57 protein-coding genes and 1 pseudogene (1 of these 58 only partly in view) are annotated in these 54,633 nt (G+C 68.9%); 31 read left to right on the top strand and 27 right to left on the bottom strand.

Going from position 1 to position 54,633, the window contains the following annotated elements; translation table 11 throughout:
* The 5 genes from Rhe02_RS32805 to Rhe02_RS32790 form a co-directional block, all read left to right on the top strand.
* On the top strand, nucleotides 1-896 hold the 3' portion of the coding sequence (locus tag Rhe02_RS32805) for an amidohydrolase family protein (protein WP_203912313.1). Its footprint begins 265 nt before the window's first position; the window shows 896 of its 1,161 coding nt (coding positions 266-1,161); its start codon lies off the left edge, out of view; its stop codon occupies nucleotides 894-896.
* A 74-nt stretch (nucleotides 897-970) separates the two neighbouring features.
* Nucleotides 971-1,513: a cysteine hydrolase family protein gene (locus tag Rhe02_RS32800; RefSeq protein WP_203912312.1), complete on the top strand. Its 543-nt coding sequence runs from the start codon at nucleotides 971-973 to the stop codon at nucleotides 1,511-1,513.
* Nucleotides 1,510-2,244, top strand: a complete 735-nt coding sequence (locus tag Rhe02_RS32795) for a GlxA family transcriptional regulator (RefSeq protein WP_239124209.1) — start codon at nucleotides 1,510-1,512, stop codon at nucleotides 2,242-2,244. Before Rhe02_RS32800 ends, Rhe02_RS32795 begins: the two co-directional genes overlap by 4 nt.
* Nucleotides 2,169-2,423, top strand: a complete 255-nt coding sequence (locus Rhe02_RS50130; protein WP_308442040.1) for a helix-turn-helix domain-containing protein — start codon at nucleotides 2,169-2,171, stop codon at nucleotides 2,421-2,423. The genes Rhe02_RS32795 and Rhe02_RS50130 overlap by 76 nt, the downstream gene beginning before the upstream one ends.
* Nucleotides 2,424-2,594: 171 nt before the next feature.
* A complete protein-coding gene (locus Rhe02_RS32790) occupies nucleotides 2,595-3,020 on the top strand; it encodes a low affinity iron permease family protein (RefSeq protein WP_239124208.1) in 426 nt (141 codons plus the stop codon).
* Nucleotides 3,021-3,095: 75 nt separating this feature from the next.
* On the opposite strand, the gene Rhe02_RS32785 is transcribed toward Rhe02_RS32790, so the two are convergent.
* From Rhe02_RS32785 to Rhe02_RS32770, 4 genes are all read right to left on the bottom strand, one after another.
* The gene (locus tag Rhe02_RS32785) at nucleotides 3,096-3,239 is read right to left on the bottom strand and encodes a GPGG-motif small membrane protein (RefSeq protein WP_203912311.1); all 144 of its coding nucleotides are present in this window, start codon (nucleotides 3,237-3,239) and stop codon (nucleotides 3,096-3,098) included.
* A gap of 67 nt (nucleotides 3,240-3,306) precedes the next feature.
* Nucleotides 3,307-3,732: a CBS domain-containing protein gene (locus Rhe02_RS32780; RefSeq protein WP_203912310.1), complete on the bottom strand. Its 426-nt coding sequence runs from the start codon at nucleotides 3,730-3,732 to the stop codon at nucleotides 3,307-3,309.
* A gap of 54 nt (nucleotides 3,733-3,786) precedes the next feature.
* On the bottom strand, nucleotides 3,787-5,043 hold the full coding sequence (locus Rhe02_RS32775) for an MFS transporter (protein ID WP_203912309.1): 1,257 nt from the start codon (nucleotides 5,041-5,043) through the stop codon (nucleotides 3,787-3,789).
* 9 nt (nucleotides 5,044-5,052) lie between these two features.
* Entirely contained in the window at nucleotides 5,053-5,883 is an 831-nt protein-coding gene (locus Rhe02_RS32770) for a YihY/virulence factor BrkB family protein (protein WP_203912308.1), read from the bottom strand.
* Between the two features lie 81 nt (nucleotides 5,884-5,964).
* Here Rhe02_RS32770 and Rhe02_RS32765 point away from each other — a divergent pair, with 81 nt between their 5' ends.
* The 8 genes from Rhe02_RS32765 (at nucleotide 5,965) to Rhe02_RS32730 (ending at nucleotide 15,190) form a co-directional block, all read left to right on the top strand.
* Nucleotides 5,965-6,372: a phage holin family protein gene (locus tag Rhe02_RS32765; protein WP_203912307.1), complete on the top strand. Its 408-nt coding sequence runs from the start codon at nucleotides 5,965-5,967 to the stop codon at nucleotides 6,370-6,372.
* A complete protein-coding gene (locus tag Rhe02_RS32760) occupies nucleotides 6,369-6,668 on the top strand; it encodes a DUF3618 domain-containing protein (RefSeq protein WP_203912306.1) in 300 nt (99 codons plus the stop codon). The genes Rhe02_RS32765 and Rhe02_RS32760 overlap by 4 nt, the downstream gene beginning before the upstream one ends.
* Nucleotides 6,665-6,928 carry a DUF4235 domain-containing protein gene (locus Rhe02_RS32755; protein WP_203912305.1) on the top strand — a complete coding sequence of 88 codons (264 nt, stop codon included), beginning with the start codon at nucleotides 6,665-6,667 and terminating at the stop codon, nucleotides 6,926-6,928. Before Rhe02_RS32760 ends, Rhe02_RS32755 begins: the two co-directional genes overlap by 4 nt.
* 11 nt (nucleotides 6,929-6,939) lie before the next feature.
* On the top strand, nucleotides 6,940-7,518 hold the full coding sequence (locus tag Rhe02_RS32750) for a hypothetical protein (protein ID WP_203912304.1): 579 nt from the start codon (nucleotides 6,940-6,942) through the stop codon (nucleotides 7,516-7,518).
* Nucleotides 7,508-9,334 (top strand): hypothetical protein, encoded by a 1,827-nt coding sequence (locus tag Rhe02_RS32745; RefSeq protein ID WP_203912303.1) that lies wholly within the window; start codon nucleotides 7,508-7,510, stop codon nucleotides 9,332-9,334. The genes Rhe02_RS32750 and Rhe02_RS32745 overlap by 11 nt, the downstream gene beginning before the upstream one ends.
* Nucleotides 9,335-9,450: 116 nt before the next feature.
* Complete coding sequence (locus tag Rhe02_RS32740; RefSeq protein ID WP_203912302.1) at nucleotides 9,451-11,727, top strand: SpoIIE family protein phosphatase; 2,277 nt, start codon at nucleotides 9,451-9,453, stop codon at nucleotides 11,725-11,727.
* A 183-nt stretch (nucleotides 11,728-11,910) separates the two neighbouring features.
* Nucleotides 11,911-13,065, top strand: coding sequence for a glycosyltransferase family 4 protein (locus tag Rhe02_RS32735; RefSeq protein ID WP_308442039.1), 1,155 nt, complete (start codon nucleotides 11,911-11,913; stop codon nucleotides 13,063-13,065).
* A gap of 7 nt (nucleotides 13,066-13,072) precedes the next feature.
* Complete coding sequence (locus Rhe02_RS32730) at nucleotides 13,073-15,190, top strand: amylo-alpha-1,6-glucosidase (protein ID WP_203912300.1); 2,118 nt, start codon at nucleotides 13,073-13,075, stop codon at nucleotides 15,188-15,190.
* Between the two features lie 13 nt (nucleotides 15,191-15,203).
* Here Rhe02_RS32730 and Rhe02_RS32725 read toward each other — a convergent pair whose 3' ends face one another.
* The 4 genes from Rhe02_RS32725 to Rhe02_RS32710 form a co-directional block, all read right to left on the bottom strand.
* Entirely contained in the window at nucleotides 15,204-15,983 is a 780-nt protein-coding gene (locus Rhe02_RS32725) for a SigB/SigF/SigG family RNA polymerase sigma factor (protein ID WP_239124206.1), read from the bottom strand.
* A 123-nt stretch (nucleotides 15,984-16,106) separates the two neighbouring features.
* A complete protein-coding gene (locus Rhe02_RS32720; protein ID WP_203912299.1) occupies nucleotides 16,107-16,805 on the bottom strand; it encodes an ATP-binding protein in 699 nt (232 codons plus the stop codon).
* Between the two features lie 73 nt (nucleotides 16,806-16,878).
* Nucleotides 16,879-17,202 (bottom strand): STAS domain-containing protein, encoded by a 324-nt coding sequence (locus Rhe02_RS32715; protein WP_203912298.1) that lies wholly within the window; start codon nucleotides 17,200-17,202, stop codon nucleotides 16,879-16,881.
* A 5-nt stretch (nucleotides 17,203-17,207) separates the two neighbouring features.
* Nucleotides 17,208-17,600, bottom strand: a complete 393-nt coding sequence (locus Rhe02_RS32710) for a YbjQ family protein (protein ID WP_203912297.1) — start codon at nucleotides 17,598-17,600, stop codon at nucleotides 17,208-17,210.
* A 99-nt stretch (nucleotides 17,601-17,699) separates the two neighbouring features.
* On the opposite strand from Rhe02_RS32710, the gene Rhe02_RS32705 reads away from it, so the two are divergent.
* On the top strand, nucleotides 17,700-18,113 hold the full coding sequence (locus Rhe02_RS32705; RefSeq protein WP_203912296.1) for a hypothetical protein: 414 nt from the start codon (nucleotides 17,700-17,702) through the stop codon (nucleotides 18,111-18,113).
* 91 nt (nucleotides 18,114-18,204) lie between these two features.
* On the opposite strand, the gene Rhe02_RS32700 is transcribed toward Rhe02_RS32705, so the two are convergent.
* On the bottom strand, nucleotides 18,205-18,777 hold the full coding sequence (locus tag Rhe02_RS32700) for a nucleotidyltransferase family protein (protein ID WP_203912295.1): 573 nt from the start codon (nucleotides 18,775-18,777) through the stop codon (nucleotides 18,205-18,207).
* Nucleotides 18,778-19,027: 250 nt separating this feature from the next.
* On the opposite strand from Rhe02_RS32700, the gene Rhe02_RS32695 reads away from it, so the two are divergent.
* From Rhe02_RS32695 to Rhe02_RS32685, 3 genes are all read left to right on the top strand, one after another.
* Nucleotides 19,028-19,531: a hypothetical protein gene (locus tag Rhe02_RS32695; RefSeq protein WP_203912294.1), complete on the top strand. Its 504-nt coding sequence runs from the start codon at nucleotides 19,028-19,030 to the stop codon at nucleotides 19,529-19,531.
* Between the two features lie 213 nt (nucleotides 19,532-19,744).
* On the top strand, nucleotides 19,745-22,552 hold the full coding sequence (locus tag Rhe02_RS32690) for an AfsR/SARP family transcriptional regulator (RefSeq protein WP_203912293.1): 2,808 nt from the start codon (nucleotides 19,745-19,747) through the stop codon (nucleotides 22,550-22,552).
* Between the two features lie 49 nt (nucleotides 22,553-22,601).
* Nucleotides 22,602-23,573, top strand: a complete 972-nt coding sequence (locus tag Rhe02_RS32685) for a DUF4232 domain-containing protein (RefSeq protein ID WP_203912292.1) — start codon at nucleotides 22,602-22,604, stop codon at nucleotides 23,571-23,573.
* On the opposite strand, the gene Rhe02_RS32680 is transcribed toward Rhe02_RS32685, so the two are convergent.
* Complete coding sequence (locus Rhe02_RS32680) at nucleotides 23,560-24,054, bottom strand: GNAT family N-acetyltransferase (RefSeq protein ID WP_203912291.1); 495 nt, start codon at nucleotides 24,052-24,054, stop codon at nucleotides 23,560-23,562. The two genes, Rhe02_RS32685 and Rhe02_RS32680, sit on opposite strands and share 14 nt — an antisense overlap.
* Nucleotides 24,055-24,062: 8 nt before the next feature.
* Nucleotides 24,063-24,506, bottom strand: a complete 444-nt coding sequence (locus Rhe02_RS32675; RefSeq protein WP_203912290.1) for a nitroreductase family deazaflavin-dependent oxidoreductase — start codon at nucleotides 24,504-24,506, stop codon at nucleotides 24,063-24,065.
* 73 nt (nucleotides 24,507-24,579) lie between these two features.
* Here Rhe02_RS32675 and Rhe02_RS32670 point away from each other — a divergent pair, with 73 nt between their 5' ends.
* Both Rhe02_RS32670 and Rhe02_RS32665 read left to right on the top strand, forming a co-directional pair.
* Nucleotides 24,580-25,365: an NRDE family protein gene (locus Rhe02_RS32670; protein ID WP_203912289.1), complete on the top strand. Its 786-nt coding sequence runs from the start codon at nucleotides 24,580-24,582 to the stop codon at nucleotides 25,363-25,365.
* A gap of 51 nt (nucleotides 25,366-25,416) precedes the next feature.
* Nucleotides 25,417-25,749, top strand: coding sequence for a hypothetical protein (locus tag Rhe02_RS32665; RefSeq protein ID WP_203912288.1), 333 nt, complete (start codon nucleotides 25,417-25,419; stop codon nucleotides 25,747-25,749).
* Between the two features lie 54 nt (nucleotides 25,750-25,803).
* Here Rhe02_RS32665 and Rhe02_RS32660 read toward each other — a convergent pair whose 3' ends face one another.
* The 7 genes from Rhe02_RS32660 to Rhe02_RS32630 form a co-directional block, all read right to left on the bottom strand.
* The gene (locus Rhe02_RS32660) at nucleotides 25,804-26,208 is read right to left on the bottom strand and encodes a Rieske (2Fe-2S) protein (RefSeq protein ID WP_203912287.1); all 405 of its coding nucleotides are present in this window, start codon (nucleotides 26,206-26,208) and stop codon (nucleotides 25,804-25,806) included.
* A gap of 96 nt (nucleotides 26,209-26,304) precedes the next feature.
* Nucleotides 26,305-28,335 carry a transglutaminase TgpA family protein gene (locus tag Rhe02_RS32655; protein ID WP_203912286.1) on the bottom strand — a complete coding sequence of 677 codons (2,031 nt, stop codon included), beginning with the start codon at nucleotides 28,333-28,335 and terminating at the stop codon, nucleotides 26,305-26,307.
* Nucleotides 28,332-29,477: a DUF58 domain-containing protein gene (locus Rhe02_RS32650; RefSeq protein WP_203912285.1), complete on the bottom strand. Its 1,146-nt coding sequence runs from the start codon at nucleotides 29,475-29,477 to the stop codon at nucleotides 28,332-28,334. Before Rhe02_RS32650 ends, Rhe02_RS32655 begins: the two co-directional genes overlap by 4 nt.
* Nucleotides 29,474-30,448, bottom strand: coding sequence for an AAA family ATPase (locus Rhe02_RS32645; protein WP_203912284.1), 975 nt, complete (start codon nucleotides 30,446-30,448; stop codon nucleotides 29,474-29,476). The genes Rhe02_RS32650 and Rhe02_RS32645 overlap by 4 nt, the downstream gene beginning before the upstream one ends.
* Nucleotides 30,445-31,980: a serine/threonine-protein kinase gene (locus Rhe02_RS32640; protein ID WP_203912283.1), complete on the bottom strand. Its 1,536-nt coding sequence runs from the start codon at nucleotides 31,978-31,980 to the stop codon at nucleotides 30,445-30,447. The genes Rhe02_RS32645 and Rhe02_RS32640 overlap by 4 nt, the downstream gene beginning before the upstream one ends.
* A 32-nt stretch (nucleotides 31,981-32,012) precedes the next feature.
* Nucleotides 32,013-36,212, bottom strand: a complete 4,200-nt coding sequence (locus Rhe02_RS32635; protein WP_203912282.1) for a type VII secretion EssC family protein — start codon at nucleotides 36,210-36,212, stop codon at nucleotides 32,013-32,015.
* A gap of 22 nt (nucleotides 36,213-36,234) precedes the next feature.
* Nucleotides 36,235-36,498 carry a WXG100 family type VII secretion target gene (locus Rhe02_RS32630; RefSeq protein ID WP_203912281.1) on the bottom strand — a complete coding sequence of 88 codons (264 nt, stop codon included), beginning with the start codon at nucleotides 36,496-36,498 and terminating at the stop codon, nucleotides 36,235-36,237.
* 81 nt (nucleotides 36,499-36,579) lie between these two features.
* Here Rhe02_RS32630 and Rhe02_RS32625 point away from each other — a divergent pair, with 81 nt between their 5' ends.
* Complete coding sequence (locus tag Rhe02_RS32625; RefSeq protein ID WP_239124205.1) at nucleotides 36,580-37,335, top strand: class I SAM-dependent methyltransferase; 756 nt, start codon at nucleotides 36,580-36,582, stop codon at nucleotides 37,333-37,335.
* Here Rhe02_RS32625 and Rhe02_RS32620 read toward each other — a convergent pair.
* Nucleotides 37,316-37,996, bottom strand: coding sequence for an FHA domain-containing protein (locus tag Rhe02_RS32620; RefSeq protein ID WP_203912279.1), 681 nt, complete (start codon nucleotides 37,994-37,996; stop codon nucleotides 37,316-37,318). The two genes, Rhe02_RS32625 and Rhe02_RS32620, sit on opposite strands and share 20 nt — an antisense overlap.
* Before the next feature lie 68 nt (nucleotides 37,997-38,064).
* Here Rhe02_RS32620 and Rhe02_RS32615 point away from each other — a divergent pair, with 68 nt between their 5' ends.
* From Rhe02_RS32615 to Rhe02_RS32585, 7 genes are read left to right on the top strand one after another with little or no spacing between them, the layout of a single operon-like run.
* Nucleotides 38,065-40,497 carry a PASTA domain-containing protein gene (locus Rhe02_RS32615; RefSeq protein ID WP_203912278.1) on the top strand — a complete coding sequence of 811 codons (2,433 nt, stop codon included), beginning with the start codon at nucleotides 38,065-38,067 and terminating at the stop codon, nucleotides 40,495-40,497.
* Nucleotides 40,498-40,499: 2 nt separating this feature from the next.
* Nucleotides 40,500-40,811, top strand: coding sequence for a hypothetical protein (locus Rhe02_RS32610; RefSeq protein ID WP_203912277.1), 312 nt, complete (start codon nucleotides 40,500-40,502; stop codon nucleotides 40,809-40,811).
* Nucleotides 40,804-41,808, top strand: coding sequence for a hypothetical protein (locus Rhe02_RS32605; RefSeq protein WP_203912276.1), 1,005 nt, complete (start codon nucleotides 40,804-40,806; stop codon nucleotides 41,806-41,808). Before Rhe02_RS32610 ends, Rhe02_RS32605 begins: the two co-directional genes overlap by 8 nt.
* On the top strand, nucleotides 41,805-42,515 hold the full coding sequence (locus Rhe02_RS32600; protein ID WP_203912275.1) for a hypothetical protein: 711 nt from the start codon (nucleotides 41,805-41,807) through the stop codon (nucleotides 42,513-42,515). Before Rhe02_RS32605 ends, Rhe02_RS32600 begins: the two co-directional genes overlap by 4 nt.
* A gap of 17 nt (nucleotides 42,516-42,532) precedes the next feature.
* Nucleotides 42,533-42,787 carry a hypothetical protein gene (locus Rhe02_RS32595; RefSeq protein ID WP_203912274.1) on the top strand — a complete coding sequence of 85 codons (255 nt, stop codon included), beginning with the start codon at nucleotides 42,533-42,535 and terminating at the stop codon, nucleotides 42,785-42,787.
* Nucleotides 42,784-43,533: a hypothetical protein gene (locus tag Rhe02_RS32590; protein ID WP_203912273.1), complete on the top strand. Its 750-nt coding sequence runs from the start codon at nucleotides 42,784-42,786 to the stop codon at nucleotides 43,531-43,533. Before Rhe02_RS32595 ends, Rhe02_RS32590 begins: the two co-directional genes overlap by 4 nt.
* Nucleotides 43,530-44,807 (top strand): D-alanyl-D-alanine carboxypeptidase family protein, encoded by a 1,278-nt coding sequence (locus tag Rhe02_RS32585; protein ID WP_203912272.1) that lies wholly within the window; start codon nucleotides 43,530-43,532, stop codon nucleotides 44,805-44,807. Before Rhe02_RS32590 ends, Rhe02_RS32585 begins: the two co-directional genes overlap by 4 nt.
* A 7-nt stretch (nucleotides 44,808-44,814) precedes the next feature.
* Here the strand turns inward: Rhe02_RS32585 and Rhe02_RS32580 are convergent, their stop codons facing one another.
* Entirely contained in the window at nucleotides 44,815-45,876 is a 1,062-nt protein-coding gene (locus Rhe02_RS32580; RefSeq protein WP_275412660.1) for a porin PorA family protein, read from the bottom strand.
* A gap of 49 nt (nucleotides 45,877-45,925) precedes the next feature.
* Entirely contained in the window at nucleotides 45,926-46,459 is a 534-nt protein-coding gene (locus tag Rhe02_RS32575) for an AAA family ATPase (protein ID WP_239124204.1), read from the bottom strand.
* Nucleotides 46,460-46,531: 72 nt separating this feature from the next.
* On the opposite strand from Rhe02_RS32575, the gene Rhe02_RS50125 reads away from it, so the two are divergent.
* Entirely contained in the window at nucleotides 46,532-48,064 is a 1,533-nt protein-coding gene (locus Rhe02_RS50125; RefSeq protein WP_239124203.1) for an O-antigen ligase family protein, read from the top strand.
* Complete coding sequence (locus Rhe02_RS32570) at nucleotides 47,991-49,034, top strand: trypsin-like serine peptidase (protein WP_239124202.1); 1,044 nt, start codon at nucleotides 47,991-47,993, stop codon at nucleotides 49,032-49,034. The genes Rhe02_RS50125 and Rhe02_RS32570 overlap by 74 nt, the downstream gene beginning before the upstream one ends.
* Before the next feature lie 54 nt (nucleotides 49,035-49,088).
* Here Rhe02_RS32570 and Rhe02_RS32565 read toward each other — a convergent pair whose 3' ends face one another.
* Genes Rhe02_RS32565 through Rhe02_RS32545 form a run of 5 tightly spaced genes read right to left on the bottom strand, consistent with a single transcriptional unit; the run spans nucleotide 49,089 to nucleotide 52,942 of the window.
* On the bottom strand, nucleotides 49,089-49,478 hold the full coding sequence (locus tag Rhe02_RS32565) for a RidA family protein (RefSeq protein ID WP_203912269.1): 390 nt from the start codon (nucleotides 49,476-49,478) through the stop codon (nucleotides 49,089-49,091).
* On the bottom strand, nucleotides 49,478-50,056 hold the full coding sequence (locus Rhe02_RS32560) for a CGNR zinc finger domain-containing protein (protein WP_203912268.1): 579 nt from the start codon (nucleotides 50,054-50,056) through the stop codon (nucleotides 49,478-49,480). The genes Rhe02_RS32565 and Rhe02_RS32560 overlap by 1 nt, the downstream gene beginning before the upstream one ends.
* 35 nt (nucleotides 50,057-50,091) lie before the next feature.
* Complete coding sequence (locus Rhe02_RS32555) at nucleotides 50,092-50,778, bottom strand: GntR family transcriptional regulator (RefSeq protein WP_203912267.1); 687 nt, start codon at nucleotides 50,776-50,778, stop codon at nucleotides 50,092-50,094.
* A 29-nt stretch (nucleotides 50,779-50,807) separates the two neighbouring features.
* Entirely contained in the window at nucleotides 50,808-52,112 is a 1,305-nt protein-coding gene (locus tag Rhe02_RS32550; protein WP_203912266.1) for an enolase C-terminal domain-like protein, read from the bottom strand.
* Nucleotides 52,109-52,942 (bottom strand): amidohydrolase family protein, encoded by an 834-nt coding sequence (locus Rhe02_RS32545; RefSeq protein WP_203912265.1) that lies wholly within the window; start codon nucleotides 52,940-52,942, stop codon nucleotides 52,109-52,111. Before Rhe02_RS32545 ends, Rhe02_RS32550 begins: the two co-directional genes overlap by 4 nt.
* A gap of 175 nt (nucleotides 52,943-53,117) precedes the next feature.
* Between Rhe02_RS32545 and Rhe02_RS32540 the strand changes: the two genes are divergently transcribed.
* Together Rhe02_RS32540 and Rhe02_RS32535 are read left to right on the top strand one after the other, a co-directional pair.
* Complete coding sequence (locus Rhe02_RS32540; protein ID WP_203912264.1) at nucleotides 53,118-53,594, top strand: hypothetical protein; 477 nt, start codon at nucleotides 53,118-53,120, stop codon at nucleotides 53,592-53,594.
* 80 nt (nucleotides 53,595-53,674) lie between these two features.
* Nucleotides 53,675-54,142, top strand: coding sequence for a hypothetical protein (locus Rhe02_RS32535; RefSeq protein WP_203912263.1), 468 nt, complete (start codon nucleotides 53,675-53,677; stop codon nucleotides 54,140-54,142).
* 283 nt (nucleotides 54,143-54,425) lie between these two features.
* Here the strand turns inward: Rhe02_RS32535 and Rhe02_RS32530 are convergent.
* Nucleotides 54,426-54,633, bottom strand: a pseudogene (locus Rhe02_RS32530) (HNH endonuclease signature motif containing protein); the annotation flags it as partial.

The following is a 54,633-nucleotide window of genomic DNA, read 5'->3' as shown; positions in this document are numbered from 1 at the left end:
GCCTAGCCGCGGCGAGGGCGCTGGCCGCCGGCATCACCACCCTGCGCGATCTGGGTGACCGCGGTTATCTCGGGGTGACGCTGCGCGACGAGCTGGCCGGGAAGGGGCCGCACATCGTGGCCGCGGGGCCACCCATCACCGTGCCGAGGGGACACTGCTGGTTCCTCGGTGGCGAAGCCCAAGGGGTGCAAGGGGTTCGGGCCGCCGTCCGAGAGCACCACGAACGCGGCGCCGACGTCATCAAGGTGATGGCCACCGGCGGCGAGCTGACCAAGGGCACCCGCTCCACCGAGGTTTCTTTCACGCCGCAGGAGTTACGGGCCATCGTCGAGGAGGCGCAGCGCCTCGGCCTGCCCACCACCGCGCATGCCCATGCCGCACAAGGGATCGCCTACGTGGCCGAAGCCGGCTTCGACATGGTGGAGCACTGTTCCTTCATGACCGGCCACGGCGCCCACGCCGAAGACGCCATCGTCGAGGTGCTGAAGCGTTCCGGCATCATCATTTCCGCCACGCTGGGCTCGGTGCCGGGTATGGCCAAACCAACCCCGTTTCAGGCGATGATCCCCCAGTTCGTGGCGGTTTTCACCCGGCTGCGCCAGGAGGGCCTGACCATCGTCTGCTCCAGCGACGCCGGGATAGGCAGCGCCAAGCCACACGACGTGCTGCCCTATGCGGTGGCGATGATGGTGGAGATGAACGCGTTCCCGCTCATCGACGCGCTGCGGGCGGTCACCTCGGTGGCAGCATCGGCGTTGCGGCTGGGCGACCGCAAAGGCCGCGTGGCGGCCGGCTTCGACGCCGACCTGCTCGCTGTGCGGGGCAATCCACTGCACGACGTCCACGCGCTGCGCGAGGTGGAGGCGGTCTTCGCGGGCGGGCGGCGGGTTCGCTGAGACCGACCGGATCGTTCCGGGCCCAGGCCCGATGATGCCTTACCCTGCCCTCAACTGCCAGGCAGGATTGGCTTATGACGAAAGCACTCATCGTGGTCGACGTTCAGGAATCGTTCCGGCAGCGGGCCAGCTGGGAGACCGCCAGCAACCCGGCGATCGCCGGGCCGGTCGGCAAGCTCGCCGACCACTTCCGCGCTCAGGGCGATCTGATCGTGTGGGTGCTGCACATCGAGCCGGGAACGGGTGACGTCTTCGACCCCGAGCTGGGCTTCGTGCGGCTGATGGACGGCCTGATCGCCAAGGACGGCGAACCGACCGTGCACAAGACCTCCCACAACGCTTTCACCACCACCAACCTGCATCAGCTGCTCACCTCCCGGGGCATCCGCGAGGTGACCATCTGCGGCATCCGCACCGAACAGTGCTGCGAGACCACGGCCCGGGTCGCCTCCGACCTCGGCTTCGAGGTGGTCTTCGCGATCGACGCCACCGCCACCACCCCGATCGAGCTCGGCGGTGACGTCCTGAGCACCGGCGAAATCATGCGCCGCACCGAATTCGTGCTCGCCGGCCGGTTCGCCACCATCCGCACCGTCGCGGAGCTGACCGGATCGTGACCCGCGTGGTCTTCCTGCTCGTGCCCGGCCTGCACCTGCTCGACCTGGCCGGGCCCGCGCAGGTCTTCTCCACCGCGGCCAACCTCGGGCTCGGTTATCAGCTGTGCTTCGTCGCCGAACGCGAAGACGTCCTCAGCGCGCAGGGGCTGCCGCTGCGCGCCACCACGACCTGGCCACCGCTTTGTTCCGATGACCTTATTCTGGTACCGGGATGGCGCGGCCCGACCCTGGCCAAGTCACCCGCGCTGAGCCCGGAAGCGGCCAGACGCCTATGGCAGCACCATGACGCGGGCGGCACGGTCGCCAGCGTCTGCTCCGGCGCCGAAGCGCTCGGCCGAGCCGGGCTGCTCGACGGGCGTCGCTGCACCACCCACCACGATCTGCAAGATGAGCTGGCCCAGCGGTACAAGCGGGCGAACGTGGTGCGCGATGTGCTCTACGTCGTCGACGAACGCGTCGTCACCTCGGCCGGCATCGCCAGCGGGATCGATCTCGCGCTGCACCTGATCGCCACCAGGCACGGCCCTGAACCGGCCGCCCGCATCGCCCGGGAGATGGTGGTCTTCGCCCGCCGCAACGGCGACGAAAGCCAGGACAGCGCGATGCTGCGATTCCGGTCGCACCTCAGCGATGTCGTCCACCGCGCCAGGACTTCATCGACACCCGCTTCACGCAGCGGCTCCCGCTGGGCGATGTCGCCGGCCATTGCCGGGTCAGCGAACGCACCCTGACCCGCCTGTTCGCCGAGTCCGCCGGGCTGACGCCGCTGCGCTACCAACAGCTGCTGCGGGTGGAAAGAGCCGAGCACCTCATCGGGCAGGGCGCCACGGTCGAGGCCGCCGCGCGCAGCGTGGGCTTCTCCGACGCCCGGATGCTGCGGCGCTTGCGCGCCCGTACCCAAATTTCTTGAAAGATTCGATGGTGGCGTTTAAGGCCATGCAGGCCGGGTACCAATCCGTCCACAAGGCTTTTCTTGCTGGTGGGGAAAAGGCCGAGACCCTAAGGGGTGGTCTCGGCTGGTAACAGGGGCGGTTGCTGTCGGGCTGGTGGCGACCGCCCCAAACTATGTCTGGAGGACGAGATGGCTCAAGGTGAGAAACCGGGCTCTCCCGGGGACATGCCCTCCTCGGTCAGCGGCGAGATGACCTTCTTCGATCGCTTCGCCGAGGGGGCCAGCAAGTTCGCCTCCCGGCCGTGGTTCTTCGCCATGTGCCTGGCCTTGATCGTGATCTGGGCGCCGTCTGTCCTTATTCTCAAGGACGTCGACACCTGGCAGCTGATCATCAATACCGCCACGACGATCATCACGTTCCTGATGGTGGCTTTGCTGCAGAACAGCCAGCGCCGCTCCGATGAGGCCACCCAGCACAAGCTGAACGCCATCGCCGATGGGCTTGCCGACCTGATGCGCTCGCTGTCCAAGGGGCACCCGGAGCAGACCGAGCTGCAGCGAGACCTCAAGGAGCTCAAGCAATCCGTAGGGCTGGAACATCGCGAGAGCGCCTGAACCCGGTGGAGCACAAACGAATGGGCGAGGCGACCCAGGTCGCCTCGCCCGTTGGCTAGATCAGGTCAGAGGGCGTCAATTGAAGATGCTGTAGCCGCCAGGCCCCACGGCGAGGCCAACGACGATCAGCACGATGCCCCAGAGCACCTGGCTGCGGAACAGCGCAAAGATGCCGGACACCACGAGAATCACGGCGAGAATCCAGAGAAGAGTGGTCATCTCTACTTACCTCCTGTAGGCCTGCACATATTGGTGCCCAGCGACCCGGGTCCTTAAACGCAGGAAACTATTTATTGGGCGGGGCTTCGCTGATTTCGGACAGCGCCGAATGGGGATCCTGATCCATGGCCAGATCGCCAAGGGTGACGACTCCCATCACCTCTTGCCGCTCATTGGTGACCGGAAGGCGGCGCAACGCGTTGTCGCGCATCAGGGTTACCGCTTTGTCCACCGAATCGTCCGGGCCGACGGCGACCCATCCCGGCGAAGCGACCTCGGCCAGGTTGGTGATCCGGGGATCAAGCCCGGGCGCGATGGCCCGCACCACCAGGTCGCGATCGGTCACTATGCCGGTCAGCGCCATCCCATCGACGACGAGGACGTCGCCGATGTTGTTGGCCCGCATCTGTTCCGCCGCCTCGACCACGGTCGCTGACGACGGCAGGCAGACCGGGTTAGGGGTCATGATCTCGCGGACTGTCTGTCCGGGCATGGCCACCTCCTTCTTCCGTCCCGTGTGTTACCCGCGGGACGGAGGCGGCCAAACTCAGCCGCGAGGCGCGCCCTCATAGGTCAGGAACGACGGCACGGCCAGAGCCAGGCCGACGGTCAGCGCGACCACCAGCGCACCACCGACGACGACCGTGGTGCCGGCCCCGATCGCCGGGGCGGCCAGGCCGTGCACAAAGTCGGCCACCCGCGGCCCGCCCGCCACCACGACGGTGTGCACGCCCTGCATCCGGCCACGCATCTCGTCGGTGGCGGCGGTCTGCAGGATGGTTCCGCGGAACACCATCGAGACCATGTCGGCGGCCCCCGCGGCAGCCAGGAACACCACCGCCAGCCAGATCGTGTTGCTCGCGCCGAAGCCCACAATCGAGGCGCCCCATGCGGCCACCGCCAGCACCACCATCAGCCCGTGCCGGGTCACGGTGGAGAAGGTGCCCGACAGCAAACCGCCCACGAGCGAGCCGATCGGGATAGCGGCGAAAAGCAGGCCCAGCGCGAAGTCGTTGCCCACTCCCGGGTAGCCGATGGCGGCCATCTCCGGGAACAGCGCGCGGGGCATGCCGAACACCATCGCGATGATGTCCGCGGCGAACGACACGAGCAGCAGCTTGTGGGTGGCGATGTACTTGAACCCGGCGAACACGTCGGCCAGGTTGGCGCGGCGGGTCTCGCCGTTCAGCGGCGGCAGCGCCGGCAGCCGCCAGACCGCCCACAGCGCCACACACAGCGCGAGCGCGTCAAACAGATAAAGCAGGGACAACCCGGCCACCGGGATGAGGGCACCGGCCAGCAGCGGGCCGGCGATCCAGCCGGCCGTCATCACCGTCGAGTTGAGCGCCAGGGCCGCCGGGAGCTCGCCGGGCGGCACCAGACGGGCCACCGACGCGGTGCGGGCGGGCATGTTCATGCCGAACAGCGCCTGCTGGATAGCGACGAGCCCCATAAGCAGAGGAATGGAGCCGAAGTCCAATGCGGACTGAAGCCAGAAGACGATCATGAGCGCGGCGATGCCGGAGTTGGTGGCGAGCAGCATCTTGCGCCGGTCGACCGTGTCGGCGATGGCGCCACCCCACAACGCGAAGACGATCAACGGCGCCAGCCCGACCAGACTGGCCACCCCGACCCACGCCGAGCTGCCGGTCATGTCATATATCTGTTTGGGTACGGCGACCGCCGTGAACTGGCTGCCAACCGCCGTGACGATTGTGGAGGTCCACAGCCGCCGGTATGGGGCATGCCGAAGCGGCCGGGTGTCGAGCAGGATGCGCCGTCTGGTGGGGGGTGCCGTGGTCACGCAGCGACCTTAGCCCGCCCTCACCCGCTCGCGCCTGTCCAGTTCCGCGTCAAGTTCGGCCCCGAGCAGGATCACATAGGCGGAAAGGTAGAGCCAGAGCATCAGAATGATCACTGCTGCGAGCGTTCCGTAGGTCTTGTTGTAGCTGCCGAAGTTGCCTACGTACAAAGAAAAACCGATCGATCCTAGGAGCCAGATCACCAGCGCGATCACCGCGCCCCAGCTCATCCAGCGCCACCTCGCGGAAGCTTGGCTGGGGCCAACTCGATAGAAGACTGACAATGTTAAGGCGATCAGGGCGGCCAGCAGCAGCCACCGCCCCAACTCGGCGGCCAGCCGGCCGGCCGTGCCCAGATTGAGCGCGTCGACGACAGACGGGAAGGCCGCCACCAGAAGCAAAGCCAGCACCACTACCACCACCGCGCCCAGGGTCAGCGTGAGCGCCAGCGCCTTGAGTTTGACGAACCCGCGCTGCTCCTCCTGGCCGTAGACGGCGTTGATTCCGGTGATGAGAGCGCCGATCCCGCCCGACGCCGCCCAGAGCGCCGCCAGGACGCTCACCACCAGACCTATGGTCAGGCTGCCCGTGTTCGACTCGACGATGGCGGTCAGCTGTTGCTCCACCAGCTCCGCCGCCTCCTGCGGCAGCAGGGAAGTCACCGGCTCGATCTGCTCGGAGATCTTCGCCGGGTCGGCGGCCAACGCGTACACGGTCACCAGAGCGATTAGCGAAGGAAACAACGCCAGCATGGCGTAGAACGCGACTCCGGCGGCGAGCAGGGTCAGGTTGTCTTTCTTCGCCTCCGCCCAGACCCGCTTGGCCACCGCCCGCCATCCCATACCGCGGTTCTACCCGGTCGATGACCTTCGCACACCCCGAACGCCATGCTTACGCCTCGGCCGCGCGGGTATACCAGCCTTATGGCTGACGTATCTGAACTGTCTGCCGCCCATCTGGTACGCCAGGCGGCCGAGCAGGTTTCCACGCTCGTGCGCGACGAGCTGAGGCTTGCGCAGGCGGAGTTCATGGAGAAGGGCCGCCACGCCGCGTTCGGCGTCGGCATGTTCGGCGGCGCCGGGGTGACGGCGGTCTACGGGCTTGGCGCGCTTCTGGTAGCGGCGGGGCTGGCTTTGGCGCTCGTGGTGCCCGGGTGGGCGGCGGCACTCATCGTCTCGGCCGTGCTGTTCCTGATCGCCGGGCTACAGGTGCTCGGCGGTCGCAGGCACCTGCGGCAGATCACGCCGCTCATGCCGGAGCAAACCATCAGCAGTGTCAAGGCAGACGTCGATGCCCTCAGCGTCGCGGTCGAAGAGAGGAATCGGCGATGACCAACTTGCCAGCCAACGGCCCGGGGGCCACCACCGCGGAAATCGCCGCGGAGATTGAGGCGACCCGGGCCGCCTTGGGCGAGACGGTGGCGGCCCTGGCCGCCAAGGCCGATGTCAAAGCACGCATTGCCGAGAAGGTCGCCGAGACCGGATCCGGCATCGCCGAGACGGCCGGCCGGATGGCCGGGGTGGTTGAGGCCGTTGCCAATCGGGTCCGCCGCAACCCGCTGCCGTGGGTGCTCATGGCAGCCGCCGTCCTGATCACCTTCGTCGCCACTAGGAGTCGCAGACGATGAACAAGCTCGCCTACAAACCCATCGGCCTGGTCGCCGGAGCGATCACCGGGGCCGTCGCCGGTCTTGTCTTCAAACAGATCTGGCGGCTCGCCACCGACCAGGACGACACCCCCAACGCCACCGACGAGGACCGCGGCTGGACCGAGATCCTCGTTGCGGCGGCCCTCCAGGGCGCCATCTTCGCCATCGTCAAGGCCGCGGTGGATCGTGGCGGAGCCGCCGGCGTCCGCCAGCTGACGGGCAAATGGCCCACGGACTAAGGAGACCCCCAATGACACCCACCGGGATCGCACTCATCCTTTTTGGACTCGCCGTTGTCATCCTGGCGGGTCTGGCCGGCTACATATACTTCCGGCGGCAGAACCTACGGCAGCGCTTCGGGCCGGAGTACGACCGGACCGTGGCCGAACAGGACAGCACCCTGGCCGCTGAGAGAGAGCTTCTCGACAGGCAACGGCGCCACGCCCAGCTCGATCTCAAGGAACTCCCAGACGACGCGCGGCAGTGGTACACCGAGCAATGGCAACAGCTGCAGGCTCGGTTCGTGGAGTCGCCCGAGGAATCCATCGGCGCGGCAGACGAATTGGTGACCCGCTTAATCGCCGATAGGGGTTACCCTATAAAGGATTACGACGAGCAGGTCACGCTGCTCTCTGTCGAGCATGCCCGTACGATCGGCGACTACCGCGAGGCGCATGACATCGCCCAGCGGCACACCGATGGAGCTGCCGACACCGAGGAGCTCCGCCAGGCCATCGTTCATTACCGGGCCCTGGTAGCCGACCTGCTTGGTCAGAATCCCGTCCCCCACCAAGCAGAACCCACGAACAGGAGTCGCCGTGGTGCATGAGACCCACCCCCGCCAAGACGAACGCGACAACTACACGGCGCCATTGGACGATCTGGCCGACACCGGCCAGCCCGCAGCCGACGAGGACATCTACTCCGACAGCCTGCCCAATGGGCAGGCTGCGTCGGTTGAGTCCCTGCCCGAGCCACAACCGGTCCCCGACGCCGAAGGCCTCTACCTCTCCGAGGCAGCGCAGGACCACTCACCTGACGCCATAACGGATCCCGCCGCCACAGACGGAGCCGGCCCGGAAACGTTCGCCGGCTCCGACCCCGCAGCGGAGCCCTCCTCCCCCGCCACCGATTCCCTAGCGGCCACCGATTCCGAAGCGGCTGATGATTCCCCAGCCGCCGAAGACACCGCCGCTGACACCGATTCCCTGGCAGCCGACGACTCCCCAGAGGCCGCCGTCGATTCCCCAACCGCCGAAGATTCCCCCGAGGCGGCCACCGAAGCCGAAGCCGAAGCCGTGGCCGATCCCGCCGATGCGGGCGACCCCACCACGGATGCTCCGGCCGACACCACCGCCGAAGCCGACTCAGACACCACCGCCGAAGCCGTGGCCGAAACCGACTCCCCGGCCGAAGCCGTGGCCGAAACCGACGCGGACACCACCGCCGACGCTGTGGCCGAAGCCGACTCCCCGGCTGACACCGACTCCGTCGCCGATGGCTCTGCCGAAGGCGATGCCGTGGCGGAGGAGGACGCCTCACCCGACTCGGTAGCCGTCACGGACCCGGGCGAGCAAGAGCAGCCGGTGGCCGACACCGACCCGATTGCCAACGTGGAGACTGCTGAATCGTCTACAGCCGTCGATGGGGCCGCGGACGCCCCGGAAGCCGAAGCTGTCGCTGACACCGCTGTCACCGAAACGGATGCCGCCACCGCGGTCGATGGCGTCTCCTACGAGCCGATCACCGCCGCCTCCGACGAGGACGACACCATTACAGCGGAAGACGTCGATGCCCCAACCGACGCCGCCGCTGACCCAGCGCCAGAAGCCGCCGAAGCTGAGACCTCAGACGAAATCTCCGGCACCACAGCAACCGAAGCCGCCGGCGACGCGGCCGAGGTTGAGGCGGTCGCCGCCGACGACACCGCCGAAGCCGAAGCCGCAGGGGACGCGGCCGACGTTGAAGCCGTGGCCGCCGACGCTGAAGCCGAAGGGGACGCGGCTGAGGTTGAAGCCGTGGCCGCCGTCGAGACAACCGAAGCCGCGGGGGACGCGGCCGACGTTGAGGCTGTGGCCGCCGACGCTGAAGCCGAAGGTGACGTGGCAGAGGTTGAAGCCGTGGCCGCCGACGAGACAAGCGAAGCCGAAGCTGCGGGGGACGCGGCTGAGGTGGAGGCTGTGGCCGCCGACGAGACAACCGAAGCCGAAGCCGCGGGGGACGCGGCCGACGTAGAGGCTGTGGGCGCTGACGCTGAGGCTGCGGGGGACGTGGCTGAGGTGGAGGCTGTGAGTGAGGCGGGTGCGGGTGATGATGAGTCGGTGGAGGCTGCGGCGCCGGTGATGGTGCCTAGCCAGGCTCAGGGGTCGCACGATGACGCTGCGGTGCCGGGGCTGTGGCAGGCTGCGGCGGTGGATGACTTCCACGCCAGGTGGGACGCCATCCAGCTGAGGTTTGTCGACGACCCAGCCGGTGTCGCGGAGGAGGCCAGGGCGCTGGCAGCCGAAGCGGCGCAGGCTCTTCAGGCCGCGATCGCCCAGCGCACCGACGAGCTGTCGCAGTGGCAGGCCGGCGACGACACCGAGGAGCTGCGCCAGCTCGTGGCCCGGTTCCGCCGCTTCTTTGAAGTGGTCATCCCCCGCTAGCCGATGATTGTTGATTGGCGACACAGGCCGCCGTTCCCGGGTTCAAGAGCCGGGGACGGCGGCCGAAATGTAGGCTCGACCGGGGAAAGCGCCATGGCGTTAAGGCATGGAGGTCGATGAGCCAGGATTGGCCCGCACGTGTGCGAAGGCTGGAGGAGGAGGTCGCCGGCTTGCGCCGGGCGATGCGTGCGCGTGGCCTTATCGAGCAGGCCAAAGGGATGCTGGCGGAACGGCTCGGCTGCGACCCGGAGGCCGCGTTTCAGGTGCTTTCGGCGCAATCGCAGCACACCAATACGCCACTGACCAGTGTGGCCGCCGACATCGTAGGAGTCGCGCCCCCTGCCGAACCCGTGTATACAGCCGAGCCGGGCCATGCCGGGCCGGAGCCGGTTCGCCTCACCGATCCTATGAACGCGCCTCAGCTACGAGCTGTCGTTGAGCCTGGCGAGTGGCACGGCTCGCTGCCCAGACATCAAGCACGCGGCCTGCGGCTGACCATGGCCGCCCTTGACGCCGCCGGCAATCTCGATGAGCTGGTGCATGCGCTGGCCCTCACCGACCTGCACGAGGAGAAGGACACGGCCGCGGCCATTTTCGTCGTCGAAGTCGATGGGGGGCTGCGGCTGCTGGCCGCGGTCGGCTGGCCGCCGCAGATCGTGAGCGCTTGGCGCAGAGTGCCGCCGTCGATCAACAGCACGGTCGGTTCGGCTGTGCGCATGGGCCGCCCGGTGGTCACCGATGGCGCCCCGCCGGACGACTACGTGTGGATCGGGCCGGGCACAGCGCGGATGGTGTTCCCGCTCGCCACCGATGGACGGGTGGTCGGGGCGCTGATGTTCGCCTGGCCCGACGGACGCAAGCTGGGCGAGCTGACCCGGCACTGCCTTTCCCTGGCCGCTGTGGAGGCCGGACGGGCGGCCAGCCGCCTGTGGCCCGCGTTCACGGCCGACAGCGCCGGTTCCAGCATCGATCTTGGATGGGTGAGGTCCATTTTGGACGGTATCACGGGCGATGCCCACCTCCTGCTGCCGCTGCGCGACGCTCAGGGCCGGGTCGCCGACTTCGTCGTCGAGGCGGCCAGCCGCAGCGCGGCCGAGGGCGACCCAGGCATGCTCGGGCGCAGGTTGCTGGACAGCGCACCGCAGCTGGCCGTGGACGGTATCTTCGACGCCTACGTCGAGGTTCTTGCCAACGGCGTGATCTGGGAAGGCGTCCACGGCGGCATAAAACGTAGAGCCATTCCAGTCGGCGGCGCTGTGCTCGCGTCATGGGAGCCGGCCGACCCCGACGGCGCGGATCGGCTGACCCGCCTGGAAGCCATGGGCGGCTTCGGCTGGGCCGAATGGGATCTCGACGGCGGCGAGACGACGTGGTCGGTTGGGATGTCGCGCATCTTCGGCCGCGTGAACAAGGCTCCGGTCGCGTTCGACGCCTTGATAAAGCTGGTCGAAGAGTCCCACACCGCGCGGATGGAGGCGTTCCAGGCGGAGCTGCTTGCCGGGCGCGACTCGGTGGTCGAGCTTCGGCTGACGCCCGCCTGCAGCTCACGTTGGGTGCGGTTGTTCTGTGAGGCGCCGAAGTCCTCTGGGCACAGCAAGCTGGTGCAGATGCTCGCCCAGGACGTCTCGGAACGCTACGCACGCGAGGAACGGCTGCGCAGCGTGCAGTCCCAGGCTGCCGCCGGAAGGTTGCGGCTTGCCTCCGAACAGGAGCTGACGGTAAGACTGGCCCAGACGCTGTATCCGCGGCCGCGCGTGGAGGCGGGAGGGCCGCGGGCGCGCGTGCTCGGCCAGCACTGGCATCCCAGCTCTGGACCGTTGCTGCGGGCCGATTTCTGCGAGGCGGTGCAACTGCCGGGCGGCAGGATAGTCGCCGTCATCGGTGACGTGTTCAGCACGGGAACGCTGGCGGCGGCCACGGCGGTGCGGCTGATCCGGCCGGTGATCGCCTTGGCCCGCGCCGAGCTGAGCCTCAAGCGCATCCTCGACGTCATGAACGCGGAGCTGCGCCAGGATAGGGATCCGTCATTGGCCAGCCTGCTGGTGACCGTCCTCGAGCCCTCCACCGGCGACTTTGCCTGGGCAAGCGCCGGGCACCTACCGCCGATTCTGTTGCGGGAAAACACTTCCCGCCAGCTATCCGGTGCCGCTGGACCGCTGCTTGGGCTGACCGAGACCGGCTACGTGCAGAAACGGGTCCGGCTCCAGCCCGGTGACACCGTGGTATGTTATACCGACGGCTTGGTCGACCAGGCCGCAGAGCACCCGCTGGCGCAGCTTCAGGAGGAGCTGTCGCAGACGCACCGCGAGGGCGGGGTCGAGGCGCTGTTGAGTGCCGAATTGCCAAGGCCGAATGTCGAGGCGTGCTTACTCGTGGCGGAATTTCGCGGCTGACCATTGCGCATGGCAATGGCAATGTCTATATACCTGCATGCCCGATGGGTGGAAAAGGCTTTATGAGATAGGCGATCCACTACTCATCGAATAGGAATAGCCCAACCCGCATGCTGCGCGTTTACCCAGTGATTGGCAACCCAAACATGACGGAATCGATTAAATGGCCGACGACTTGGGTAGGTGTTCAACATTGTGAGGAATACAGCCGCTGAGGATCCTGAGAAACCCCTCCGAATTGCACTGGTCGTGCCCCCCTACTTCGATGTTCCGCCAAGCGCATACGGAGGCGTCGAAGCTGTCGTGGCTGACCTCGCCGACGGCCTCGTCGACCGGGGCGAGGACGTCACGCTGATCGGCGCGGGCAAGGACGGGACGAAGGCCCGTCTGCGTACCGTATGGGAGTCAATAATTCCCGAACGCCTCGGCGAGCCATACCCGGAGGTCATGCACGCGATGCTGACCCGGCGGGCGGTCGAGGATCTGGTCGCCGCCCGCGAGATCGACGTGGTGCACGACCACACCTTTTCCGGCCCGCTCAACGCCGCCGTCTTCGCCCAGCTCGGGTTGCCGATGGTGATCACCGTGCACGGCCCGCTGAACACCGATCTGAGGCGCTACTACCGGGCGCTGGGCACCGACGTTTCACTGATCGCCATCAGCGATCGGCAGCGCAGCATGGCGCCGGAACTCAACTGGATCGGCACGGTCCACAACAGCCTGCGCCCGGCCGCGTGGCCATTCGCCAGCCGCAAGGACGACTACGCCCTGTTTCTGGGCCGGTTTCATCCAGACAAGGGAGTGCACCTCGCCGTCCAGGCGGCGCACGAGGCGAACATGCCGCTTGTCCTGGCCGGAAAATGCTCGGAACCGCTGGAGAAGCGGTACTTCGCGGAGCAGGTGGAGCCGCTGCTCGGGCCGAACGACAAGGTGGTCGGGATAGCCGACGCCACCCTCAAGCGCAAACTGCTGGTCAACGCGCGCTGTCTGCTGTTTCCGGTGCAGTGGGAGGAACCGTTCGGGATGGTGATGATCGAGGCGATGGTCTGCGGAACCCCTGTGGTCGCGCTGCGCGGGGGCGCCGTGCCCGAGGTGGTGGTGGATGGCGTGACCGGCTTCATCCGCGAACGCCCCGAGGAGCTGCCGGCCGCGATGCACGCACTTGACCAGATCGATCCCGCGGCCTGCCGCCACCATGTCGAGCAAAACTTCAGCGCGCCCACTATGGCGGCAGGATATGCGGCCGCCTATCGCTTGGCGCTCAAACACTCGAAGGTGATGCACGCAACGGCACGACACACGACAACGAAGCGCCGCAGCCTCGTCACTGGACGATGATGGAGGAATGACCACCCAGAGCCAAAGCACACCATTCAACACCGGCGAGCCCGTGCCCGTCGCGCTGGCGGGCCGGGAGCTGGTGACCATGGTGGAGGGCACGACCTTCTGCATCTGCATGCCCAGTGGCGACATCGAACCCGGTACCCCACAAGGATTATTCTTCAGGGATTCCAGGGTGGTGTCGCGCTGGCAGCTGCGGCTGGACGGGCTTGCGCCGCAATCGCTTTCGGTGGCCAACCCGGATAGCTACCACGGCCGGTTCGTGCTGCGCCGCCCGCCGTCGCCGGGCCAGGCGGACTCAACGCTTCTGGTCATCCGCCGCCGGATCGTCGGCGCGGGAATGAAAGAAGTGATCACACTGAGCAATGTCGGCCGGGAGGCCACCATGGTGCGGGTGGAGCTCCAGGTGGCGGCCGACTTCGCCGATCTGTTCGCGGTCAAGGAGGGCCGGGCCGCGGTCGCTGACGCCTACACCACCGCCATGCCGGGCAGCGAGCTCGTCTTCAGCCGCACCGACGGCTCCCGCGGCCTCTCCATCCACGCCACCCGCGAGCCACAGGCCAGCCCGGTCGGCCTGACCTGGGAAGCGGTCATCCCGCCAAGGCAGGAGTGGTCGGTCGAAGTGCTGGCTCAGCCGGTGGTGGACAGCCAGCCGGTAGAGCCGCGATTTCGCGACCTCACCGACAGCGGCCAGCCGACCGGCAAGTCCCCTTGGCTCAGCAGCGTCACCACCTTCAAGACCCACCATGCCGCTCTGGGCACTGTGCTGCAACGCAGCCTGCACGACCTGGACGCGCTGCGCATGGAGAGCCACCACGATCCCCAGCGGGTCTACATGGCGGCGGGCGCGCCCTGGTTCATGACCCTGTTCGGCCGCGACAGCCTGCTGACCGCATGGATGGTGCTGCCGGTGGACCCGAGCATCGCCATCGGCACCCTGCACACGCTGGCCGCCTTACAGGGCAAGGAAAACGACCCGCACACCGAGGAACAGCCCGGCCGCATCCTGCACGAGTCCCGCCTGGGGCCGGACAGCGTGACCGCGCTAGGCGGTCGAACCTATTACGGAACCATCGACGCCACACCGCTTTTCGTGGCGCTGCTCGGCGAGGCGTGGCGGTGGGGGGCCGACGAAGCCGACATCCGCGCCCTTCTGCCGGCCGCCGATCGGGCGCTGTCCTGGATGGAACGCTATGGCGACCGAGACGGTGATGGTTTTCTTGAGTACCAGAGAGCCACCGACCGCGGTCTGGCCAACCAGGGCTGGAAGGACAGCTGGGACGGGGTGACCGATGCCTCGGGCCGGCTCGCCGATCCGCCGATCGCGCTGGCCGAGGTGCAGGGCTACGCCTACGCCGCCTGGCTGGCCCGAGCCGAGATCGCCGAGTCGTTCGGCGACCGGGAGACCGCGAGCGCCTGCCGTGAACGGGCGGGCAAGCTCAAACAGCTTTTCGCCGAACACTTCTGGGTCGCCGACGGCGACTATCCGGCGCTGGCGCTGGACGGGCACAAGCGCCAGGTCGACTCGCTGACCAGCAACGCCGCCCAGGCCATGTGGAGCGGGATAGTCAGCGACGAACACGCCACGCGGCTGGTCGAGCGGCTGAGCCAAGCCGACATGGACAGCGGTTTCGGGCTGCGCACCCTCTCCGAGCAGGCGACCGCCTACAACCCGATGAGCTACCACAACGGCTCGGTGTGGCCGCACGACACCGCGCTCGGGGTGGCCGGCCTGATGCGTTACGCCCACATCCCCGGTGCGGTCGACCTGGCCCATCGCCTCGCCGACGGACTGATCCGGGCCGCGATGTCTTTCGAGGGAAGGCTTCCCGAGCTCTACTGCGGTTTCGAGTCGGACAGCTTCGGCGCGCCCATCCCCTACCCGACCTCCTGCTCGCCGCAGGCTTGGGCCAGCGCGGCGCCTTTCATGCTGGTGCGCAGCTTCCTTGGACTACACCCCGACGTGCCGCGCAAACATCTCCGGCTGACGCCGGATCTGCCCGCACACTGGGGTTCGCTGAGCCTGGACCGCCTCACCGTCGCCGGGCAGCGGCTGCGTTTGAGCGCCACACAACGGATGGTGCAGGCGATCCAGGTCCCGGATGGGTGGACAGTCGAATGACCGCCGCCAGGTCCTAGTCGGTCAGCAGCATCTCCCGCAGCTCCTGGAAAGCCTTGGCCAGCAACCGAGACACGTGCATCTGCGAAACGCCGATCATCGTGGCGATCTCGGCCTGGGTCAAGTTGTCCATGAACCGAAGGCGAAGGATCTGTTGTTCACGCTCGGGCAGCCTGGCCACCACCTCGTGCAGCGCCAGCCGATCGGGCACCAGCTCCAGCTCCCGGTCTTGTTCGCCCATCATCTCGCTGAGCTCGATATCGCTGCTTCCGGGCACCAGATCGCTTAGCGAGCGGGTCGAATAGGCGCCGGCGCAACGCATTCCCTGACGTATATCTTCCTCGTCGATCTCCAGGAATCCGGCGAGGTCGGCCGTCGTCGGCGTGCGCTGCAGCCGCTGGCTCAGGTCGGGGATGGCTTTGATGATGCGCAGATGCAGCTCCTGCAACCCGCGGTTGACCCGCACTGTCCAGGCCTTGTCGCGGAAATGGCGCTTCAGCTCCCCGATCATTGTCGGGACGGCGTAGTGCACAAAGTGCACGCCGCGTTCCGGCTCGTAGCGATCGACGGACTTAATCAAACCGATCAGCGCGACCTGTACCAGATCTTCGAGATCCTCGCCCCGGCGCTGAAACTTCAGCGCGGTGCGGCGCGCCATCGGGGTGAACGCGGCGATCGCTTCGGTGCGTAGCCGCGGCAGCTCCGGGTCGTCCGCCTTCGCTTCACACAAGCGTTGCAGCGCTTCGTCCGCAAGCAGATCTGCCTCATGCAAAGTGTCGATGGAAACGGAAACCACTTTCCATTCACCGCCATTACTTGGCCTAGCCGTGATGACATGACTGGACGTGTATGGACAGCAGCTGCACCCCTCTGCTGGAGTGCCCTCATGATCGGCGGGCGACTTCACCGCCGTCTCCCGTCAGTCTATGGCGGCCAGCCGACTCCACACAACTTTTCCGTGCCCCACGGCGGCCCAACCCCAGCTGTCCGACAGCTGCCCCACCAGCTGCAGCCCGAAGCCCCTCGGATCGGCCTGGGGCGGTGGCAGCACCCGGGGGCTGAGGTCGCGCACGCTCAACTCCAGCGAGCCGTCCCGCAGCCGCACGGTCACCATCAGCTCTGTACGCGCGTGGGTGACGCCGTTGCCGACCAGCTCCGAGATCAATAGCTCGGCGAGGCGCTTGGGGCGGCGCAACCCCCACTCCTGACAGGCTTGCGCCACGAGTTCGCGAGCGCGGGCGCACGAGTCCGGATGCGGCGGCAGCGCGGCCTGACGACGTTCACCCGGGATGAGGGCGCTGCGGGCGGCCAGCGCGCTGTCGACCGAGGCGAAGCTGGGGATCAGCAGCTTTTCCTGCGCGGTGCTGCGGCCGCCGGCCAGCGCCACCTCGGCACCGGGCCAGTCGCCGGCGCGCTGGTGAAGCTCGCCGAGCCAGCGCCACCCGTCGACGTCATAGATAAGTTCAGAGCATTCGATGATCATCGCGGTGGGCATCTCCGCCAGGCAATCCCACAGGATCGAGTCGGCGGCGGCCGTCGACTGCGCGTCGAGGCTTCCGGCCAGCACCACCACCGCCACCGGGAAGCGCATGTCCACCCGGGACTGCAGGGTGGACATCAGCCTTCCTTTGCCAGATCCATACCTGCCCTGTTCCCACGGATCATGGCGGATATGCCAGGCCCATGGATTTTCATGTTGCCGGGTTGTCATCGGCCGGCGGCGCCAGCAGCGGACCTACCCCGGTCACGTCGAGGACCTTGGCCACCCATTGCCGGGCGCCGACAACGTAGAACACTCCGCCGCGACCCTGCGACGAGCGGTACGCCTGAACCAGCGAGCGAATTCCGGTGGAGTCCAGGAAGGTGACCTCGGACAGGTCCACCCTCACCTCCGCGGCCCGCACGACCGCCTCCTCCAGCGACTCGGCGAGTTTGTCGGCCGTGGCAAGGTCGATATCGCCTGCCACCTTGACAATGATGCGGCCGCCATCAGGCACGTGATCCACGCTGAACATGCACACTAAAGTACGCTGTCCGCGGTCGCGGCCGGTCGCCCAGGGCCGATCTGACCCGAACGCCGCAGCGGGACGACCCATACGGCGGTGCCGTAGGCGCACACCTCGTTCCACACATCGGTCACGGCCCGGTGGTCGAAACGCATCGCCACCACGGCGTTGGCGCCCGCGCCCGAAGCCTGGTTGAGCATGTGCCGAATGGCTTCCACCCGGCACCCGGCCATCAGGTCGCGCCGATGCTCGGCGTCGGTGGAGTGGCCGTCTGTCAGCGACTTGAGGCCTTCCACGTAAGGACTTCGGCTTCGGGCTGCGACACCAAGGACCGGCCCCAAAACCCTTTCTATGCGGTACCCAGGCATGGCTTCGGTCGTCGTCACGAGAACGTGGGAGGCCTTCACAGATCGCCTTTACCCGAATGCCAGAAATGTCAAACAAGCCGTTTTGGCTGGGAAGGGTCGGGGTACCACCAGGTCCGAGCAAGGAGAAGGGAGAGCAGGATGTTTGGTAAGCGAACTCAGGACATCAACGGCGTCGCCAACGAAAAGTGGCACGAGCTCGTCGAGACGCTCGGCTCCACGGAAGCGGTCCGGCGCGCATCGGGCGCCTGGGATGTTCTTGCCGGCCGGCCCACCCCCACCCGGGCCTGGCCAGTGCTACGTGCGGCTGCGCTCGGCGTCGCCGCCGGCTGGGTGGCCTCCGAGTTCTATCGCCGCCGGCAACCACAGATCGATCAAACCATCGAACAGACGATGGACAAGGTCGGCAACGAACTCCGCGGAGCGAAGCACCAACTCGACGAGCGGATCGCGAAGGCGAAGGCCACCCCCGGTAGCCCCATGGACAAGGCCAAGGCCGCCGTTGGCCGCACCAATGCCAGCAACGGCATGACCGAATCCGGATACCTCGGCTGAGGGTAGCCACCCCAAACCGTCCCGGGGCCGCCGGTCAGGTCCGCCACGTAGCCGGCCGGTGGTCCCGGGACTTATTGTGCCGCAACAACAATCAGCCGTCCGTGCCAACGGTCTCGGGTGCCAGGCCCAGATGATGGACCAGGACGAGAAACGCTGCCGCGTAAGGAGAACTCTTGGTGTCCTGGCGCACCTGCACCCAATTGATCTTTTCCCGCAGCGAGCGCGCCATCTGCAGGCCCGGCGCGAAATCGCAGTAGTGCTGGTCGTAGGTGAGCAGCTTGTGCACCATGAGCTGGGTGGCCGAGAGCACGGGCAGGCTCAGCGGCCCCACGCTCATCATGCTCGCCTGTTCCAGGGTCTCGTCGCTGACGGGGATCTCGATCGGGCGGTAGATGAGATCGACGAGCTGGCCCCCGTCGTAAGCCTTGACCAGCCAGTCCTCCGGCGGGTGCTCGATGCGGAAACCCGCGTCGGTGAAGGCGGAGACGATGGTCTCCAGATCCTGGTGCCGGACAAGGAAATCGACGTCATGGTCGCTGGAGGCGCCGCCGTGGGCGTAGGCGGCAAAGCTTCCGGCCAGGGCGAAGGGGACGCCGGTCGCCTTGAGGATGCTTCCCGCCCGTTTCAGGGTGAGCAGCAGTTCATCCGCGTATGCCTGTTTCACCCATGGGGGATACCCGCATGGTGGAGCCGGTACACGCCAGGACGCCGGGGTAACCGGCCAGGTTTAGGGATCTATGTTCACGGATATCACGGGACGTACTCGATGAGCGCGCATCACCAAAGCCGCCGAGACCGCCAAGGACTGCGCAGAGCCCGCGGTGGTCTCGGCTTAGTTCGCCGCGCCGGCCATGTCCCCAGTCGGCGCGGCGAACTCCCCTTGCTCCAGCAGCCTTTTGGACTAACGTGTCCGCATGGCTCTCGGGCGGACTGTCGTGCTGGGGGCGGCCATGATGGCCACGTTCAGCGCGTGCGGCTCGCAGGAGCCGCCGTCGGACCGGCTCGCCAACGTCGCCTGGCTGCCCTTTCTCGCGCATTGCCCGATCGGCGAGGCACATGGTTTCGGCATGAAGATCGATAGCGTCGTCAAGGGCGAGCTCACCGGCGATCAGGTCCCGGACACCCTGGTCATTGACAGCTGCGACTCACCAACCGGGTCGAACCCGCAGACGGTCGAGGTCTTCGACGGCGCTTCAGATCCGGCCGCGCCGGCCAGGCTCGGCATCCTGATGGCACAGGACCCGGACTATCCGCGCAAAATGCAGGTGACCGTGCGTCCGGACCGGACAGTCGTCGTCAAGGCGCTCGGGCTGCAACCCGAGTCGCCCCGCTGTTGCCCCGACCTGGAGATCGTGGCCGAATTCGCCTGGCGTGACGGCACTTTTGTCACGCTCACCCGGCAGACCAGACCCGTCTGATCCGCGGCACGGGTGCACGGCCGCCGTTGCCCATCGCCATGGGATGGGCAACCCCCGTATCACCGGCGGTCGTCGCTTGCAGATTGTCGGGCATCGCCCTTGCCAATTTCTTGCCATCGGTGGCTGGGCATCTCTAATTTTCTTGCCACCCCTTTCGCCGCGTCGCTACCATTCGCCTCGACCCGGCCCCGGCGCTCGTGGAAGGACGTCAACGTGGTCGAGTTTGCTCTGCTCGGAGCGGTTCGAGCCAGCCACGACGGGCAGCAGGTGGAGCTCGGCCGTCGCCAGGAGAGGTGTGTGCTCGGGCTGTTGCTGCTGGAAGCGGGCAAGGCCGTGCCCACCGAGCGGCTCATGGATCTGCTTTGGGGCGACCCGGCGCCGGCCGCGGCAAGGTCCACATTGCACAGCTACCTGGCCCGGCTGCGGTCGCGTTTGTCGCCCCTTGGGGTGCGGCTGGTGACCCGAGGGTCCGGCTACCTGGCCGATGTCGATCCGCAAACCGTTGACGTGCACCGCTTCCTGGCCGCGCTGGGCGCCGCGCAGCAGCACGCCGACCCGCAGGCCAGGGCGCAGATCCTGGGCGATGCCCTCGACCTGTGGCACGGCCCGTTGCTGGGCGACGTCGCCGACGAGCACCTGCGCAACCGGGTGGGTGCGCGCCTGGCCGAGCAGCGGCTGACCGCATTGGAGCTGTGGGCCCAGGCCGAGCTGGCCATCGGCGGGCACGCCGCGATCATGTCCCGGCTCACCGAGGTCGTGCAGGCCAACCCGATCCAGGAAAAGCTGGCCGCGCTGCTGATGCGGGCCCGTTACCAGGGTGGCGACGTGGCCGGGGCGCTAGCGGTCTTCGTCACCCTGCGCGACACCCTCGCCGACCAGCTCGGCCTCGAGCCCGGCCGGGAGCTGGACGAGCTTCACCTGGCCATCCTCAACCGGCGCACTCCCGCGCCGGTGCACGCCGCGGTGCGGGTCGCGGCCGCGGCGCCGCCGCGCCAGCTGCCGCTGGACGTTCCGGTCTTCACCGGCCGGGCCGCCCAGCTCAACCTGCTGGACGATCTGCTGCCTGGCGTCACCGCGCCAGCCGCGGGCACGGCACAGCGGACAGTGGTGATCACAGCCATCGCCGGAACTGCCGGTGTGGGTAAGACCACATTGGCCGTGCACTGGGCGCACCGGGTGTCGGGCCGGTTCCCCGACGGCGAGCTCTATGTGAACCTGCGCGGCTTCGATCCGGCCGGCAGCGCCATGCGGCCGGAAGAGGCGGTGCGCGGCTTCCTTGACGCGCTCGGCGTCGAGCCCCACCGCGTGCCGGCCGGGCTGCAAGCCCAGTCCGGCCTGTTCCGCAGCCTGCTGGCAGACAAGCGGGTGCTGGTGATTCTCGACAACGCCCGCGACGCCGATCAGGTCAGGCCGCTGCTGCCCGGCTCACGCGGCTCGGTGGTGCTGGTGACGAGCCGCAACCAGCTCACCGGCCTGGTCGCCACCGAGGGTGCGCACGCGATGACACTCGGCTTGCTCAACCCCACCGAAGCCAGACAGCTGCTGGTCAGCCGGCTGGGCCAAGCGCGCATGACGGCGGAGCCGCAGGCAGCGGCGAAGCTCATCGAGCTGTGCGCGGGGCTGCCGCTGGCACTGGCGATCGTGGCCGCCCGGGCCGCGGCCCAACCCGACTTCGGCTTGGCGGCGCTGGTCACCGACCTGTGCACGGCGCCGGGCAGCCTGGACGCCTTCACCGGCAACGACCTTGCCACCGACATCCGTGCGGTTTTCTCCTGGTCGTACGAGTCACTCAGCCCCGACGCGGCCCGGCTGTTCAGGTTGATGGGGGTGCATCCGGGGCCGGACATCTGCCTTGCCGCAGCGGCGAGCCTCGCCGGGTGGAGCACCGTCCACACCCGACAGACGATGGATGAGCTGGAACGGGCCCATCTGGTCAGCAGGCAGCCGCCCGGCCGCTACAGCTTCCACGACCTGCTGCGTTCCTACGCGCGTGAGCTTGCCGCCGCGGTGCAGTGGCGTGATGATGCCCACACCGCCCTGCACCGGCTGCTCGACCACTATCTGCACACATCGCATCGGGCCGACCTGCTGCTGGATCCCTTCCGCGACCCGATCCAGCCCGCCTCGCCGGTGGCGCAGGTGTCACCGGAACAGCTTGCCGATCATCAAGGGGCTCTTTCGTGGTACGCGGCCGAGCACGCGGTGCTGCTGGCCGTCATCGAAGCCGCCTCTTGCCACGGCTTCGACACGCATGCTTGGCAACTGTCCTGGACCCTGGCGAACTATCTGGAGCGCCGCGGGCATTGGCAGCACTGGGTGGACACGGTCACGGCCGCCCTGGGCGCGGCGGTCCGCCTGGGCGACCGGTCGGCCCAGGCCCGCCTGCACCGAAGCCTCGCCCGAGCGGACGCCCGGCTGGGCCGGTATGACAAGGCGCATCAGCATCTCACCAACGCGCTGCGGCTCTATCGAGCTCTTGACGACCGGGTGGGACAGGCCTACGCGCACCTGAACATCAACGTGGTCTTCGGCGCGCAGCAACGCCATCATGAGGCGCTTCACCATGCCACGACGGCATTTTCTGGGTACGAGCAGGAAGGCCACCTGGTGGGGCAGGCCCTGGCGCTCAATTCGATCGGCTGGTGCCATGCCCAGCTGGGCGACTTCGAGCAGGCGCTCAAGCACTGCCACGCCGCGCTCGAGCTGCACGACCAGCTGGGTGATCATTCCGGCGAGGCTGACACCTGGGACAGTGTCGGCTACGCCTACCTCGGTCTGGGCGACCTGCACCTGGCCGGCCACGGATACCACCGGGCGCTGCGGCTGTTCCGCTCCCTCGGCGACCGGTTCAACGAGGCCAGCACCCTGATCCGGCTCGGCGACATCGGCCAGGCCCAAGGCGATCCGGCCGCCGCCCGCGACTCGTGGAAAGCGGCCTGGAAAATCCTTGATGCGCTGGACCATCCCGACGCTGACCTGGTGCGCAGGAAGCTCACCACGCCTTTGAACGCGACCGTATGAGCCGACCCACACGGTGGCCCGCGTTCGCGTAAAGGTTAGGCTCAAGGACATGCGCAGCCGCGTTCGCCGGTTAGGAGCCGTAATAGCCGGAGCGGCCCTAGTCATCGTAGGTGGAGGCTTCGCCGCCTCGGTCGCACGGGATGTTCCGCCCGTGCCCTTTGTCGAACATCCCGTCATCCGGCCCACGGCCTCCCCCAGCAACAAGCCCGACCTGCGGCCGCAAGGCCCGCCCTGCCGAGCCCGTGACCTGGAGTCGCTGTGGCCCGAAGGTGGATCCACCATTGTCGACACCGAGCGGGCTGACACCCTCGGGCTCGCCGTGCTGGTGCGCAATGTGGGGCCGGTGCCGTGCACTCTGGACGGTCATCCCAGGGCGCAGGGCGTCGACCGGATGGGCAAGCCGATCGGTCCCGCCGCGCAGGCCGGGAAGTACCTGCCCAACGCGGGGCGGGACAACGGCTACGCCACCATCGAGCCGGGCGAGCCCGCCAAGTTCATCCTGAGTATCGGCTCAGCCGGCTGCGGCGGCCAGCCCATCCGATATCAGGGGGCCGATCTGGTGCTGAGCAACGGTTTCCGGTTCACCATCAAGAATGCCTGGCTGACCGGGAGCTGCCCGCTCAAGGCGAGCGCGTGGGAGCCGGTCACCTCCGCCGCGGGGCAGTACTGGGCGCTGGAGGCCAGGCTGGAAGCTCCGTCGTCGGTGGAGGCGGGCGGCGAGCTGGTCTACTCGGTCGAGTTACTCAACGTCACCGAGGCGACGGTGTCGCTGAACCCTTGCCCTGTCTACACCCAGGTGCTCGCGCCCGAGCAGCGCTTCGACCTCGACGAGCTGGCCGGTCTCTACCACAGCACGCATCGGCTCAACTGCACCACGCCCACCATCGGCCCCCGCGGCGCGATCCGGTACGAGATGAAACTGCCGGTGCCACAAGCGTTCCCGACGGGCAAGACGCTGCTGCACTGGATGGCCGAGAGCAGCCCGCGCCCGTTCGGGACGGTCGAGCTCACCGTGAACTGAGGTCGAAACGCCAGTCGTTGCTGGTCATCACGGTGCCGGGTGGGAACTCGAAATCGCACTCCCCCACCAGCTGGAAGCCCGCGCCGCGGCACAGCGCGTTGGAGGCAACATTTGCCGACCGCGGGAACGCGTGCAGATAGCGGTGCTTGCCGTGCTGCCTGGCCTCGTCGATCACCTCGGCCACCGCCGCCTTGGCCACGCCCCGGCCCTGGAACTCGGGCAGCACCCCCCAGCCCGTCTCGTAGACGGTCTCGCCCTGCCAGGTGCGCTCCCAGAAACCGATGCTGCCGGCCTGTTCCCGCTCGGGGACGATGAGCACCGCGAACATCTGGCCGCTGGCCATGGTCAGATAACGCTCGTGGCGCTCCAGAATCTTCTCCTCCGACTCCGGACCGCCGAGGTGCTTCTTCATCGCTGGGGCGTTGGTGCGCTTGAGGAGGTCGAGATGGTGATCTGCCCACGGCTCGAGGATTACCTTCACCCACCCATTTAACCGGTCCTGCGCACGATGGCGGGCTCCAACGAGATAACTGGGAAACGGCGGGTGGTCTGCTCCTGGTAGGTGACGAAGGTGGGAAACCGCGACGCCATCATGGTCCACCTGGGCCCACGCTCGTCCTCGGTGACGATGCGCGCCTTGGCGGCGAAGACCTGCGGCCCGACCTGCAGGATGACCTCGGGATTGGCGACCAGGTTGAGGTACCAGCACGGGTGCATGGGCATGCCCCGATAGGAGGCCACCACTATGTACTGGTCCCCGTCGCAGCCGTACATCACCGGCGTGCGGCGCAGCCTGCCGGTGATCCGGCCACGGGTGGTGATCAGCAGGACGTCGTTGTCGAACAGGCGCGAGCCTTCGGCGCCACCGGTCCGCACATAGTTGCGGATGTGCTCGGCCACCCAGGTCGAAGGGCTGTCCACAATTTCTTCCATCAATTGAGGCTAATCAGGGCGGTCGAAGACGGGTGGAGGCGGGCCATTTCCGCGCTACGGCTAGGTTGGAGCCATGTGCACGGTCGTGATCAGTGTCCAGCCGGCCTCGGCCGTGCCAGTGTTGCTCGCCGGGGTACGCGACGAGTTCTCCCAGCGCCCATGGCTGGCACCGGCCCGGCATTGGCGGCGCTGCCCCGAGCTGATCGGTGGTTTGGACCGCCTGGCCGGCGGCACCTGGCTCGCGGTCGACGACGGCCATCGGCGCGTGGCGGCCATCCTCAACGCTTTCGGCCGCCACACCGACCCCGGCGCCCGGCTCTCCCGCGGCGAGCTGCCGTTGCTGGCTGCTTCCGGCGGCCGGGTGGACGAGGTGGACCTGCCCCGCTACGACCCCTTCCATTTGGTCTCCGCAGACCTGGAGACGGTCACAGTGTCCACATGGGACGGTTATCAGCTGGTCGAGCACCGGCTCGGCTCTGGCTTGCACATAGTCGTCAACAGCGGGATAGAGGGCAAGGGCACCATCGACGAAGCACCGGCGGGCGCGGTGGACGAAATATCGGCTCGGCTGCACCACTTCCGGCCGCTCCTACAGGCCGCGGCGCGGCCCGAACCGATCGGCGGGACGGCGGCCCAGGCCTGGGGGCAATGGCTGCCCCTCGTCGACGGCGGTGGGCTGGACATGGCCGACCCGCGGGCGCTGGTGGTGCGGCGCGACTTCGGCGAGCGCGGCATCTGGGGTACCAGCTCCATCTCGCTGGTCGGGCTGCGCCCAGGCGGCGTGCGCTACGACTTCGCCGCAAACCCGGGCATGCCCGGCGACTATCTGCCCGTTGACCTGGAGATGTCACAAAGCTAGGGCTGCGGGGTATAGCAGCCGTGCTGACGTGAAATTTCTAGGGAGGACCCCATGGGCAAGACCTCGGACGCGGCGAACAGCTTGCCGGCTCAGCTGGAGCAGGTTCGCGAAAAGCTGACCGACTCGGGCGAAGCCGTGGCGGCGAACGCCGCGCAGGTCAAGGACCAGATTCTGGCCACGGCCGCGATGGCCAAGGACCGGGCCGTGGATGCGGCCAAAGACGTCGCCAGGGACGTGGCCGACCAGCTGCCGAGCAATCAGCGGGAGCTGGAGGACGCTGTGCGGACGCTGGTGGACAACATTCGCAAGAACCCCAAGCCGTGGGTCATCGGCGCCACCGTTGCGGGCGTGATCTGGTTGCTCGGCCGCAGCTCCAAGCGATAGCCCGGGTGCGTGCGGCGGGTCAGGCTCGAAGACGCCCGACCCGCCTTCGTTTTGCTAGGCGCGAACCACGTCGGCGCCCGACACCTTGACCGCAACAGGGACAAGGTTGCCCAAAGCCGGGCCGTCGACACGCACCCCATCGCTCGCGCGGAACTTCGACTGATGGCCGGTACAGGTCATGATGCCGTCACTATCAGGTGGCCGGACCAGGTAACTCTGATGTGGGCACACGGCGCTGTATGCGGTGAACTGACCCTCGTGGAGCTGCAGCACAAGGACCCCGGTCTGGGTGAGCAATCCCCCGCCGACCGGCACCCCGGAGGTCGGGGCCAGCACGTCACCCGGCTTCGGCCCAGGTGGGGACTCCTCACCGCGCGAACCGCAAGCTCCCAGCATGGCCAGGGCCGCGCACCCGGCTCCGACCAACAGGGCTCTGCGGCCCATCTCCTCTTGCGACATGCCTTGAAGAGTCTCACCTTCGCCGCGCGGGTCCTAATGACCCGGGGTAATTCCCGTCCAATCGACGGTCTCGTCGGTCCGCTTGGTGGAGCACGGTCAACGTCTCCGCCACAGCGGGCGGGGCGACAGGGCGGCCCGCCATCGTCGTCCAAATCGGAGGGAGTCGCGCAGCCGGCGGCGCACGTGCCCGGCGTGCCGCCAGGCGGTGGCGGCGTTGGTGGGGCCGTGCCGGGTCGGGCTGTAGGCGGCGGCGTCGTGCAGAGCCGCCAGGCGCAGCGCGTCATGCGCGAGGTCCTTGGCGAACCGGTTCGCGGCCGACTGGGCGATCTCGGCGGGGGTGGCCGAGGCGGGCAGGGCCAGCCCGGCTTCGGCGAACCGGTCCACCGTGTCCAGCCACGCCCCGAGCACCTGAGCGTTCGGATCACCCCGGCGACGGCGGCGGCGCCTGTTCACCTTCGCCAGCGGAACAGCCCCCACCACCACGACGACCACTGCCAGCACGGCGGCGGAAAGCCTAGCCGCGTCGGCGATCTGGTTCTCCGCCTCGGCCCGTGGCCCGTTCGCGGAGGCGTCCTGGAGCGGGGGCGCGATGGCCGACCGGCTGAAGCTGGGCGTGGGTTCCGGTTGCGCCACTGGGGCTTTGGGCGGCTGCGCCGCACCCGAGCGCTGGCCGGGTGTCGGGTAGTAGGGCACCCAGCCCAGACCGGCGAAGCGCACCTCCGGCCACGCGTCGATGTCGCGGCCCACCACACGGTAGGCCGAACCCTCCTCGCGCGGCACGAACCCCACCACCACCCGGGTGTCGTAGCCGAGCGCGCGGGCCAGCACGGCGAACGCCGACGCGTACTGCTCCGCGGTGCCGCGCCTGGATTCCAGAAGCTGGCGGATGTGCAGCAGGCCGTGCCCGGAGCGCGACTGCGCCGGATCGTCCAGCCCGTAGCCGCCCTCCTGCGCGAAGTGGGTGGCGAGCGCGGCGAGCGCCGGATGGCCGAACTCGCCCCGCACGAGCTGGGTCGCCTTGGCCGCCAGATCGGCGGGTACGGGAAAGGCCCGTTGCCGGGGCGGGGAGGCCGGGGTGGCCAGCTCCACCAGCTCGGGGTCCCAGATCGGCACCCGGCTGCGCACCGTGTACCGCGCGGGAACCGGCCGGTCCTGCGGCACGACCAGCTCACCGGTGCCTTCGTCCACGCCGAGGCCGGTCACGGACACCTCCACCGGCCGGCCCGAAGCGGGCAGCCAGCCGAGCGGACCGGGCCGGTCGACGGTGATGGTTTCGGTGACCGTCCAGGCTTCGGTGGCGGGCGGCGGCTCGGGCAGCCGGTGCCCGGCCCGCCGGTACAGCGCCTCGCTCGTCCAGTACTCGCCGTCGAACCGGTCCATGGACAGGTAACGCATCCGCCCCGAGGCGGCGTCGGCCTCGATGCGCAGCGACAACGCGAGCCGGCCCGAGCGGATGGCAGCGAACTGCGCCAGCGGGCTGATCCCGACCAGTGGCCGAACAGGTTGCTGGAACAGGCTTCGCCCATCGACCGGGGCGGCACGGCCGGCGGCGGCCACCCAGGGGGTCAGCGCGACCGTGGCCACCACAGCCAAACCCATGGCGGCGGCGACGAAGAGGTGCTTTCCCCGATGCAGCAAGCCAACCGCCACTGCCACCAGCGCGAAGGCGAGCCAGACCGGCGGCGAGGCCACCGAGGCGCTCAGGGCGCAACCGGCCGCGGTGAAGGCCAGCGGCCCCACCATCGCCAGCAGCGGCGCGCGCCGCAGCAGAGCCGCCTCCACCGCGCAGATGGTGGCGATGCCGCAGAAGGCGGCGACACCGGCCAGCTCGGGACCGGCCGGGTCCAGCGGCAGCGCCGAAGTCACCAGCCGCCGCGGCCCGCTGAGCGCCTCCGCGCCGGGGGCGAGCACGACTGCTATATATAGGCCAAGCGCGGCCAGCACGGCCAGCGCTCGAGCCGCGGGAACCAGCCCCTTCGCCAACGAGAACAGCAGCGTCGCCAAGGCCGTCACCGCCACCGCGCCCGCGGTCGGCATCAGGTATCGCGGGTCGCCCAGGCCGCCGAAAGCCGGGGCGAAGGCGACCACCGGCGCCAGCCCGAGCAGCGCCGCCAGCACCGCCCTCATTCCAGCCTGCCCCGGCTCAACCGGCTGAACAGCACGGCGGCGTCCTGCGCCCGCGACGCGGTGATCACCACGACGCCGGAGCGGCGGTGCAGCCCGTCCTCGCGGCCCGAGCCGAAATGGGCCACCACCATGCCGGAGAACCTGCGCTTGCGGGTGGCGATGGCCGAGGCGAACGCCTCCGGGGTGTCCCCGGTGACCACGATCAGCAGACCACCGCTGCCGGTCTGGTCCACCAGCGTCAGCACCGCCGAGGCAGGCGTGTCGCCGCAGAGCCGAAGGGCGGCAAGGCGATCCATCAGATCGTGCCCGCCCGCCTGCGCGACGGCCCCGCTGTTCTCGTCGACCGCGCCCAGTGTCACCGGCCTGCCCGCGCGCTGGAAGGCGTGGCAGACCGAAGCGGCGAACTCGACCCCCTCATCGAGCGACTCGCCGGTGAACCCGTTGGAACGGTTGTCCACCACCAGGTTCACGGTCGGCTCGCGGGTGTCCACCCGTTCCCTTACCACCAGCGTGCCCAGACGGGCGGTCGAGCGCCAGTGCACCGCCCGCGGATCGTCTCCGGGCCGGTACTCGCGCAGCGAGGAGAAGGCGGTCGACCCGGCGCGCTCGGCCAGCCGCCCATCGAAGTCAAGGGTCAGGCCGACCGGCAACGCGTGTGTGGCATGCACTTTCGGATGCACCCAGAGCCAGGCCACCTCGGTCAGCGGCGCGCTTCGCCGGGCCAGCCCGAACGGGTCACGCCGATCCAGCGTCACCGGCCCGAGCCGGATCAATCCTCTTTGGACGGTGGGTACCGGATAGGCCAGCTCCCTTGGCACGCCAGGCCGCAGCCCCGGCACGGCCACCCGAAGCGGCGCGCCGTCCACGCTGTCGACGGCGTCGAAGCCGAGCACGGGCAGCCTTCCGGTATTGGTGATCACCAGTCGGCCACTGGTCTGCTGCCCCACCGTCACCCGCATCGGCACCACCCCACGGCTCGCCCGCAGCCGTGGCCGCGGCGCGACCGCGGCCACCGCCAGAGCAACCGCGGCCACCCCGGCCAGCCCGAGCCCGGTGAAGACGGGATACCCGGCGAGCAGGCCGAAGGCCAGGCAGATGACGCCACCGGCAAGGGCGGCCCACCCGGATCCGGTCAGCCTCATGGTGTGCGCGCCGGCACCGGAACCGCCACCGCCGCCAGCACCTCCGTGAGCACGTCGGCGGCGGAGACGCCGCGCACCTCGGCGTCGGGATGCAGGATGAGCCGATGCCCCAGCGCCGGCACGGCCACCGCCTTCACATCATCGGGCACCACGTAGGCGCGGCCCTGTCCGGCCGCCCACGCCTGCGCGGCCCGCAGCAACGCCAACCCGCCGCGCGGGCTGACACCCAGGCGCAGCCGCTGCTGCACCCGGGTGGCGTGAACCACCTCGGCGATGTATCCGGCCACCGCGTCGGCCACGTGCACGCGGCCGGTGTACTGGGTCATCCAGCGCACCTGGTCGATCGAGGCGACCGCTTTCAGCACCGGTGGCTCCGCCGCGGCGCGGCCGGTGAGGATCTCCTTCTCGTCGAGCAGGGCTGGGTACCCGATGGAGATGCGGAACAAAAAGCGATCGAGTTGCGCCTCGGGCAGCCGATAGGTGCCCTCGAGATCGACCGGGTTCTGCGTCGCGACCACCAGGAACGGCTCCGGCACGGGATAACCGCGGCTGTCCACGGTCACCTGGCGTTCCTGCATCACCTCAAGCAACGCCGACTGCGTCTTGGGCGAGGCCCGGTTGATCTCATCGGCGATCACGAGATGGGCGAAGACCGGCCCGGCCCGGAAGTCGAAGGTGCTGTCCCGCTGGTCATAGACGGTGGTGCCGGTGATGTCGGAGGGCAGCAGGTCGGGCGTGAACTGGATCCGGTGGCAGCTCGCGTCGATGGAGGCGGCCATCGCCTTGGCCAGGGTGGTCTTGCCGACCCCGGGCACATCCTCGATGAGCAGGTGTCCCCCGGCGAACAGACAGGTCAGGGCGGTGCGCACCACTTCCCGCTTGCCGCTGAGCACCCGCTCGATGTTGGCCTGCACCGTGGCGAATACCTCGGCGAAGTACGCGGCCGAGTCCGCTATCCGCTCGGTCGTCATGGGGAGCCCTTTCCTTTTCCGTCGGCGGCCAGGCACACCGCCGGCCCGTCGGGCGGCTTGGGCTGGTCGGTAATGACCAAAGCCGCTACCTGGTAACAGTTTTTGGTCTCCGGATGGCGGCCGCTGACGAAGTAGGGCGGGGCCTGGCCGGGTTGGACCTGGGCGTAGAGACCGGAATCCAAATAGATGACGTAGCTTTCGAAGCCGGGAAGCTTGGTGGCGTCAGCGAAGTCGAGCCGCACGGTGCCCAGCGCCGGGCTGGTCGCGGAGACCGGAAGGAACCACAGCTGGCCTTTCACCGCCGTCGTCGGGGTGGGCGTGGGGGTGGTCACCGGCGGGCCGCTGCGCCCGGCCCACAGCCCGGCGCCCCACCCGGCAATGACGACCGCGATGCCCGCCGCCACCCACCAGATCCACCGCTTTCGCCGTTTGGGCGGCGGTGGCGGGGCCAGCGGCGCGGGCCGGGAGGCCCCGATCGTCGGCAGATCGATCGCCGGCTCCGCCGCCGCGGGATTCGTCGCCGCGGGATTCGTCGGCCCGGGATTCGTCGCCGCGGGATTCGTCGGCGCGAGATTCGTCGGGCCGGGCTTCGTCAGAGCGGGCGCGGTGTCGAGCACCACGAACTCCGGGATCACGGCCGGCATCGCGGGCAGCGGCGGTGGAGCCGATAACGGAAGCGCCCCAACGGATCCGGTCAGCAGCGCGAAGCGGCCGGCCAGCTGCGCGGCGGTGGGCCGCACGGACGGATCCTTGGCCAGGCAGCCGGAGATGGTCTCCCACGCGGCGTCGCTGATCGCGGCGGGCCGCACCGGCTGTGCCTCCACATGCTGGCGCAGCATCGCCAGCGGATGGTCGGCCGAAAACGGGCGGTGCCCGGCGAGCAGCTCGTAGGCGGTGATCCCCAGCGCGTAGACGTCCGCGGGCGGGCCGGAGGGACGGTCGAGCGCGATCTCGGGCGCGATATAGGAAGGGGTGCCAACGATTTCGCCCACCCGGGTCAGCGTGTGCCCGCCGGTGATATGGGCGATGCCGAAGTCGGTCAGCTGCGCCCAGGGCTGCCCGCCTCGCCAGGTGATCAGCATGTTCTCCGGCTTCACGTCGCGGTGCACGATGCCGGCCGTGTGGATGTGCGCCAGCGCGTCGGCCACCTGCGACAGCACCGCCGCGGCCCACTCCCGGCTGATCGCGCCGGTCTGCGCGGCCTGGCGCAGGTTCTGCCCGTCGACCATCTCCATCACGATGGCGCGGGTGTCCCCGGTGCTGACCAGATCGAGCACCCGTACCAGATGGGGGTGGCTGAGCAGCTTGAGCGTCGCGTGCTCGCGCACGAAGCGGGACAGGATCTCCTCGTCGGCCGAATATTGGGGATGCAGCACCTTGATCGCCACGACTACCCCGTCGGCGGCGCGCCTGCCGCGCCACACCCGGCCCGCCGAGCCCTCGCCCACCACCTCGTCGATGAGGTAACCGGTGTCGAGTGGACGGCCCATCCTCAGTGGCGCGGCCGTTTCCAGCTCGTCCGGACTCGTCACGGCCGCACCATAGCCCGCCCTCGATACCACGTCTACCACTGGACCCGCCCCGGCAATCCGGCCGCTGCGGTGACCTGCATCGTTCCCGCAACCGACCCGCGCAAAACCAGCAAGGCCCGCCCGGGCGGCCATCCGCCGCCGGTGCCGGTGGATCGCGGCAAGGCGAGCTCGAAAAGCTCACCGTCCACCCGCGACGCCGGGTTGAGCAGCAGCCCGCATCGGTTGCGCCGGATCAGGTTCAGCCAGCCACGGTAGCGCTGCAGCTGCAGATCGTCGGTGGTCCCGGCGGCGATCGCCACCGAAGCGGTGTCGCGAAGTTTGCGCACGAACTCCTCCAGCGCGCCCGCCTCGGCCATCAGCTCCGCGTCATCGACGAACACGGCCAGCGGTCCCGGCGGCAGGGGATGCGAAAGATCGGCCGGGTCCAGCACGAGCGCGTCGTCGAGCTCGCGCAGCGGTGACGGGCGCGGGCAGAGCACAGCCTTGCGGAAACCGGTCAGCGATCGGGCGATGGCCAGCAAAGCTGTGCTGCGCCCCGACATCGGCGGGCCGGCGATGAGGAAGGAATTGCAGCACGCGGTCAGGTTCAGGTCCACCGGCCCGAGATGGTCGCCGCTCACGCCGAGGGTGCATGCGCCTACCTCGGCCGGGCGCGGTCCGGCGCGCAGCACGGCCAGCTCCGGTTCGGTGATCTCGGCCGGCAGCGGGTCGACCCGATGCGGCAGCAGGTGCGCATCCATGCCCTCCCAGCGGTGCGCCAGGCGGGCCGCCGGATCCTCGATGACCATGGCCACCTGCACCTCCACCGCGCCGGGCAGCACGATCGCACGGCCCGGCGGCATGTTCTTGGGCGCCTCACGCGGGTTCAGGCCGTAGGCCGCCAGGTCTTCCACGTCGGAGTGGCGCAGCACCAGCCTGCAGCTGACCGCGCCGCCCAGGCGGTGGCCGAAACCCGAGCGGTCGGTGGCGAGCACCACCACCACGCCTACGGCGGGTCCCCTGCGCAGCAGCGCGTCGAGGGCCTCCACCAGCCGGCCGCCGTCGGCCTCGGCGAACCGGTTGGCGAAGGACTCGTACCGGTCGAGCAGCAAAACGAGATAGGGCAACGATTCCAGCGTCGCGCTCTGGTCGGCCAGGCGCCGGCCGCGCTGCTCCACCTCGCCGGTCAGGTAGCCCAGGATCCGCTCGGTACGCTCGACATCCTCGCCGTCGGCGTAAGCCCCGCAGTGCGGCAGCCCGGCCAGCCCGGCCAGCGCCCGGTTCCCCTGATCCAGCACATAGAGGTGCACGTCGGCCGGGCTGCTGCGCTCGGCCAGCCCGGCCGCGATGGTGCGCAGCACGGTCGAACGCCCGCTGCGCGCCATGCCCACCACCGCGACCGGCCCGGTCTGCGCCAGGTCGAGCAGGAACGTCCGCTGCGCCTGCAGCGCGGGCTGGTCGGACAGTCCAATCGGGACGGTGACCCGGGAGCCCGCCCCGGCCGCCGCCAGCTCCCGGGTGGTGAGCTGCTCGGGCAGCGGGGGCAGCCACGGGCTCACCGGGGTGGAGAAGCCCGCTGTCCGGGCGGCTGCGGCGACCACCCCGGCCACCACGGTCAGGTCGGTGTCGCCGTCGTGCCCGGCCTGGCTCGCCGTCGCCGGCTGGCGGCCCAGTTCGCTTATGCGCCACGGGATCACCGTCACCTCGTCGGCGTCACGCTCGGCCGGCCGGGGCCAGCCGATGCGCGCGGCCTGCACTTCGGTCAGGTCGCCGTGGCCGGAGCGCAGGTAGCCGCGGCCGGGGCGGTGCCGCGACAACCGGCCGGCCTGCGGCACATCGATCACGTCGTTGCTCTCCTCCGCGCTGTTGACCCGCAGACACACCCGCAGGTTGAGGTTGGCGCGCAGGTCGGCCCCGACCTTCCCGCCCGGCCGCTGGGTGGCCAGAACCACGTGCACGCCAAGGCTTCTGCCGCGGTTGCCGATGCCGACCACACCGCTGACGAACTCGGGCACCTCCTCCAGCAGGCTGGCGAACTCGTCGATGACGATGACCAGCCGGGCCAGCCTTCCGCCCTTTGCTTGATAGTCGTCGATATCTTTGGCCTCCGCCGCGGCCAGCAGCCGTTCCCGGCGGCGCAGCTCGGCCGCGAGCGAGGCCAGCGCGCGGTGCACCAGGTGACCGTCGAGGTCGGTGACCATGCCCACGCAATGGGGCAGGGTGCTGCAGTCGGCGAAAGCGCTGCCGCCCTTGTAGTCCACCAGCACGAAGTTCAGCGCGTCGGGCGGATTGGCCAGGGCCAGCGACACCACCAGGGTTTGCAGCAGCTCCGACTTTCCCGCGCCGGTGGTTCCGGCGATCAGCGCATGCGGGCCGTCGCGGCGCAGATCCACTTCGACCTTTCCGGCCGGGCCGACCCCCAGCAGCGCAACCGCTCCCCGCTCGCCGCTCCAGCCGTCGATGATGTCTTCGGCCGTCGGGTCCGGCCCCAGCCCGGCCAGCTCCAGGTAGCGCACGGTCGAGGGCAGCTCCGCCCCGGCGCCGAACCGGCCGCCCAGCACCCGAAGCGGCGCAAGGGCCCGCGCGATCGCGACGGCGTCCACGGCGCTCAGCTGATCGACCAGCACCTCCTCCTGCGGCACCTGCCCGGCTCTGGTGACTTTTGCCCGGGTACCAGACAAAGCCACCGTGGCACGGCACTCGTCGGGCAGGTTCTGCTCGGTCGTGTCCAGGCAAAGCGCGTAGACACCCGCCTCGGGCCCCTGCGTCAGCAGCTCGGCCAGGCCGGGCAGGGCCCGCGACTGCCGGGCGCCGTCCACCACCACCAGCATCCGCCGGCCCGCCGGGCCTGACTGGCGCAGGGTGGACCGGCGGTCGGCCAGCCGTTCCTCGACCAGCTTGCCCAGCTCGCCGAAGCGCGCCGCCGCCTGGTGTCCGTCGGTGGCCAGCAGCCGGCGGCACGCGAAGTCGGCCGTGTGCGGCAAGGTGTGCGGCAGCCACGCGGCCCATTCCCAGTCGTGCGCACGGTCCTGGCCGGTGACCACGGCGATGCCGAGATCGTGCGGCGCGTGCAGGGTGGCCAGCTGGGCGATTGCCGCGCGGGCGGCGGCCACGACCGTGTCGCGCTCGCCCGCCAGCCCGACGACGCCAGCCTCGGCGAGGCTCACCACGATTGGCGCGTAAGCGATTTCGGGGACAGCCAGCTCCGCCGCGCCCGGCCCGGTCAGCCGGGCCGTCACCGGCTGGGATCCTAGGCCCACCCTGAGCCGAAGGAAGTCGGCGTCGTCCGGGCGTCTTTCGAACAGCCGCCGGGTCGGCCCGGTGGCTATCCGCTCGACCAGGGCCGGATCGGGCTCCTCACGCCGCCTTACCCTGCCCTGTGCCTGTGCCAGCGACGCCAGCTGCGCGGCGATCTCGCCGTGGCGTGCCTCGAATTCACGTACCGCGTCGCGATGCTCCTTGCGCCCACTGCGCCGATCGCTGATCACGTTGGCGATCAGCAGCACCGGCGACAGGGCGAGGAAGATGAGGAAATACCCCGCGTTCGGGAACAGCCACCACACCACGGCCCCGAGCAGCAGGGGCAGCGCGGCGGCGATCATCGGGATGCGCACCCCGCGCGGCTTTTCCGGCCGGCCCGGCGCGGAGAACTCCGGAACCTGTTGCGGCGCTTGCATTCGTGGCGGCCGGTTGTAGTGCAGCACCCCCTGCGCGGCCGGCTCCACCGGCGCGTCGGCCGCATCCACCCGCCGCAGCGCCACCACCGTCTCGCCCACTCCGAAGGCATCCTCCGCCGCCAGGGCCGCCTCCCCACGCAGCCTCACCCCGCCCCAGACCACCCCGTTACGCGACCCCATGTCCCGCAACAGAACTCCCGCCTCGTCGAGCCTCACCTGCGCATGAATCCTGCTGACCTCCGGATCGGCCAGCCGTAACCCGCACTGCGCCGACCGTCCGATCGCGAGCGAACCGCCCAGCGGCATCTTGACGCCCGCCCCGCATCCCCCGATCGCGGCGAGCTCCCATTGCCCGGCGGTCGCCGCGGCTTGCGGCGCGGCCGGGTTCAGCCTGGCGGCCGTGACCAGGCCGGCCTGCGCCAGTTTCGCGGTGTCGGCAAGGGACGGCAGCGGCGCGGCATAGCCCGCCTCGGCGAAGGCCCGGCGCAGATCGCCCACGGTGGCGGCCGGCCCGGCGCGGACGATAACGGCCGCCGGCCGGCCCGTGCCGTCGACGGCCGTCAGCTCCCATTCCATGGCTGTGATTCCCCGCGGCGGCTCAGCCGCCGGCCTGCTCGAAACGGTCGGCCTGGTTGCGCACGTGCATCGCGGCATCCTGAAGCGCCGCGGACAGTTTGGTCAGGGCCGGCTCGTAGAGGCTGGCCCAGTCGGCGCGGAAGCGTTCGGCCGCACCGCCTTTCCAGTAGGTCCCTTCGATCTGGCCGCGAAGCTCGCGCAGGAGCCCGTCGACGGTCGAGCTGTGCCGGTTGAAGCTGCCGTTGAGGGAATGCAGCTGGGTGATCTCACCACCGATAAGGGTCATGGGCTCAGGCTAGGAACGCGGGCCGCAACGCGATATCGGAAGCCCTTCCCAGCGCCCGGGGACCTTTGGTATGCCTGTGCAGTGAATGATCCCTATGGCGTGTTCGGCCGGGGCTACGTGCACCGCCGCCGCACCGACCCGCGCATCGCCGCGCTCATCGAGTCCGCTTTGGGCGACGCCCGCACCGTGGTCAACGTGGGCGCGGGCACCGGCTCCTACGAACCGTTGGGGCGCAAGGTGATCGCGGTCGAGCCGTCGCCGGTGATGATCAGGCAGCGTCCTCCCGGCTCCGCCGCGGTCGTTCGCGCCTTCGCCGAACACCTGCCGTTGCCCGACCAGGCCTGCGACGCGGCCATGGCCATCCTCACCATCCATCACTGGCGCGATCCCGGGCGCGGGCTGGCCGAGCTGCGCCGGGTCGCCCGCCGCCAGGTGATCGTCACCTGGGATCAGGCGGTGATGGCCCGCTTCTGGCTCATCGCCGACTACCTTCCCGAGATCGCCGAGGCGGAGCGCGACCTCACCGCCTTCGACGCGATCCAGGCCGAGCTCACCCGGCAGGGCGCCCTCCTGAACGTGATGAACGTCGACGTGCCGGCCGACTGCCACGACGGGTTCCTGGCCGCCTACTGGGCCAGACCCGAGGCCTACCTGGACCCGGCGGTGCACGCGTCGATCTCCTCGCTGGCCAAGCTCAGCCCGGCTCGGCTCGAAGAGATGACCGCGCGCCTCGCCGACGATCTGGCCGGCGGCCGCTGGCAGGAGCGGCACGGCGCGTTGCGCGACGCCGGCTCGCTCGACGTGGGCTACCGGCTGATCATCGCTGAAGCAGGCTGAGGTCCTCACGGGTGATCAGGCCGCGGCTGATGGCGTACTCGGCCAGGTTGGTCAGCGCGGTCCACCCGGTCATGTTCGGCACCCCGGCCGCGTCCAGCCGGCTGCGCAGATATTCGATCCGCTTGACCAGGGTGGTACGCGGCCAGCCCAGGCGAGCCGCGGCAGCGGCGTAGCTCTTGGGATGCGGATCATAGCGAGGCGGATCTTCGATGTAACCGGCGAACAGGGCGACCATGGCGAGGCGGTCCGCCTCGCTGATGAGCACCTCCTCGCCCACCGCGGTCGGCAGCCCCGGCGGCTCCGGCAGCGGCGAGACCGTCCGGGCGAGCTGGCCCACCGGCTCGATGAGGATGCTGTGCGGCTTGCCCTGCGAGCCGTCGACAAGCACCCTGACCGCGGCCTCCACGGCCGCGCGCCTTCCCGGCCCCAGCACGCTGCGAAACCCCAGATCGTCCACGATGGACAGGGGACGGGTGGACGAGCTGTTGCGCACCCACCAGGTTCCGTTGTCGAGCTCCACTGTCCCCGCCCGGCGCGAAATGCCGACATCCTCCGGATCGAGGCAGATGTCGCAGTCGCGCGCCCGCCCGAAGGTCAGCGCGGCCTCACCGCCGCTGACCAGGACGGTGTCGGCAACAGTCACCCGTACCTGCGCCGTCATCTCGTTGGCAAACCCTTCCCATTGATCATCATGAACACTCGCGTCTTCGCTGACCTAATGTCTATCAGGTGTGGGAGTTGTTCATCTCGTGGTTCTCAGCGCATAGATTCGCACGGATCGCCCTCGCCGCCGTGGTGTTGGTGGCGGCCGCCGCGGTCAGCTTCGCCTCCGGCTACGACCACTCCGGCTCGATCCTGGGCGACGGCAGCGCCTACCTGCAGAAGGATCATGCGGTGGTACGAGTCAACGGCGACACCGGTTTCGCCGACTCCTCGGTCGACGCCGACGCCGCGCGCAAGCTAGCCACCGGCACCCAGCGTCTCGAGGTGGTACAGGTCCGGCCGGGACTGGTCTATGTGGTCAACAACGAGACCGGTGAGGCGTTCAAGCTGCCCACCGACACCATGAAGCCGGAGCAGATCGACAAACGCCCCGAATCGGTGGGCCGCCTCAAGCTGGAGACCGGCGGCGACAACAGCTATCTCGTCGACGCCGAACGCGGCAGCGCCTCCAAATTGGACGGTTCCAGCGGGCCCGGGGTCGAGGTCCAGTTCCCGGCGAAGATCGACCAGCTGGCGGTGGACAGCTCCGGCACCGGATGGGCCTACGCCCCCGAAACCGGCGAACTTTTCGAGCTCAATGGCGACCGGGTGCGTTCCCGACAGCCGGTGGCGGGACGAGGCGAGCGCCTGGTGCTGACCCTGGCCGCGAACCAGCCGGTGCTCTACCGGCCGGGCAACGGGCAAGCCTCGATCTACGGCCGCGACGGCCTGCTGCGCCGCCTCGACCTGGCGGCCGAGAACGCGATCGTGGCCGCGCCCACCACCGAGCCGGTCATCGTGGTCTTTGTGCCGCGCACCGGCGAGCTGGTGGTCGCCGGCACGGTCGACGGCGACATCCGGCGCACTGTCCTGCAAGACCGCCGCGGCGACCACACCCGTTTCGGGCGGCCCATCGTCTTCTCCGGCCGCGCCTACCTTCCCGACTACATCTACCATCACGTGGTCGTGATCGGATTGGCCAAGCCCGCCCTGAGCGCGGCCGAACCGGTACCGGGAACAACCCGCCAATTCGAGATCTTCCTCCGCGACAACCGGGTCTGGGTCAGCGACCCCTACGACAAGACCGTCATCACTTTCGACCGGGACGGCCGCAAGGCGGAGTTCCCGGTCGACGGCGGCCCGCCTCGGCCCACCGCCACCCCCGCCCCGACGGCCACCCGCACCGCGGTTCCCACCCAGGCGCCCGGCGCTCCCACCCCACCCAGGCCGGAGACCATGGTGGTGCCCAACGTCATCGGCCAGGACCGGGCACAGGCCTGTCAGCGGCTCAAACCGCTGCGCTGCCAACAGGTTGCCCAACCCGACGGCGACGGCCGCACCGGGATGGTGCTGTCCACCAACCCGCCACCGGGCTCACGGGTCAGCGTCGACAGCCGGATCACGGTCTTCTATCGCGGCCCGGCCGAGGTTCCGGCCGATCTGGTCGGCATGACCGCCGCCGACGCGTGTGCCACCATCCGGCGCGCCCAGCTGAACTGTGTGGAGAACGTGACCGGGGTGGCCCCCACCGCCCCGCAGGCCTTTGTGGTCACGGCGCAGCAGCCTGTCCCCGGCGCCAAGGTGAACACCGGCTCCGATGTCACCATCACCTACGCGGCCAACGTCGCCGTGCCGTCGGTGGTGGGGGCGGCGGTCGACCAGGGTTGCGCCCAGCTCGAGTCGCCCACCCACGCCTTCCGTTGCGTGCGGCGTGATCTGGGCTCGGCCGCCGGAACCGGGCACCCGCCCGGCGTGATCATCGCGCAGACCCCGGCCGCCAACGCCAGCGCGGCACGCAACGCCGACGTCGTCGTCGACTTCTACGGCAACGCCAACACCACCGTGCCCGCGGTGGTGGGCATGGATCCGGGAACGGCGTGCGCCACCCTGGCCGCGGCTTTCCTCGGATGTGCCCAAAGCGATTACGAGGCAACGCTTCAGCTCGGTGTGGTGCACGCGCAGAGCATCGGCGGCGGGGCGGTGGTGCCCGCGGGCACGGGTGTGACCATCGTCTACGAGACCACCGGGCCGGTGCAGCTGCAGCGGTGGAAGGCGCCCGGGGCCAGACGCGCCAACTTCATCGCCGCGACCGGCAGCAACCAGGTTCCGCCCGCCGGATGGAGCTCCCAGCCCAGCTCGCCGATCGCCGTCTACCTGCCCGCAACCGAAGGCGTGCCAGGGATCGCGCCCATCTATAGGTCGCGTTGCGCCTCCGGCTGCGGCGAGATCGGCGGCTACTACTATTCCGGCAACCCGGCCGCGCAGGCCGGCTATGTCATGGAGGGCGAGGCGTTCCGCTGCTTCGACCCCGCCGCCGCCCCGGGCGGGACCAAGGATCTGCACGCCCTGTTCATGGACAACTTCAACACGTGGGTGTTCGCGGTGCCCGGAACCTATGAGTGGGATTACTTCCACGCCAACCCCATCAAGTTCGATTTCGTCATCTGCAGAGTGTGGTGAGAATGCTAGCCAGAGACAGTGCAGGCGTTGACGCCAGCCGGTACGCCGAATACGCCACGACGGCGTCGACCAACGCGGCGGTGCTGCGATCGGTGGCGATCCGCATCTCCGGGACAGAAGGCCGCATCGGGCGCGCGGTGGCCCTGGCCAAGTTCCAGAGCCCCTCCGCGGCCCGGTTCAAGGACCGCACCCAGGATCTGGGCGAGGGTCTGCGCGAAACGGCCCGCCGCCTCAGCCAGACCGCCGAGGAGCTCGACCGGCTGAGCCGCCAATTCCAGCAGCGCTATGACGAATGGCGGGCGGGCCATGCTTGAGAACAACGCGGTCGCGCGCTACGTCTTCGACCTGGACGACATCCGCGGCATCGCGGTGACCCTGAACAGCGCGGCGGGAGCGCTGAGCGAAGCGGCGGGCAGTGTGCGGGCCGCCGGCCGGGACTGCGCCGGGTTGCCCGATGCCGGTGACGAGGTGGCGCAGATCTGCCAATCGCTGGCCGGCAAGCTGGTCGCCGGCACAGCGGGCCTGCGCGCCGATGCCCGGTGGCTCGCCGGGGTGGTAACCGCATTGGCGGCAACAGATGCCGCGGCCTGGACGACCAAGAAACTCAACACCGCCATCCACTTCGCCCGCGACGAGCGGGAGCTGCGCCGTCAGCTCGGGCAGCGCGACTCCCATGCCCGGCGCGGCACCCGCATCACCGGCATCGGGGTGGACCTGTTCGGCGAGGACCTCACCGGCTCCAAACTGCCGGGCATGGCCCGCTCCTACTATCGCAACCTCACCACGTTCAAGCGCATCGATCGGGCATCGTGGCAACTGCGCTATGTCGTCAACTGGTACACGATCAAAGTGCACGACAAGCTCAAAATCCCGCCCAGGCCAAAGGTTTCCAAGCCCGGCTGGGCCGAGCGGATAGCCGGCAACGGCAAGGGCGCAGGCCGAGCCCGCCGGCTGGTGGCCTATGCCGTGCCCGGTGCTTCGGCGGCAGCGCTCGTCGTCGATGTGCGGGCGCTGAAAACCCAGCAGCATCACGGGGTACGCGGCGTGCTCGAGTTCGCGCGCGACGCCACCTCGACCGGTTCCTCCTCCATCCACCTGGCCAGCGACGTGCTTCTGGTGGCGGGGCCGCCCGGCGCGGCCGCCGACAAACTCGTCGACGCGAGCGTGCTGGCCACTTTGGACACCGCGGTGCTCACCGCCGACGCGATCGACTACGTGGTGTTCGAGAAGGGCGACGAGATCGTGCACGCCGCGGGCGACGCCGTCGACGCGGCGGGCGATGCCCTCAGCGCCATCGGCGGCCTGCTGTGAACACGTTGCACGCCACCGCCGATGAGCTCGACGCGCTCGCCTTCGGGCTCAGCGGCGCGCCATTTCCCGACACCGGGCCGACCCTGGTCGCCGCGGCGCCCGAAGAGCATCGGGGTCTGGTCGCCGCGCGCCTGCTCCGATCGCTGGCGCTACGCGGAGTTGTGGTGGACGGCCCGCACGGCCCGGCGGTGGCGCCCGTCTTCCAGCCGCTGCTGCATTGCCGGCTGGCCGCGCAGGTCACCGTCATCGTGCGGGTGCGCACGCCCGGCTCCTCCGCAATGGCCGCGGTCTGCGAGTGTGACGGCTCAATCGTGGTGCACAGCGCCGATCCCGACGGGGTCCACCACCTTCGCGAGGTCCGGCTCCCGCTGCTCGATGCGGTGCTGGCCCAGCTCGATCCGCCCCCGCTCGCCAAGCCCGGTGACCGCCCACTGCGGATGCGCTACTCCGAGCTCGACTCGGCCGACAATCCTTTTGTGTCAGCGGTTCGCGATTACTCGTACGCAGCAAAAATCATCAAAATCTCGGTGGAGATGGCGACCGCGGCTCTGGTCGTGGGCAGGTCGGGCCAGGCCTGGCTGGCCAGTGTCGAGCCCGACGGCGACGGCCTTGACGGCCGGCTATACGCTCGGCCGGTCGGGCAGCTGCGCGAGGCGGTGGCGAGCGTCCTCACCGGAAGCCCTTCCCATTCCGTTGCGGGGCAGTGACATCCGACACTTGGCAGATGAGCACATCCCAGGAGTTCGAGCGCGGCGCGCAGCGGCTTCGCGTCGAGGTCAGGCGGCTCACCGATGTTCACCACGATCTGCGCCAAGCCTTAGCCCACCGCGTCTGGCAGGGCCCGGCGTCGGAGCGCTTCGAGCGCAGTGTGCGGCGCCGCGAAAGCGAGATTGCCGAGCAGCGCGATCTGCTCGACCTGCTCGCCCGGCGTCTGGAGGACGCGGCGGCCACGGCTGCGCGGCATGAGGCCACGGCATGAGCGCCGCCTACGCCACGGACGAGTTGCGGCTCCTGGCAAGGCTTTCCGGCACCGCCCTGCCACCCAGCCTCGACAGCACCTGGCACGCCGGCGATGAGATGGTCGCCGACGTGGTGGCGGCAAGGGTTCTGCTGGCACGCGGCGCGGTAAGTCTCGGCGGCCCGAATGCCTTACGGGTCACCGCCGCTGTCGACCAGATCTTCTCCCCGCTGCGCCAGGCGACCACAATCCTGGAAATCGAATGCCGGGTCGCCGGCAGTGGGACCCGCCGTGAAATCGCGGCCTGGTGCGGCGAGGGCGGAGTGCATCTCGTCGAGCGCGAGCCCGATGTCTGGCAGCTGAACGCGTGCGGGTCCCGGCCGGAGCTGGCCGACCTGCTGCCCGCGGCCGACGTCGCGCTCGACACGGCTTTCACCTTGCCCGCCTTCGTCTTCGACCGCGTCCGCCTGCACCACCAGGCCGGCGAGCCGCTGGTGGCCGCGGATCTGCTCAATGGGGTAGCCGAGCGGGCGGTCTTTCTGTCCGCATTGGACAATCAGCGCACCGAGGTCGTCATCCGGGCCGCCCACCGCATCGACGACGACACCTTCGCGCTGGACGAGCTGTGGTGGCTGGACTGCGGTGCCGCCGGGCTCTGGCGTCTGATCACCTCGCCGGACGGCGACAACGCGCCCACCGTCGCCGTCTGCGCTGTCCGTGTCGAGGATCTGCGCACCGCGATCGCTGAATTGGAGACGCCGGTATGAAAACCCTCAGCGATGTCGCCATCGCCGAACACGCTCACGCGGCCGGGTTCCGCGGCCAGGCGCTGGTGACCGCCGTCGCCGTCGCGATCGCCGAGTCCGGCGGCAGGCCGGGCGTGCCGGGCGATGTGGACATACAGAACTCCAAATGGGGGCCTTCCATCGGGCTTTGGCAGATCCGGTCGCTGCATGCCGATCTGGGCACGGGACGGCAGCGCGACGCCAAGGCCAACCTCGACCCGCGCACGAATGCCAAGCACGCCTTCGAGATTTACAGCGAAGACCACAATTTCATGCCATGGGCGGCCTACAAATACCATCGCCACGTTCGCTTCCTGCCCCGCGCCCGGGCCGCGGTCCAGCATCTCGGCAGCAGCCCCGGCCCCAGCCCGTCCGGCAAACACCACTCGGCCACCTCCGGCGGGCGCATCGTCTTCTCGCTCAAGGAACTGGCCAAGTTCGAGTCCCTTATGGACACCAGCCGCACCCGCGTCGCGCACAGCCTGCGCCAGGTTCAGGACGTCGCGGGTGACCTGCGCCTGACCGGCGTCCACGCCACCTATCTCAACGCCCTGTTCGGCGCGGTCACCGGCCCGGCCGGGCTGCCGCTGGTGATGCGCCACCTCGACTGGGAGGCCCACCTCATCCAGCGCATCCGCCGCCTCGCCGCGGCCGTCGACGGCGACAACCACCGGCTGGGCCTCGAGGACATGGTGCTGTATCTGAAGAACCTCCACGGCCGAAGCGGTCTGCCCGAGGCGGCCGTGCTCGAGGCGCTTGTCGCCGGTGGCTTCCGCACCGCGGCGGGCGCGCCCCGCCAGCGCCACCACGACCAGCCGAGGGTGCCCGCGCTACCCGCGCCGAAGCAGATGAACTACGGCGACATCGTGCCGCCGGGTTTGCGCCGCTACCCCAACGGGCGTCTGCCCGAAAGCAAGCTGGTCGCGGTGGGCCAGGGCGAGAAGCTCACAGCCGTTGCCGCCCAGCACTTCCGGCGCATGGACGCGGCCGCCCGCGCGGACGGCGTCGATCTGCGGGTCAACAGCGGCTACCGCACCTACGCCGAGCAGAGCTACTACTACGACCTCTACCGCAACCACGACGGAAACCGGGCCGCCCCACCGGGCGCGAGCAACCACGGCTGGGGCCTGTCGGTGGACCTCGATGTCCGGGGCGAGGCGGACGCCTCGCGATGGCTGCGCAACAACGCCGCCCGCTACGGCTTCTTCAACGACTACACCCCCGAACCCTGGCACTGGACCTACCGCCCTCGGTAACGCTCGCTCACCCGGTCGCCTCCGGGCGGCGGCGGCCGGTGAGCATGCCGATGATGCCGACCACGAGCAGCAGCAGACCCGGAATGAGCAGCACCAGCGGCAGGGTCTTGGAAAAGGTGTTGATGCTGCTGCTCTTGTCCTTGGCATCCTTGGCCGCCGCGGCCACGCTCGCCGCGTTGAAATGGGTTTCCACGTCGTAGACCGGGGCGGCCAGCTGGCCCCCGGCGAAGGTGGCCTTGCGGACCTCTTCGCGCTGGGTGTCGACGACCAGGCCGGTCGTGGGCTCCACCCAATAGGTGGACTTCACCTGGTAGCTGTAGGTCAGCGGCACCGGATCCCCGAGCAGCGGCAGCGCCTGCGCCAGTTGGGATTTCACGGCGTCCGGCAGCGGGAGGCGGCCCGCCAGCGCCGCCAGGGCCGACGCGCCCAGCGCCTTGGGCAGGGTGGCAAGGGTTTGCTCGTCCTTGATCGGCGAGGCCGGGGCGTCGGCCTCGTAGACGTAGGTCGAGACTCCGGCCTTGTCCTCCTCGCGCACAAACTTGACCGGTGTTGTCGACTTGGTCTCGTTGACCCATGCCGTGTAGTCCTGCTTGCCCGCGCCGATGGGCCAGCTGACGGTCAGCCCTTCATGGGGCGTGACCTGCCAGCCTGAGGGCGGGTTCGCCACCGCCTCCAGCGACTTGCGGTCGACGGCGTAGGTGACCTCGCTGCTGCCGACGGTCTGGCCGTTGGCGGTCATCAGCACCCGCGTGTCCGAGACCTGCGCCGCGCTTCCATCGGTGGCCAGCACCTTGACCGTGCGGTCCGCCTTCACCGGCAGGTTGGCCAGCAGCGCGCCGCCGAGGTCGCCCGAGGCGAGCGCCTGCGGGTTGAGCAGCACCCGCGCCGTCCCCTCCAGCTGCCGGGTGGTGTTGGTGTCGGCCGGCATCTGCTTGCGGTTGGGAACCACCACCCAGTAGAGGATCCCTGCCGCGACCACGAGCACAGCCCCCAGGATCGCGACCGGTATAGCCCATCTGTTCCCCCGTTTAACCTGCCCATCGGTCTGTTGCACTGCGCCCCCTCGCATCCATGTCCCAGATAGACATCTTTGAGGAGGTTAGCCGGTAATCGCACAGTTATCTGGTAAACGGGGCCGTCAGCAACGCGAGCAAACTGCGATAGGCGGCGTCGGGCTGGCCGTGCTCACTGGCGATGAGCTGGGCATGGGGCCGCGTAGCCAGGAAAGCGAGCAACCGGTCGTACATGGCTGCCAGCTCCTGTTCGTCCACCGGCTGATGCCCGGGCACGAGACGGTTGCGTTCCGCGAACCGGCGCAGGGCGTTGGGCTTGCTGTCCATCAACACGATCTCGTAATAGCCCACGCCCATCTCCCCGGCCAGCTCCTGCAGCTGGTCGGGGAACTGAGGCCGGGCCACCAGCTGCGGGACGATCACGTCGTGGCCGGCGGCCAGGTGGGTGCGCGCCCCTGCCAGCGCGATCGCCCGAGCCAGCAGGCCGGCCGCGGAGGGGTCTTCGCGCCAGCCTCCGATCAGGTCACGAACCCGGTCGACGTCGAGGTTCAGCGCGGGCGCGAACTCGTCGGCATGGCGCTTGGCCAGCGTCGACTTGCCGCACCCACCCGGGCCATTGAGGAAGATCAACTTTGGCACGGCTGAACCTTTCGACACCGGTTGCGGGGATGGGTTCCAATGTAGACCGACAGCGACACGGGGGAGGTTCGCATGCGCAATTCTGTGCTCAGACGCGTGCTGTCAGTAACCCTCGTCTTGCTGTTGCTGGTGGTGCTGACCGAGTCCTGGATCCAGGCGCTCACCCACACCGAATCCCTCAAAACCATCAAAAATGGAGTCTATCTCCTCCTGCTGGCGGCCACCGCCACCCTGATCACCAGGCAGCGCAGGTGGCGGGAATTCCGCACGGGCGCAGACTTTGCGCTAGCCGCCCTTGCGGTCGTCATCGTGCTGTCCGGAGTCGCCGGATCAGCGGCGCCTCTTGTTATCGGGCAAGCATTTTTTGTGTACCTCAGAAGCGTCATCGTCTTCTATGCCATCCGCGCCCTCGCCCCCTCGGCCACCTGGATCCGCGCCGTGCTGTGGATAGCAGGCGGTTGGGCAGCGCTCAACTGCGTCATCGGCGTGGTGCAGGTGACGCTCGGCCCACCCGCCTACACCGCGCTCGGCTGGACAGATCTGAGCACGGCCCAAATCCATCGCGCCCAGGGCCTGTTCGCCCATCCCAACGACCTGGGCCACCTGGCCGGGCTGGCTCTGCTCGCGGTGCTTGCGGTGGCGGACAAACGGCGTTGGTGGGCGCTGGCCGCGCTTTTCGCCGCCGGCTTGGCGGTGAGCCAATCGCGTGAGTCGCTGTTCGGGGTGGCGGCCGGCTGCGTCATCATCGCGGCGATGAGGCGGCTGCCGTTGCGGCACCTGTGCGCGGGGTTCCTGGCGGTGGTGGCGCTGGCCGCGATCCCGATCGTCTTGTCCCACGGCGTGCGCACGGAGGTGCAGCGGCGCATGTGGGGTGTGGTGGACGCGATGGGTCTGCCCATCGCCCACGAGCGACCCGAGCCGGACCCGGCCCTGCCCGTCTGCGGCCCGCCCCAGCCCAGACAGGACGGTGTCGTGGGCAGCCCGTGCCGGCATCCCGGGCCGGACCGCGAAATCCGGATTCTCTATGCGCAGCAAAGCTTCCGGCTGCTGGCGCGACGCCCGGTGCTCGGCTACGGGGCGGGCACCTTCGGCGGAATAGTGGCCCTGCAAACCGACCCTGACTGGCACCGGCACCCGCGGCTGGGCCCGAACGGGTTCGACCTGTTCGGCTTTCACGGCAAGACGGTCGACTCGTTCTGGCTTCACCTGATGGTGGAGCTCGGCCTGGTGGGCCTGGGCTGTTACCTGCTTTGGCTCGCGATGCTCGCCCGCCGGCTTCGGCATCGCCCGGCGGCTGTCGCCGCGCTCGCCTTCGCCGTCGTGGTGGCCGTCTTCTCCCCCGCGCTGGAAAGCCCCATGTTCGCCCCATTGCTGTTCGGCCTCCTCGGCCTCGATACTATCCGCACCCATCTATATCGAGGAGGATCGCTTTATGCGAACAGCGAAGCTACTGACCGTGGTGGCGCTGGCTGGCGCAACATTCCTAGCCAACCCGGGCCAGGCTGCCGCGCAGCAACCGGAACAAGCGCAGGTGACACAGATCGGCGAGGAGAAGGCGGCCAATGTCGTCATCGAGTCGCAAGCGTCCGGTCATGTGATCCATGAGCCCGGCGCGACCTACATCAAGGTGCACTTCAGCGCCGTCAACCTGCGCCCCGACGAGTTCATCACGGTCTCCAATCCCGCGAAGACCGAGGTGCACACCTATCACGGCGTTCCGCAAGCCGGCGACGCCGACTACACGATCCACGGCCGTAAAGGTTTTGCCGCACTTTCCATCGATGGCGACACCGCGGTGGTGACCCGCAGCGGCAAGGGCGAGGTCCGCATCGACGGGTACTGGCGCGGGTACACCTCTGACGAGATCCTTGCCCACAACCCGGGCATTCTCAGCGTGTGCAGCACCGACGCGCGTCGCGACGTGGTCTGTTACCAGACCAGCCACCCCACCGAGTACGCGCGTTCGCGTGCCGTGGCCAAGCTGCTCATCGGCGGCGGTGGCTCCTGCACGACGTGGCGGGTGGGCGACACCAACCGCATGCTCACCAACAAACACTGCTTCTCCACCCAAGCCGTCGTCGCGGCCAGCGAGATGCAGTTCAACTTCCAGTGCGCCACGTGCGGCGGCAACAACCCGGGCGCCGGCACCAAGGTGAGCGGCGCCCAGCTGATCCAGGTGAGCGCCGGTGGCTCGAGCATGCTCGACTACGCCCTCTATTCGGTGAATAATTTCGCCGCCATTCAGGGTTTTGGCACCCTCTACCTTGAGACGCGGGCCGCCACCACCGGCGAGCGCATCTACATTCCCGGCCACGGCGACGGCACCGCCAAGCGTCTGTCCATTTACGACAACACCCAGGGCGGCGCCAACTGCACCGTGCGCAGCGGGAACTTCAACACCTACAACATGTCCTACTCGTGCGACACCTCCGGCGGCAACTCGGGTTCGCCCGTGCTGTCGGCCAACCACCGCGTGCTCGCCCTGCACCACCTCGGCGGCTGCCCGAGCAACCAGGGCGCCAAGGCGCACCTCATCTACAACGAGATCGCCAGCCTGATCGACAACACCCCGTAACCCGTAAGCGGGCCGCCGGCATTCCGGCGGCCCGCCCCCAGCATCGAAGCGGTGTCACGGAATTCTGGCGATCGCGTCGATCTCGACCAGAATCCCGGGGCGGGCGAAGCTGGCCACCGATATCACCGTGATGGCCGTGGGCTGATCGCCCCAGACCTGCCTGGTCGCGGCAAAGCCCGCGTTGACGTCAGCGCCGGCCACCAGGTAGACATTCATCTTTGCCACATGCTCAGGACCGGCCTTGGCCGCGGCGAGAACCGCGAGCAGGTTCTTCATGGCTTGCGTAGTCTGCTCGGCGATGCCCCCGGCGACAATGTTGCCGTCGGCGTCAACGCCGTTCTGGCCTCCGATGTAGAGGGTCGGCCCAGCCTCGACCAGGGTGCCTTGGGAGAAGGCCGGATTGGTGTGCAACTCTGGCGGATTGATGTGGGTGACGGTGCTCATCAGGAGACCTCCTTGTGTTTGGAACGGTGAACACGAACCTTGGTGCGGTTGCCACAACGCTGCATGGAGCACCAGCGGCGTGAGTTGGGCCGAGAGGTGTCAAGGAAAATCAGCGCACAGTTGCCGGCATCGCAATGCCTTACCCGGCCCGGCCCGGCGCTGAACACCGCAACGGCGTCCCGAGCGATCGTGGACAGGGCACGGGCCACGCTCGGCGGCCCCTTCTCCCGGATGCCACCGGGCAGGAACGGCGCGATGTCGGCGCCGGAGCCAATCTCGTTTATCAGATCGATGTCCGGCGGGCTGGGCTGTTCATCGCCGGCCAGCGCACGGGCGATGCCGGTGATAGCGGCTCGCAGCACCAGCGCCCGAGCAAACTCGGCCTGGGTAACCGGACGCGACAGCTCGCCGAACCGCTCCGTCAGCCACTCGGTGAGATCGCCGGGCTGATGCAGGTGCTCCCACGCGGCCACGCCATAGCCGTAGTCGCCGGTGTAGCCGAAATCCAGCGACAGCGCCCCCGACTCGAAGAACCAGCGCGTCCCCGCCTTGTCGACCAGCCACGTCCCTCCCGCCATGAAACCACTATAACTGGTTACATCCTTTCGCGCGGCTAGCCGAAGGCGGCCAGGTGGCGTTCGCGGGCGGCGGTGAGGTGGTCGCGCATCGCCGTCTCGGCCGCTTCCGGGTTGCCCGCGCGGATGGCCGCGGCTATGCGCTGGTGCTCTTCGCCCGTGGTCTCGGTCTGGGCAAAGGGGAAGTAGAGGCGGTGGATGTGCAGGTGCGAGTGCAGGCGAGCGATTCCGTCGCGCAGCAGGGGGTTGCCGGCCGCGGCGGCGATCAGGTCGTGGAACTGGGCGTCGAGCTTGGTGAAAGCGGCGTGCGCCTGCCAGCCGTCGGCGTCGTCGCGCAGGGCGGCCGTGGAGGCGGCCTCGCCGACGATGCGGTCCCGGGTGGCTTCCTCGGCGCGCGAGGATGCCCATCGGGCGGCGGCACCTTCCAGTACCAGCCGCATGTCGAACATGTCCATGAACTCCTCGCGCGTCAGCAGCGGGCTGACCGTGTATCCAGCGAGGGCCCGCTTGCGCACCAGGCCATCCGATTCGAGGCGGGCGAGCGCCTCGCGAACCGGGGTGGCCGAAACCTCAAGCTGACGGGCAAGGGCGTCTATGTTGATGCGGTCGCCCGGGGCGAGGGTGTGCTGCATGATCAACGCGGTGATCGTCTCGTAGACGTCATCGCCCAGGGTGGATCGACGCAGGCGCGGTATAGGCGCGGAGCCCGGGGTCAACGGTGCCATGTATATATCCTATAGGATAAAACCGCTGTTCAGCGCCCGGGTCGCCACGCCTCGCCGTCTGGGAACTCGTAACGGGCAAGCGACTCCGGCAGCATCTGCGCGGAGAAGCCCGGCGCTTGGGGCACACGATAGCAACCATTTTGGATGACCACCGGCTCCACGAAATGCTCGTGCAGATGGTCGACATATTCGATCACGCGATCGGTCATGTCCCCGCTGACCGCCACATAGTCGAACATGGACAGATGCTGCACCAGCTCGCACAGCCCCACTCCCCCGGCGTGCGGGCAGACCGGACGGCCAAACTTGGCCGCCAGCAACAGGATCGCCACGTTCTCATTGACCCCGCCGACCCGGCACGCGTCGAGCTGAACGAAATCGATCGCCTGCGCCCGCAGCAGCTGCTTGAAGACGACCCGGTTGGCCACATGCTCGCCCGTCGCCACCCGCACCGGTGCGCCGCCCGGGCCCGCGGTGGCCAGGGCCGCGCGGATGTCGGCATGGCCGAGCACATCATCGGGGCTGGTCGGTTCCTCTATCCACCAGGGGTCGTAGGGGGCCAGCGCCGTCATCCACGCGATCGCCTCGGCCACGTCCCAGCGCTGGTTGGCGTCGACCGCTATCCGGATCTGAGGGCCTACCGTCGCGCGGGCCAGGGCCAGGCGGCGCACATCGTCGTCGAGATCTGCGCCCACTTTGAGCTTTATCTGTTGGTACCCGGCATCGACCGCTTCCGACGCGAGGCGAGCCACCTTCGCGTCGTCATAGCCCAGCCACCCCGGCGACGTGGTGTAGGCCGGATAGCCAAGGCGGACAAGGGTTTCCGCGCGTTCCGCCCGCCCCGGCTCGGCGGCCTTGAGCAGGTCGTAGGCCTCGGCCGGGGTGAGCGCATCGGTGAGGTAGCGCCAGTCCACGAGATCGATGAGTTCCTGCGGGCTCATCTCCGAGAGCACCCGCCACACCGGCTTGCCCTCGGCCTTGCCGCGCAGGTCCCAGGCCGCGTTGATGAGGGCGGCCGCGGCCAGGTGGATGACCCCCTTTTCCGGGCCGAGCCAGCGGATCTGCGAGTCGTGGGTGAGCCGCCGCGCGAACCCGCCGAGGTCGTCCACACCCTGTCCGATGACGAACGGGGCCAGCGTGTCGATGGCCGCCCGGGCCAGCTCGTTGCCGCGCCCGATGGTGAAGGTGAACCCGTGCCCCTCCACCGGGCTGTCGGTTCGCAGCACCACATAGGCGGCCGAGTAGTCGGGATCGGGGTTCATCGCGTCGGAGCCGTCAAGCTCGAGTGAGGTCGGGAAGCGGATGTCATAGGTGTCGACTGCCACGATTTTCATTCGGCCTCCAGCCGGTAGACACGCACTGCTGTGCCGCCGAAAACGCCGGCCGGCCGGCCGCCGAGGAGGGTCTCGAACATTTCGGCGACTTCCTCATAGGTGGCGGCAAGCTCGCAGACCGGCCAGTCGGAGCCGAACATGAGCCGGTCTTCGCCGAACAGCTCCATGGCCGTCTCGACGAAGGGCGCCAGGTCCTTGACACTCCAAGTGTTCCAGTCGGCCTCGGTCACCAGGCCGGAAAGCTTTGCCACGACATTGGGGCAGTCGGCTACCAATTGGATACGTTCCCGCCACTCGTCCAGTCCCTCGCTTCCCGCGGCTATCCGCGGCTTGCCCAGGTGGTCGAGGACGAAACTGGACTCGGGCAGCGCGCGAGCGGCGCGGGCCACCGCGGGCAGCTGGTCGCAGCGCACCACAAGCTCGTTGACCAGACCCGCGGAAGCTATGTGCCGCAAGCCTTTCTGAACCTCGGGCCGGTCCAGGTCGCCCGCCGCGTAGTTCTGCACCTGGTCGCGGATGCCGGCCAGCAGCCCCCCGCCCGGGCCCGCACGGTGCGCGGCAAGCTTTTCCGGCAGCGCCGGATCGCTCAGCGATGCCCACCCGACCACGGCCGCGATCTCGGGTGTCTGTTGCGCGAGCGCGAGCATGCGGGTGGTTTCCACGTCCTCGCACAGGGCCGCTTCGACCAGGACGGTGCGGTGAACGCCTGCCGCGCCAAGGTGCGCGCGCAGATCTGAGACGGTGTAGTCACGCCGGATGGCCTGCAGCGCCGCATCGCTGAGCCACGGATAGTCCGCGGTCCAAAGATGGTGATGCGCATCAACAATCATGCATTCGCCTCCAGCTCACCAAAAGCCAGGGCTGATCGCCGCGCCTAAATGCATGGCAGCAGCCGGCGCGGCGATCAGCCCGGGCGTCTTGTTTATCCTATAGGATATTTCATAGATGTGCACCGCCGGGACCATCCCATAGTCAAGTGTGCGTCCCGATGGGACACTTCTGGCCATGTCCCCTGCCGAAATGCTGAGCATCGCCATGGGCGCCGCCGCCCTGCTGCTTTCGATCCCCGGAACCCTGCTCGCCCTTCGCCAGCTGCGCACGCCGGCCCCTGCGGCCACCCCCGCGCCACGCCCACTGGTTTTCGCGCGGCTCGCGCTATTCGCGTATGCGGCAACAATGCTCGTCCTCATCGCCGCCGTCCTCGGCGGGCCCGACGAGGCAGGCGAAGCCGTCGTCTTCTTCGGAGCGCTGGCGCTGATTGCCGTGGTTTTGGCTTTCTCGCTAAAGGCCGGTCGCGGTTTGGCCAGCCGGCTGGCCCAGCTGTTCAGCGGACTGAGCGCGCTGTACTTCTTGTTCCTCGCCGCCTCGTCCATCGAAGGCGGCGAGGTTGGCCCGCTGCTGTGGGCCGTACCGGTGGTGGCCGGGCTGTGCGTGGCTGTGATCGCGCTGCTGGCCGCCGCCGGACGGCGTCCCCTGACGTGACCATGATGCCGCCGTAAGAGGCGGGCCGCATGGTGATGGCGCGACCCAAACCGGGCCGCCCTTCACCTTGAGGAGCAGCAATGAAACGCTCGCAGAAAGCAGGCCTCGTCCTCGCCGCCGCCCTGGCGTCCACCTTCGGCCTGGTCGCCCCCGCCCACGCCTCGACCACCAGCAACGGCTGCACCGTCACCCCGATCAAGCCGTACCACAACGGCGATTTCAGCGACAGCGGCATCAAGCGGATCGCCTGGGAAATCGACGTGACCTGTGTCAGCGGTGTCGAGATCGAAATCGAGCAGCACCGCTGGGAGGCCGACAGCGGCCTGTCCGCCGACGACTACCTCGGCGATAGTGTCCTGAACAGCAGCTTCCTGGGCGGGGCGGGAAGCATCACCCGGACCGTGACCACCAATCTGTCCGACACCGACGACTTCACCGACATGTATGAAGAGGTGTTCCAGCGGGTGCGCTTCCGCGTCACCAGCGGCCCGGTCACCTCGGCCTGGACCTCGTGGGAAACCGGCCCCACCCGGTCAATCCACGTCTGAGATCCCCCACTGCGGCCGCCGCTCTCCCGCGAGCGGCGGCCGCTCTCCACTTTGGACCCACCGCCCGGCGGTCAATCTCGCAGCGCACCGGGAACCCCGGAAGCCATGATTCATGACAGCGCCCGGTCATCCCGCGCACCTCGAGAACCCCGAAGCCCAGGGCGCACCGACAACGCCGGCCATCCAGGCTCGAGAACCTCGAAGCTCCAGGGGTGCACGACGGCGGCGCGGTAATGACGTCGAGTTCCTTGGCGTCTAGTCGACGAGGCAACGGCGATGGCGGCTATGGCGGTTCGGGGCCGATGTGGTAGATACGGCCGAGTGGGCTGAGCCAGATGAAGTGGCCTGGTTTTGGTTGGTGCAGTTGCCAGCCGCCCTCATCTTTCATCGGATGATGGCGGCCGCACAGGGCCGCGAGGTCGTCGTGGGAGGTGCGGCCGCCATCGGTGTATCTGATCGTGTGGTCCAGGTCGCAGCGGCGGGCCGGGACT

The sequence above is a fragment of the Rhizocola hellebori genome (genome assembly GCF_016862955.1).
Taxonomy (GTDB): domain Bacteria; phylum Actinomycetota; class Actinomycetes; order Mycobacteriales; family Micromonosporaceae; genus Rhizocola; species Rhizocola hellebori.
This window is presented reverse-complemented; position numbering and strand designations above follow the sequence as displayed.

Excerpts from the sequence above, each read along its gene's own strand:
- Rhe02_RS32660 (WP_203912287.1), bottom strand. The coding sequence starts at position 26,208 with ATGTCGCAAGAGGAGATGGGCCGCAGAGCCCTGTTGGTCGGAGCCGGG.
- Rhe02_RS32655 (WP_203912286.1), bottom strand. The coding sequence starts at position 28,335 with ATGAGGGCGGTGCTGGCGGCGCTGCTCGGGCTGGCGCCGGTGGTCGCC.
- Rhe02_RS32760 (WP_203912306.1), top strand. The coding sequence starts at position 6,369 with ATGACCAACTTGCCAGCCAACGGCCCGGGGGCCACCACCGCGGAAATC.
- Rhe02_RS32635 (WP_203912282.1), bottom strand. The coding sequence starts at position 36,212 with ATGGAATGGGAGCTGACGGCCGTCGACGGCACGGGCCGGCCGGCGGCC.
- Rhe02_RS32560 (WP_203912268.1), bottom strand. The coding sequence starts at position 50,056 with ATGGCGGGAGGGACGTGGCTGGTCGACAAGGCGGGGACGCGCTGGTTC.
- Rhe02_RS32720 (WP_203912299.1), bottom strand. The coding sequence starts at position 16,805 with ATGTCCACCCTGCAGTCCCGGGTGGACATGCGCTTCCCGGTGGCGGTG.
- Rhe02_RS32605 (WP_203912276.1), top strand. The coding sequence starts at position 40,804 with ATGCTTGAGAACAACGCGGTCGCGCGCTACGTCTTCGACCTGGACGAC.
- Rhe02_RS32535 (WP_203912263.1), top strand. The coding sequence starts at position 53,675 with ATGAAACGCTCGCAGAAAGCAGGCCTCGTCCTCGCCGCCGCCCTGGCG.
- Rhe02_RS32685 (WP_203912292.1), top strand. The coding sequence starts at position 22,602 with ATGCGCAGCCGCGTTCGCCGGTTAGGAGCCGTAATAGCCGGAGCGGCC.
- Rhe02_RS32620 (WP_203912279.1), bottom strand. The coding sequence starts at position 37,996 with ATGACGGCGCAGGTACGGGTGACTGTTGCCGACACCGTCCTGGTCAGC.
- Rhe02_RS32785 (WP_203912311.1), bottom strand. The coding sequence starts at position 3,239 with ATGACCACTCTTCTCTGGATTCTCGCCGTGATTCTCGTGGTGTCCGGC.
- Rhe02_RS32770 (WP_203912308.1), bottom strand. The coding sequence starts at position 5,883 with ATGGGATGGCGGGCGGTGGCCAAGCGGGTCTGGGCGGAGGCGAAGAAA.
- Rhe02_RS32670 (WP_203912289.1), top strand. The coding sequence starts at position 24,580 with ATGTGCACGGTCGTGATCAGTGTCCAGCCGGCCTCGGCCGTGCCAGTG.
- Rhe02_RS32675 (WP_203912290.1), bottom strand. The coding sequence starts at position 24,506 with ATGGAAGAAATTGTGGACAGCCCTTCGACCTGGGTGGCCGAGCACATC.
- Rhe02_RS32730 (WP_203912300.1), top strand. The coding sequence starts at position 13,073 with ATGACCACCCAGAGCCAAAGCACACCATTCAACACCGGCGAGCCCGTG.
- Rhe02_RS32610 (WP_203912277.1), top strand. The coding sequence starts at position 40,500 with ATGCTAGCCAGAGACAGTGCAGGCGTTGACGCCAGCCGGTACGCCGAA.
- Rhe02_RS32590 (WP_203912273.1), top strand. The coding sequence starts at position 42,784 with ATGAGCGCCGCCTACGCCACGGACGAGTTGCGGCTCCTGGCAAGGCTT.
- Rhe02_RS32580 (WP_275412660.1), bottom strand. The coding sequence starts at position 45,876 with ATGCGAGGGGGCGCAGTGCAACAGACCGATGGGCAGGTTAAACGGGGG.
- Rhe02_RS32630 (WP_203912281.1), bottom strand. The coding sequence starts at position 36,498 with ATGACCCTTATCGGTGGTGAGATCACCCAGCTGCATTCCCTCAACGGC.
- Rhe02_RS32800 (WP_203912312.1), top strand. The coding sequence starts at position 971 with ATGACGAAAGCACTCATCGTGGTCGACGTTCAGGAATCGTTCCGGCAG.
- Rhe02_RS32585 (WP_203912272.1), top strand. The coding sequence starts at position 43,530 with ATGAAAACCCTCAGCGATGTCGCCATCGCCGAACACGCTCACGCGGCC.
- Rhe02_RS32715 (WP_203912298.1), bottom strand. The coding sequence starts at position 17,202 with ATGTTCAGCGTGGATCACGTGCCTGATGGCGGCCGCATCATTGTCAAG.
- Rhe02_RS32740 (WP_203912302.1), top strand. The coding sequence starts at position 9,451 with ATGAGCCAGGATTGGCCCGCACGTGTGCGAAGGCTGGAGGAGGAGGTC.
- Rhe02_RS32665 (WP_203912288.1), top strand. The coding sequence starts at position 25,417 with ATGGGCAAGACCTCGGACGCGGCGAACAGCTTGCCGGCTCAGCTGGAG.
- Rhe02_RS32595 (WP_203912274.1), top strand. The coding sequence starts at position 42,533 with ATGAGCACATCCCAGGAGTTCGAGCGCGGCGCGCAGCGGCTTCGCGTC.
- Rhe02_RS32540 (WP_203912264.1), top strand. The coding sequence starts at position 53,118 with ATGTCCCCTGCCGAAATGCTGAGCATCGCCATGGGCGCCGCCGCCCTG.
- Rhe02_RS32565 (WP_203912269.1), bottom strand. The coding sequence starts at position 49,478 with ATGAGCACCGTCACCCACATCAATCCGCCAGAGTTGCACACCAATCCG.
- Rhe02_RS50125 (WP_239124203.1), top strand. The coding sequence starts at position 46,532 with ATGCGCAATTCTGTGCTCAGACGCGTGCTGTCAGTAACCCTCGTCTTG.
- Rhe02_RS32645 (WP_203912284.1), bottom strand. The coding sequence starts at position 30,448 with ATGACGACCGAGCGGATAGCGGACTCGGCCGCGTACTTCGCCGAGGTA.
- Rhe02_RS32755 (WP_203912305.1), top strand. The coding sequence starts at position 6,665 with ATGAACAAGCTCGCCTACAAACCCATCGGCCTGGTCGCCGGAGCGATC.
- Rhe02_RS32650 (WP_203912285.1), bottom strand. The coding sequence starts at position 29,477 with ATGAGGCTGACCGGATCCGGGTGGGCCGCCCTTGCCGGTGGCGTCATC.
- Rhe02_RS32765 (WP_203912307.1), top strand. The coding sequence starts at position 5,965 with ATGGCTGACGTATCTGAACTGTCTGCCGCCCATCTGGTACGCCAGGCG.
- Rhe02_RS32705 (WP_203912296.1), top strand. The coding sequence starts at position 17,700 with ATGTTTGGTAAGCGAACTCAGGACATCAACGGCGTCGCCAACGAAAAG.
- Rhe02_RS32550 (WP_203912266.1), bottom strand. The coding sequence starts at position 52,112 with ATGAAAATCGTGGCAGTCGACACCTATGACATCCGCTTCCCGACCTCA.
- Rhe02_RS32695 (WP_203912294.1), top strand. The coding sequence starts at position 19,028 with ATGGCTCTCGGGCGGACTGTCGTGCTGGGGGCGGCCATGATGGCCACG.
- Rhe02_RS32545 (WP_203912265.1), bottom strand. The coding sequence starts at position 52,942 with ATGATTGTTGATGCGCATCACCATCTTTGGACCGCGGACTATCCGTGG.
- Rhe02_RS32790 (WP_239124208.1), top strand. The coding sequence starts at position 2,595 with ATGGCTCAAGGTGAGAAACCGGGCTCTCCCGGGGACATGCCCTCCTCG.
- Rhe02_RS32555 (WP_203912267.1), bottom strand. The coding sequence starts at position 50,778 with ATGGCACCGTTGACCCCGGGCTCCGCGCCTATACCGCGCCTGCGTCGA.
- Rhe02_RS32780 (WP_203912310.1), bottom strand. The coding sequence starts at position 3,732 with ATGCCCGGACAGACAGTCCGCGAGATCATGACCCCTAACCCGGTCTGC.
- Rhe02_RS32750 (WP_203912304.1), top strand. The coding sequence starts at position 6,940 with ATGACACCCACCGGGATCGCACTCATCCTTTTTGGACTCGCCGTTGTC.